Consider the following 55,210-nt stretch of genomic DNA (forward strand, 5'->3'; position numbering starts at 1 on the left):
TCTCGCCCTACGTGGGCCTGTTCGGCACGGTGTGGGGGATCATGCACGCCTTCGTTGGCCTCTCCAATCTGCAGCAGGTCACGCTGGCCACGGTGGCACCCGGCATCGCCGAAGCCCTGGTGGCCACCGCCATCGGCCTCTTTGCCGCCATCCCGGCGGTGATCGCCTACAACCGCTTCGCGCGCCAGATCGACCGCAGCGCCATCACGCTGGAGACCTTCATCGAGGAGTTCTCCAACATCCTGCAGCGCAACGCCAGCACACCGGCGCAACAGGGGTAAGCGATGCCCGCCATGGCCCAGCGCGGCGGCGGCCGCCGCCGCACCATCAACGAGATCAACATGGTGCCCTTCATCGACGTGATGCTGGTGCTGCTGATCATCTTCATGGTCAGCGCGCCGCTGATCACCACCGGGCTGATCGATGTACCGAGCGTGGGCAAGAGCCGCGCCCAGCCCGAGCAGGTGCTGCAGGTGCTGATCGACGCCGAAGGCAAGCTCAAGTTCAAACGCGACAAGGAAGAACCCGAAGCACTGGCCTTGAGCGTGCTGGTGCAGCGGGTGAAGTCTGCCCAAGGCGGCAATGCCAACATCCCCGTCGTCATTTCGGCGGACCGCAAGGTGCAGTACGAGTCGGTGGTACAGGTGATGGACAAGCTGCAATCCGCCGGAGTGCAACGCGTGGGCCTGGCCGTGAAGCCGGGCGCGACCCGCTAAGCCATGGCCACCACGCTGGCGCAGCCGCTGCGACCGCAGTCCAACGTCGGCCTCGGGCGCGGCGTGGGTCTGGCGCTGCTGGCGCACGCCGTGCTGCTGCTGGCGCTCAAGGCCGGGCTGGATTGGCGCAGTCACGACGAGCCGGCCCTGGAGGCGGAACTCTGGTCCGCCATTCCGGAAGCCGCCGCCCCCAAGGCTGTGGAGCCCGAACCGCCGCCTGCGCCTGCGCCGCGGCCCGCCCCCAAGCCGCAAGTGCAGGAGCCGGAACCCCAGCGCGAAGCCCAGATCGCCATCGAGCGCGAGCGCAAGCTGCAGCAAAAGCTCCAGGAGCAGCGTGAGTTGGCCGAGCGCAAGAAGCAGGAGCGCCTGGCCGCCGAAAAGCTGCAGCAAGAACAGGCCAAGGCCGACAAGCTCAAGGAAGAGCAGGACAAGCGCGCCAAGGCTCTAGAGGAGGCGCGGCGCGAAGCCCAGCGGCAGGAGAACCTGCGACGGATCCAGGGCCTGGCCGGTGCCAGCGGTGGCCCGCAGTCCACCGGCACGGCCCAGCAGTCCAGCGGGCCCAGTGCCAATTACGCCGGCCGCATCAAGGCCCGGGTGCGCCCCAACATCGTGTTTGCCGAAACGGTGGCCGGCAACCCGCTCGCCGAGGTGGAGGTGCGCTGCGCACCCGATGGCCTGATCCTGGCCGCGCGCCTGCTCAAGAGCAGCGGCCACGCCGGCTGGGACCAAGCGGTGCTGCGCGCGGTCGAAAAGACCGAGCGTCTGCCCCGCGACACCGATGGCCGCGTGCCGGCCAGCATGGTGCTGGCCTTCAGGCCGAACGAGTGAGCGCGGCGGGCCAAAGGGCGTCGACGCTCAGACGCCCCGGGCCCCAAACCAAGATCAACAAGGCCAGCGCACCCCAGAACTGGTGCTGGATCAGCGCGGCAGGCGCAATCTCGGCCAGGCTCAGCACCGCCATCAGATTGACCACGCTCAGGCCCGCGGCCGCGAAGCGCCCGCCCAAGCCGAGCGCCAACAGCACCGGTAGCACCAGTTCACCCGCCGTGCCGGCATAGGCCGCCAGTTCGGGCGGCAGCAGCGGCACCTGGTATTCGTCCTGGAACAGGGCCAGGGTGGTGTCCCAATCGCGCAGCTTGGTCAGGCCGGACAAAAAGAAGGCCTTGGCCAGCAGCAGCCGCGCGCTCAGCAGCAGCAGGGATTGCAGCCAGGACAGCGGCATGCGCAGGCGCTGGGGCAGCCGGCTGGGCTGCAGGCCGGCGTCGCTAGCCCCTTGCCAGAGCGCCAGCAGGAAATTCTTCGCGGACATGGGTGTGTGCCTTGAGTGGGAATAGGCAGTGGTCGCGCCAAGCCACCAGACCTTACGGCTGCAGCCCCAACAGCCAACCGGCCGCCAGTGCGGTATGCAGGGCCTGACCGGGGTGGAAATCGGGGGCCGCTTCCAGTGCGGCCTCGATGGCCGCACCAAGGGTCGCTCCGTCCTGAAGTCGCTGCAGCCACAGGCCCCAGCCCGGTGGCAGCGGCGCCCAGCAGGGGCGCCAGCCCTGCCGCCACACCAGCAGCTCGCCCTGCCCTGCCCCGGCACCGGGTGCCTGCCAGGCGGGTGCCCCCACCGCCTCGGCACACGCCCAGGCCCCGGCGGGCAGTTGCAACCGGCGCAAGTGCGCACTCAGCGTGAGCACGCCATCGCCCTGCCCCTGCAGTTGCTCCAGCAGGTCCGTCTGTGGGTATTCATCGGCCTGCCAGCTCAGTGCATGCAGGGCCCAATCCAGTGCCGCCAGGGCCGGCAGCTCGGGCTCCACCTCGGGCAGTTCGGCCAGGAAGGCCGGCAAGGCCGCACCCCAACGCGCCAGGTCACCCTCCTGAGGCGGCTGGCGCCGCGCAAAGGCCCAGGCCAGCCCCGCGAAATCCTCACTGCCCAGCCAGGCCTGCACACGGGGGTAGGCGGCCGCCAGTACGCGCACGCTGAGCGCCTTGGCATGTTCACGGTAGGCCGCGAGCCCCCGCGCCAGGCCATGGCCCCCCAGGCTGCTCAGCCCGGCCGCTTCCAGCGCCCCGGCCGCCGGGGCCTCAGGGCCCCAGATGGCCTGAACCAGGCGCGCCTGCGCGTCCGCCGTCATGCGAAGGCCCTCTCTTGGTCGGCTCGCTGCGCCTGCGCCAGCAGGGTGTCCAGCGGGGGCAGCTCGGTGTCCCACTCGATCAGACAGGGCACCGGGCCGAGGCGGCGGCAGGTGTGGCGGTACAGGGCCCAGACCGGTTCGCTGACCGCGCTGCCGTGGTCGTCGATGACCAAACCGTCGATCGGCTGGCTGTGCCCGGCCAAGTGGATCTCGGCCACGCTGCCGGGACGGATTCGGTCCACCCAGTCCTGACAGGCCTGCAGCGGGTGCGGCTCGCCTCGGTTCAGCGCGTTCACCATCAGATTGTTCAGGTCCAGCAGCAGCGAACACCCGCTGCGCCGGGTCAGTTCGTTGAAGAACTCCGGTTCGGCCAGACCCGGCTGCGCCCAGCCCAGGTAGGCGCTGAGGTTTTCCACCGCGAGGGGCCGACGCAGGCGCTCCTGCACCTGCTGCACGGCCTGGCACAGGCGCTGCAGGCTCGCCTCGTCAAAGGCGATCGGCAGCAGATCGGCCGCATGCTGGAAGCCGCCCAAGCCCGGCACCCGCGCGAAGCAGGCATGGTCGGAAACCCGCACGGGTTCGCAGGCCTCGACCAGGGCGGCCAGTTGATCGAGGTGATCCGGGTCCACACCCGCAACCGACCCCAGCCCCAGGCCCACCCCGTGAAGGCTCAGCGGGTAGTGCTCGCGCGCCTGCAGCAGCAGGGCTCGCGCAGCCCCGCCGGCGCCGAAGTGGTTCTCGCTGTGCACCTCGATGAAGGGCAGCGGCGGCAGCCGCTGCAGCAATTCCTCGTGGTGCGGGTGGCGCCAGCCGATACCGCACTGGCGCTCGTGTTCACCCGCCATCGCTTATTTCTTCAACTTGGCCTTGGCCTCGTCCGCGGTCAGCCCCTTCATCGCCTTGCATTGGCCTTTCGGCACGTACTTCCATTCGTCCGGCGAGTTGTCGACGGTGGACTGCCCGGCGCAGGAATGGCTGCCACTGAGGTTGGCGCAATCGTTCTGCCCGGCCTTGCTGATGCCGAAGCATTTTTCCTTGGCTTTGTCCTGCGCCAGCACGGGTTGACTCAGCGAAAGACCCACGGCGGCACCGACGGCGGCCAGAACGAGACGTTGGCGAGAAATCATCATCAGACTCCTGAGTTGGTAGTGGAGGTGGACCGCGACAGTCGCGGCCATCTTCGGTGAAGACCGGCAGTGGTCGCAACGCGGGCCGCATCCTTACACTGCGCGCGCTCCGATGCCCCTTCAGCCCCTGCACCCCACCGACCTGGAGGCCTTGCGCCCCCAGTTGCTGCGCTACGCCCAGCTGCAACTGCGCAACCCGGCGTGGGCAGAGGATGCAGTCTCCGAAACCCTGCTGGCCGCGCTGGAGCGCCCGCAGGCCTTCGCCGGGCGCAGCCAGTTGCGCACCTGGCTGATCGGCATCCTCAAGCACAAGCTGGTCGATCAGATCCGCCGCAACTGCCGCGAAATTTCCACCACGGCCGACGACGAACGCTCGATTGAGGATGAGCTCTTCGCGGCCGACGGCCACTGGCGCGAACAGCCGGCCGACTGGGGAGACCCCGAGCACAGCCTGCAGCAGGCCGAGTTCTTTCGGGTCCTGGAGGCCTGCGTAGACCACCTGCCCGGCCAGCAGGGTCGCCTCTTCATGATGCGCGAGTGGCTGGAGCTGGAGACCGACGAGATCTGTAAGGCGCTGGGCATCACGCCGACCAACCTCTGGGTCATGCTGCACCGTGCCCGCCTGCGCTTGCGCGAGTGCCTGCAGCTGAATTGGTTCCAGTCGCGGGAGGTCGGTCGATGAAATGGATGCTGAGCTGCCGCGAGACCTCGATGCGCCTGGTGCGTCAGGAGGCCGAGCCCCTGCCCTGGTGGTCACGTGTGCAGGTACGCATGCACCTGCTGGCCTGCCGGGGCTGCCAGCGCTTCGCCGGGCAAATGCGGCTGATGAGCCGGGCCAGTTCGGCCTGGCGTCGCTACAGCGAGCGGGACGACGCACCCTGAGCGCCGGGCCTTGCGCCCTGACGAAGCCTGGCTGCGAATTCCATCACTGCCCCCGGTTTTCCTCGGGTGTTTCAGGGGCATTCGGTCAGGCCGCGGCCGGTAGCATTCGGGTCTTTCCAAGCCAACCCCTAGTTTGAGGGACCCGGTCCATGAGTTTTTTGAACCAAATGCGCATCAGCTGGCGCCTTGCCCTGAGCTTCGGCCTGCTGATCCTTTTGCTGATCGTCATCGGGGGCTTCGGCGCCAACAGCGCCAGCCGGCTGTCGAAGAGCTTGGATCGCACGGCCAACAGCAGCTTGGTGAAGATCGCCGCGGTGCAGAGCCTGGAGGCCCAGGTCAGCGTGCTGGCCCGCGCCAGCCGCGACCTGCTGCTGCTGGATGCAGCCAACCAGATCAAGCGCCAGCAGGCCGCCATCAACGCGGCACTGGAAGAGAGCAACAAGCAGCTCGCCGCCCTGGAAGCCGCCGCCGACAGCGATGAGGAGCGCACGCTGCTCGCACAGATGAAGGACCGAAAGGAAAAGCTGGTGGCCGCCATCACGAAGTTCCGCGGCATCCAGAAGGACGGCAGCCCCGACGAGGCGCGTGAAAGCCTGATCGCCGACATCCGCCCAGCCCAGACGGCCTACCAGGAAAGCCTCAAAGGCATGGTGGACCTGCAATTCAAGTCGGCCCACGACCTCGCCGAAGAAGGCGCGAATGTGGCGACGAATGCCAAGTGGATGACGATGGGCCTGCTGCTGGTGGCGGTGCTGATCGGCGTGGGCGGGGGTTGGGCCATCGTCGGCACCATCATTCGTCCGGTGCGCGTGGCCCAACAGGCGGCCGAGGCGATCCGCAGTGGCGACCTGACGCACGAGATCCGCACCGAGGGTCGGGACGAACTGGCCCAGATGCTGCATTCGATGCAGGAGATGCAGTCGGCCCTTTCGGGCGTGCTGGCCAGCGTCAACGCCGCGGCCAATGAGGTTTCCAGCAACGCCAGCGCCATCGCGACGAGCAACCATGACCTCTCCGAGCGCACCTCGCGCTCGGCCGGCAACCTGCAGACCACGGCTGCATCGGTGGAAGAGATCGCCGCCAACCTCAGTGGCGCCAGCGAGCTGACCCGCAAGGCTGCCACCATCGCCACCCAGGCACGCGGTTCGGCTTCGGCCGGCGGTCAGGTGGTGGGCCAGGTGGTGGCCACGATGCAAGAAATCAGCGCCAGCTCGCGCCGCATCGGCGACATCATCGGCGTGATCGATGGCATCGCCTTCCAGACCAACATCCTGGCCCTGAACGCGGCGGTGGAAGCCGCGCGGGCCGGCGAGCATGGCCGCGGCTTCGCCGTGGTGGCTTCCGAAGTGCGCGCCCTGGCCTCGCGAGCGGCCGATGCCGCCAAGGAAATCAAGGTGCTGATCAGCGAGTCCACCGTCAAGGTGGAGAACGGCACGACCCTGGTGAACAACGCCGGCGCCACCATCCGCGAAGTGGTGGACGAGGTCAACAACATGGGTCAGCTGATCGAGGAAATCTCGCTCTCTGCACAGGAACAGGCGGGGGGCGTCAGCGTCGTGAACCAGGCTATGAACGAGCTCGACCGCAGCACCCAGCAGAATGCCGGCCTGGTCAGCGAGCTCAACCGCAGCACCGAAGCGCTGACCGACAGCTCGGCCCGCCTGCTGGAGGCCGTGGCCTACTTCCGCACCAACAACTGAAGAACTCGAAATTTCAAGGAGAAGCGCATGAACTGGTTCGTCCGCAGCACCGCCCTGGCCGTCCTGATGTCGGCCGGCTTGGCGATGGCCGCGCCGAAGGTCATCAAGAAGGTGCCGCCGGAGTTCCCCGCCGAGGCCGCGCGCAAGTCCATCAACGCGGGCTCGGTGCGTGCCAAGCTGACCATCGGGCCGGATGGCTCGGTGCTGGAGGTTGAGATCGTCGAAGCCGAACCCAAGCGCGTGTTCGACCGCGCCTCGATCGAAGCCCTGAAGGGCTGGAAGTTCGAAGGCACGGGGCAGAAAGAGACCCACGAAGTCAAGCTCGTGTATCGCAACGAGGAATAAGCGGCTCAGCCGAGCACGCGCTCGGCCATCCGCTCGGCGGCGCCCCGATGGGCAGCCGCAAACGCCAAGGCGGCCCTGCGCATCTGTTGCAAGGCCGCTTTGTCGTTTAAGAGTTGCAGCGCCAGAGCCAGGGCAGCTTGGACATCGCTCACCTGGCGCGCGGCATCGGCTTGCAAGGCCAGCTCGGCCGCCTGCGCGAAATTGAAGGTGCTCGGCCCAAGGATCAGCGGGCAGCCGCAGGCCGCCGCCTCGATCAGGTTCTGGCCGCCAAAGGGCCCGAAGCTGCCGCCCAGCAGCGCCAGATCGGCCAGGCCGTAGTACAGCGGCATCTCGCGCATCGAGTCGCCTAGCCACAGGGGCTGCGCCTGGGCGGAGGCGTCAGGGCCGGCGTCGCCCCAGAGCGATCGGCGTGCGGGGCGCCCCAGCAGCGTCGCCACCTCCTCGAAGCGCTGCGGGTGGCGCGGCACCACCAGCAGGCGCGGACGGGGCGCCGGCAGCGCCTGCCAAGCCTTCAGCAATTCCGCCTCCTCGCCCTCGCGCGTGACGGCGGCGAGCAGAACCGGCGGGCCGGTGGGGCGCCAGGCCTGGCCCCGCTGCAGCAGGGCCAGATCGGGCTGCAGATCGAACTTCAGATTGCCCAACACCTCGACCTGGGCCACACCCATCAGGCGCAAGCGCTCGGCATCGGGCTGGGTCTGCGCGAGGGCGCTGCGCAGCCGCCGCGCGGCCGCTCCGAGCAGGTTCGGGAAGCGCTGCCCCTGCCGCAGGCTCTTGGCGCTCAGCCTCGCATTGACGAGGTGGATCGGCGGCGCCTGCGGGTCGGCCAGCAGGGTGGGCCAGACCTCGGTCTCCATCAGCAGGCCAAGGCGCGGGCGCCAGTGGGCGTAGAAGCGCCGCACCGCGCCCGGCGTGTCGAGGGGCAGCCAACATTGGGCATCACCCTCGCGCAGCAGCGCCCGACCCGCTTCCCGCCCGGTGGCGGTGGTGTGCGTCAGCAACAGGCGCAGGCAGGGCTCGCGCCGACGCAGGGCCTCGATCAGCGGCTGTGCAGCGCGGGTTTCACCCAGCGACACCGCATGCAGCCAGACCCAGCCGCCCTGCCCTGCGCCGGAGCCATAAAAGCCCAGGCGTTCGGCCATCGCCGCGCGGTAGCCCGGCTCAATCCGGCCACGCCACCACCAGCGCGCCAGCAGCATCGGAGCGGCCAGGCGCATCGCGCCGCCCCAGAGCCAGCGCGCGGCGCGCTCGTGCATCGGCTCAGTGTCCGGCCTGGAAGGTCGCGTCCGGCTTGACCTTGAGCAGCTCGCCCATGACCTCCGCCTGGATGCGATCCAGCGCTTCCTGCGTATGGCCCTCGAAGCGCAGCACCAGCACTGGCGTGGTGTTGGAAGCGCGGATCAGGCCGAAGCCATCCTTGTACTCGACGCGCAGGCCGTCGATGGTGATGACTTCCCTGGCGTTCGGGAACTTCGCCACTTCGAGCAGGCGCGCCGTGATGGCGTGGTGCTCACCCTCGGCGCAGGGCACGTTGAGCTCGGGCGTGTTGACCGAATCCGGCAGGCTGTTGAGCAGCTTGCTGGGGTCCTTCTCGCGGCTCAGGATCTCGAGCATGCGCGCGGCGGTGTACATGCCATCGTCGAAGCCGTACCAGCGCTCGGCAAAGAAGATGTGACCGCTCAGTTCGCCGGCGATCGGCGCACCGGTCTCCTTCAGCTTGGCCTTGGCCAGCGAGTGGCCGGTCTTCCACATCAGCGGGCGGCCGCCATGCTTCTTGATCCAGGGCGCCAGGCGCTGGGTGCACTTGACGTCGTAAATGATCTCGGCGCCTGGCACGCGGGTCAGCACGTCCTTGACCAGCAGCATGTACTGGCGGTCCGGCATGATGACTTTGCCGTCCTTGGTGACGATGCCGAGGCGGTCGCCATCGCCGTCAAAGGCCAGGCCGAGCTCGGCGTCGCAGGCGTGGACGATCTTCTTCAAGTCTTCCAGGTTTTCGAGCTTGCTTGGGTCCGGGTGGTGGTTGGGGAAGTCACCATCCACCTTGGAATAGATGTCGATGACCTCGCAGCCCAGCGCACGCAGGATGGCCGGGGCAGAGGCGCCGGGGATGCCGTTGCCGCTGTCCACCACCACCTTCATCGGGCGGGCGAGCTTGCAGTCGCTGACGATGCGCTGCAGGTACTCGGCCTGGATGTCCATCTGGCCCGCGCGACCCTTGCCCTTGCTGTAGTCCTCGGCTTCGATGCGGCGGCGCAGGCCCTGGATCTCCTCGCCATAGACGGCGTGGCCGGCCAGCACCATCTTGAAACCGTTGTAGTCCTTGGGGTTGTGGCTGCCGGTGATCTGGATGCAGCTGTTGCAGCCATGCTGGCCGCGCGTGGCGGCCACGTAGTAGGTCATCGGCGTGGTGACCATGCCGATGTCCACCACATCGACGCCGGCAGCGCGCAGGCCGCGCATCAGGGCCGCGGCCAGCTTGGGGCCCGAGACGCGACCGTCACGCCCCACCACCACGGCCTTTTCGCCCTTGGCGCGCGCCTCGGTACCGAAGGCGCGACCGATGTGCTCGGCGACCTTCTCGTCGAGGTTCTTGCCGACGATGCCGCGGATGTCATAGGCCTTGAAGATGGATGCGTCGACTTGCATGGGCGTGCCTGGGGGTCAAAAGGGCCGGGATTGTAGGAAGTGCCGGTTACCTGCAGGTACTCAGGTCGAGGCCGTGAACAGATCGCCCAGCGTCGGCTCGACCGGACCGGTCAGCGTGCCCACCAGCACCACGCTGAGATCGTCCAAGCCGGCGGCCGCGCCGTTCTCGACGAAATAGATGTGGACGGCCGTGTTGGCGGCATCGCCGCGCGCGCCGGTGGGGTCGGCCGTCACGAAGACCACGCAGCGCGCCCCATCGGCCAGCACGAACTTGCCGGCCGCCGCGCTGGTGGCGAAGTCGGCGCTGGACAGCAGGGCCTGGGCCTTGTTGAAGATGAACTCGGCCGTGGTGGCTACCCCCGCCAGCGTGCCACCGGTGGCGCCGTTGAGCGCCGGGCTGGCGGCGGCAATCGCAGCGCCGGCAAAGGCGCTGAAGTCCAGCTTGTCGGAGCCGACGGTGAAATTCAGCAGGGTGTCACGCCCGTTCGCCGCCGCACTGGCCTCGAACACGAAGCGATCCATGCCGCCGTTGCCGCCGTTGACGTTGACGCCGGCCGACAACGCGAAATTGCCGCCGTCCGGGTCGGCGCCGCTGTTGAGCACGAAGGTCACGACGTCATTGGTGTTGAAGCCGGCCAGGAAGCTCAGCAACACAGTGTCGCTGGCACTGTCGTAGCTGGCTCCGGTGAGCGTGCCGTTGCCGGGGCCGGCATTGATGGCAGCCAGGTTGGCATTGATCAGCGCCGCCATCGCGACGCCGATGGTGTCGGCGCTGGCGCCGTCCAGCACGGCGCCATTGCCATCGCCATAGCTGGTGTCCGCCACCGCAGCCTCGGTCAGGGTCAGGGCGGTGCCGTCGATCGTCATTGCGATAGTGATGCGCTTGCCCGCCGCTGCCACGGCATCGGGCGTGCCGCTGAGCGTGAATGCCCAGGTCTCCGCGAAGCTGCCGGTGCCACCGGGCAGGCCACCGTCCAGGGTGTCATTGCCGCCGCCCCCGCGCAGCAGGTCGTCCCCACTGCCGCCGACGATCAGGTCGGCCGCGGCGCCGCCCCACACCGTGGCGCCCGGCCCCACCGTGCTGTCCACCACGGTGATGCTCATGCCGGTGTCCATCGGCGCCACCGTGCTGGCCTGGCCGGCGCTGCCGAACACCAGCCCGCCCAGGCTCAACACCGAGCCGGCATAGCTGAAGAGCGTGGTGCTGCCGGCCTTGAGGGCACCGGCATCGAGGTCGAACACCAGGGCCGTGCCCTTGTCGGTCGAGCTGCGGGTCAGCACCACGGCCTCGAACAGGGTCACGGCGCTGACGCTGGCCAGGCGGCCGAGCACCAGCTCATCGTCGCTGCCGGCCGTGCCCATGGCCTGCAGCCCGCTGGCGCTGAGGGCACTGAGATCGAGCACGTCGAAATCGACCCCGAAGCCCGGCGAGGCCCCATTCAGCGTGGCCAGGTTGACGGCACTGATCGCCCCGCCCACAGCCGCCGAGCCCAAGGCCTCGTTGGCCAGGCGCACGGTGTCATGGTCGTTGCCGGCACCGTCCGTCAGCCGCGGGCTGCCCTGGGTCGCGCGGAAGATGTTGTCGATGGCATAGACGTCGTCGCTGGCCCCGTTGTCGCGCAGGAACTCGAAGCCGCTGAACTCCAGCGCGCTGGTCTCGGGCCCGCCGGCAAGGCGCACACTAGCGCCGTCCTGCCCCGACAGGCTCTGCCCCAGGGTGAAGATCTTGGGGGCGGGCGAGCTGTTGAAGCTGATGGCGTCCTCGGCGTCCTGGGAGCCCACCAGCTTGAGCTGGCCGGCAGCCACCCCGTTGTCGGGCGTGTGCGAGCTCAGCACATGGGTATTGCCGCTCAGCGGCGTCACGCCGTCGCCCGTGGTCGGCGTCACCGTCGCCAAAGTGCGGCCGCTGCTGTTGGTGTCGTCCGCAAGATTGCTGCTGGGCACCCAGGCGCTCATGGCCACATCCACCACGATGCTGCGTGTCAGCTCATTGAACTTCACCGTGTTGGTACCGCCGCGCAGGATGCTGCTGCGTGCCTCGGGCGACTGGGCCGAGCTGAGCACCAAGGTCTCGTTGCGGTCGCTGCCCTGCACCACGCCCCAGAGGGCATTGGCCTGGGTAATGCTGCCACTCAAGCCGGCATCGCGGTACTCGAACAGGCTGCGCGCATAGGGCTGGCCGCTGTTCAGGTCCGAGAGCTCCACCCGGTGGGAGGCACGGTCCAGGCTGGCGTCCACATCGGTGGCGGTGTTGAAGTTGCGGCTGAACTGGATGAGCCAGTCCTGGCCGGAGTTGGTGAGGTCGATGACGCCAGCGCCGGCCGCCGCCACGACCTCTTCGACGTTCTTCAAGGTGTCCATGCGATCGGTGGCACCACCGAAGGCGTCATCGACGCCGTTGTCGTTGACGAGCACGTACTGCGTGCCGACCGCGGCCTCGTTCGTCACCAGCAGCACGATCTTGCCCGTCTCGGCGCTGTAGTCCACGCGGTCGGTCTGCGCGCCCAAGTCAAAGGTGTAGAGGCTCTGGTTGCTGAGCTGCGGCAGGTTGCCGCGGTCGGCACTCTGGTTCGTCAGCACCAGGGGGGCCCCAGCCACGGCGCCGGAGGCCTTCAGCGCGGCCACGCTCATGCGCACGTCGTCCGTGCCGGCCTGGTTCAGCAGGTCGTAGGTCAGGTAGGTGTTGAGCGGGATCTCCCCCTCGGCCGGCGAGCCCGGCGGGTGGGCATTGCTGTTGTTCATGTTGTCGGCGATCAGCACCAGATCGGGCGTGCCCACCGGCGGCGGCGTCAGGCTGGTGTCGTTGACGACGACCTCGATCTGCCCCACCCCACCACTGAGCACCAGGCGCAGCGTCTCCGCGCCCTCGGTCAGGGCGTCGGCCGTGAGCGGGATCTGCACCACGCCGCGGCCCTGTGCGTCCAGCGTGAAGAAGCCCGAGAGCGGGGCACCGCCGATGTCCGCGCTGCTGATGCCTTGCAGGGTGTAGGCCACGGTGCTGCCGGCGCTCAGCTGGGTGGTGTTCAGCGTGATGTCGACGGCGCCGCCCTCGTTCACGCTGCTCAGGCTGGCCGACAGCGCATAGGTGGACGCCGGCGGCGGGGTGAGGCTGGTGTCGTTGACCGTCACGCTCTTGCTGACCAGGTTGTTGCCCACCGTTAGCACCAGGGTCTCCGGCCCTTCGGTGCTGGCATCGGCCACCAGCGCCAGCGTGAGCAGGGCGCGGCCGTTGGCGTCCAGCGTGAGCGAGCCGGCCAACACGCCTCCCGCCACATCGGCTGTGCTGACGCCGCTGATCGTGTAGGGCAGGCTGCTGCCGGCGGCCAGGCCCGTGGTCTGCAATTCAAAGCTGATGCCATTGCCCTCATTCACCTGCGCGCTGCTGGCCGTCAGCGCATAGGTGGGGTCGGGGGCGGGCTGCAGCGGGGCCAGCAACTGCCCGAAGCCCTTGCCGTCGTACACCGCCCCGGCGGGCGACAGCGCAAAGCCGGCCGCCTTGTCCACTCGGCTGGCCAGCGCCGCCTTGACGGCGAGCAGGTCGGCGTCCGTGCCGCTGTACTCGTTGACCATGCGCACGATGTCGAGCGCAAAGTCGCCGCGCGAGGCGTAGTTGGGCATCAGCGGCTGGATGGCCGCCACCCAGCTGGCCCTGACATCGGCCGTGGCGCCGGTGCCAAAGCTGAGCGTTTCCACCAGCAGGCTTGCGAAGCTGCTGTTGCTGGCAATGTTGGCGTAGCCCGTGAACGGCGACTGCGGTACCGGGTAGTTGAAGAGGAAGTTCGCCAGACTGGCGGGCGTGGCCCCCGGCTGGCCCAGCTCGTAGCTGCCCCAGGCCACCAAGTCGGCCGTGGGCGCCGAACGGAACAGCTGCGCAAAGAGTTGAATGACTTTGGCGGCGGAAGGGGTGAAGTTGTCGATGGCGGCCATGCGGGTCTCCTGCGGTGACGGGCCATGATGCCGCAAGCCACCCCGCTCTTGCATTGCAGCGCGCCAGCTGTCGATTCGTCGGCCTCCCACCCCCGGCGAGAGCGGCCTGCCTAGACTGCCGCGCCATGAACACCCTCTTCTCCGCCCTGCAGCTTGCGCGCCAGGACTTCTTCAAGCTGCGCAAGCACCGTGCCGCGCCGGCCTGGGCCATGTGGCTGATGACCGGACTGGTCTCGCTGGGCTGGGGTGCCGGCTTGCTGACGCTGATTGCCGTGCTCGGCCGGCGCTGGGACAACCTGGACTGGCTGCTGACCCAGGCGCCACCCTTCTTCGCCAGCACCTTCCTGATCGGCGCCGTCTTCCATGTGGTCTTCACAGTAATCGAGCAACAGGCCCCGCAACACTTTCTGGATTGGGTCAATGGTGAACCGGGCATGCTGGTGTCGCTGTTCTACGGCCTGGTGTCGATGGCCTGTGTGGGCCTGGGGCTGGGCCTGAGCTATCTGCTGCTCGGCCAAATTCCCGGCATGGAACGCGCACTGTGGGCGCCCCAGCGCAGCTGGTGGTCGTTTGCGCTGGTGTGCATCTTTGCCAGCGTGCTCTGGGGCCTGTGGGCCTGGCAGCAATGGCATGAGGAACAGTTGCGCCGCCAGGCCAAGGAGGCCGAGTTGCGCCTGCTGCAGGCGCAGATCGAGCCGCACTTTCTGTTCAACACCCTGGCCAATGTGCGCAGCCTGATCGACTTCGACCCACCGGCCGCCGGGCAGCTGCTGGACGCCTTCACCGACCACCTGCGGGTGAGCCTGACCAGCATGCGCGCGGAGACGGTACCGCTGGAGCGCGAGCTGGAGCTGGTGGGCCACTACCTGCGCCTGATGCAGTTGCGCATGGGGGATCGCATGACCTTTCGCATCGAGGCCGATCCCGAGCTGGGCGCCGTGGCCGTGCCGCCACTGCTGCTGCAGCCGCTGGTCGAGAACGCCATCCACCACGGCCTGGAGTGCTGCATCGACGCCGGCACGATCGAGATCCGCGCCGAGCGGCGCGCCGACCTGCTGGTGCTGAGCGTGCGCGACAACGGCGTGGGGCTGGACGCCCCGAAGAAGCGCAAGGGCGCCGGCGTGGCCACGCAGAACATCCGCGAGCGCCTGGCCAGCCGCTATGGCGAGCGCGCCCGCCTGGTGCTCCAATCCGCGCCGCCCCGTGGCACCCTGGCCACGCTTGAGATCCCCCTGAGCACACCATGAGCCTTCGCGCCCTGATCGCCGACGACGAACCCCATCTGGCCCGCCACCTGCAGGCCCTGCTGCAGCAGGCCTGGCCCGAGCTCGAGATCGTGGCCAGCGCCCGTAACGGCCTGGAGGCCGCCCAGCAGATCGCCGAGCTGAACCCCGACCTCGCCTTTCTCGACATCCAGATGCCGGGCCTGACCGGCCTGGAAGTGGCGCAGGGCATCGAAGGGCCCACGCGCGTGGTCTTCGTCACCGCCTACGACGAGTACGCCGTGCAGGCCTTCGAGGCGGCCGCGCTCGACTACCTGCTCAAGCCGCTGCAGCTGGAGCGCCTGCAGCGCTCGGTGGCGCGGCTGCGCGCTTCGTTGGGCAGCGATCAGGCCGCCAACCAAGCCGATGGCCAGCTCGGCGCCGCCCTGCAGGCGCTTGCTCCCAAGGTCACGAACCCGCTGCGCTTCATCCGCGCCAGCAACGGGGAGCTGACGCACCAGATCCCGGTCGCCGACATCCTCTACTTCCATGCCGACGACAAGTACACGGTGGTGCAGACGCCGCAGGGCGAGCACCTGATCCGCACACCCATCAGCGAACTGGTGGAGCAACTGGACCCGGAGTGCTTCTGGCAGGTCCACCGCTCCACCATCGTCAACCTGCAGCACCTCGCGGGCACGCGGCGTGACGACAACTCGCGCCTGTTCGTGCGCTTCCACGGGCACGGGCGCGAGTTGCCCGTGAGCCGGGCCTACGTGGCGCGCTTCAAGGCGATGTAGCCAGCGCAGCGCGCGGCCGCGCCAGCGGCGCACCCGGTAGCAGGATGGCCGGGCACACGCCCCAGCGCTGGGCCGCCAGCGCCAGCAGGCGGCCTTCGCTGTCGGCCAGATGGGCATCGGCCTCGGCCACGGTCACGCACAGGGCCAACACCTGTTGCTGCAGCGTGGGGTCCTGCACCTCGTCCAGCAGGCTCAGCAGCAGCTCCTCGCTCAGCCGCCCGTTCCAGCAGCCGGCATGGGGCTGCATCAGGTCTTCGCACAGGGTGCGCAGCACGTCCAGCAGGTCGGCATCGCTCAGGCCCAGGCGCTGTGCGGCGGCGGTCTGGGCCAGGGCCTCGAACTCGCGCGGGCTGGCCACGCCGTCGCTGATCAGGGTCAGGGCCACCAGGCGTGCGGCGGCCTGGGGGCTGTTCTTGGGGTAGTTGCGCATCAGCTTCTCCAGGGTTCGGGGGTGGGGTCGAAAGCGAGGGGCGTGCGTGGTGCCTGGCGGGTGCGCGGGCGGACCCGCTGGCGCTCGTGCAGGCGGCCCAGCCGCTCGGCCAAGGCCTCGGCCAGTTGCGCCAGCAAGCGTGGCCAGTCGGTGCCCCGCTCGGTCAGCACCAGTTGTTGACCGTGGCGGCTGCGCAGCAGCAGCTGGCACTCCTTGTCGCAGCCACCGCGCGGCCCGTTCAGGTCGCGCAGCCGGATCTGCACCGCAGCCACCCACCAGGCCAGCCGGCCCAGGCTGCGCCGCACCCGCTGCACCGCCAGCGGTGCCCAAGGGCGCAGGTCTCGGCCCTGCGCCACCCATCGAATGTCCATCGCGACTCCTTCACCCCAGAACGCTGGGGCGCCGCCATGGTCGTCGCAGGGCTTCTTCCGTAAAAGCAGAATGTGACTGAGGCTTACTTCGAAGGAATCTGATGAACTACCACCATCTGCACTACTTCTGGGTGGTGGCCAAGGAGGGCGGCATGGCCCGAGCGGCCGAGCGCCTGGGCGTGGCGATCCAGACCGTCTCGGCCCAGGTGCGCGAACTGGAGCGCGCGCTGGGCACCAGCCTGCTGCGCCCGCAGGGCCGCGGCCTGGCCTTGACGCCCGCGGGTCAGGAGGCGCTGCGGGTGGCCGATGAGATCTTCCAGCTCGGCGCCCAGCTGCCCCAGCGCGTGCTGGCCGCCCAGGAGGGGCCGGCGCTGCGTCTGGCCGTGGGCCTGGCCGATGGCCTGCCCAAGCTCTGGGTACGGCATTTCCTGGACCCGGTGCTGGGCGAAGCCCATCTGCACCTGCGCTGCGTGGAGGGCCGGCCGGATGAACTGCTGGCCGATCTGGCCCTGCACAAGCTCGACCTGGTGCTGACGGACCGCGAACCGGCGCCGCAACCCAATCTGCGCTTCTATGCCCACGCCGTGGAAACCGCGCCGCTGAGCTGGTTCGGCACCCCGACCCTGGCCGCCGCAGCGCGCGTGGACTATCCCGCCCGCCTGGCGGACCTGCCCGTGCTGCTGCCCACCGGCCACGCCGCCATCCGCCTGGGGCTGGAGCGCTGGTTCGAGCGCCATGGCCTGCGCCCGCGCATTGCCGGCGAGTTCCAGGACAGCGCCCTGCTCAAGACCTTCGGCGCCGCCGGACTCGGGGTGTTCGCCGCCGTCAGCGGTCTGGCGGGCGAACTGCAGTCGCACTACGGCGTCGAGCCGATTGCCCCCATCGACGGCGTGCACGAGCAGTTCGTGGCCCTGGCCGCCGAACGCAAGATCCAGCACCCCCTCTTGGCCCGGCTGCTGGGGACAGGTCCGAAAACAGCACGCGCGTGAGCGTGGCGCGGCCAACAATGCCGCCATGCTGCTCGACCCCAACGCCTGCTACGCCGCCCTCACCGCCCGCGACCCGCGCTTTGACGGGCAGTGGTTTGTGGCCGTTTCCAGCACCCGCGTGTACTGCCGCCCGGTGTGCCGCGTGCGCACACCCAAGGCGGCCAACTGCAGCTTCTACGAGCTGGCCGCCGCGGCGGAAGCGGCCGGCTACCGGCCCTGCCGCAAGTGCCGGCCGGAACTGGCGCCGCGCGCGTTCTCGGCTCTGGTGGCCAGCGAGCAACTGGCCCAGGCCGCGCGCGAACGCCTGGATGCCGGCTGGCTGCAGGGTCTGGCCGACCTGGCGGCGGAGCTGGGCGTGACGGACCGGCATCTGCGCCGCATCTTTCAGCAGCACTGGGGCGTGAGCCCGCTGCAATACCAGCAGACCCAACGCCTGCTGCTTGCCAAGGCCCTGCTGACCGACACCGATCTGCCCATTGCCGACGTGGCCTTGCGGGCCGGCTTTGGCAGCGCACGCGCCTTCCACGCCGCCTGGGCCCAGCATTACCGCTTGGTGCCGGGGGATTTGCGCCGCCAGGCCAAGCCGGGCTCGAATGCACCGCGCGCCCGGCTGCAGCTTGGCCTGCGTCCGCCCTTCGCGACCGAGCATCTGCTGCGCTTCCTGGGGCTGCGCGCCGTGCCGGCGGTGGAGGAGGTGAACGAAAACGCCCGCACCATCACGCGCTGCTGGCCGCTCAGCGACGGGCGCTGGGGCCAGCTGCGCGCCCGGCTGGGCGAGCGCGCGGTGGAGCTGGAGCTGAGCCCGCTGCTGTGGCAGCAGCCCGGCGCCGTGCTGGCGGGCGTGCGCAGCTGGCTGGACCTGGATGCCAACCCGGCCATCATCGACGCCCATTTGCAGGCCGCCGGCCTGCCCGTGCTGCCGGGGCTGCGCCTGCCCGGCTGCCCGGATCGCTTCGAGCTCGGCCTGCGCGCCATCCTGGGCCAGCAGGTCACCGTGGCCGCTGCGCGCACCCTGGCCACGCGCCTGGTGGAACGCTATGGGCAGCCGCTGCCGGCCGAGGAACGCCTGGAGAGTGGCCCCACGCACCGCTTCCCGCGCCCCGAGGAGCTGGCCACCGTGCCGGCCGAGGACATCGCCGCACTAGGCATGCCGCTCAAACGCGCACAGGCCTTGCAGGCGCTGGCGCGCGCCTGGCCGCAGCTGCGCTTTGCGCGCCGCCAGGGCGAGCCCGCGCTGGCCGAGCGCGAGCTCACCGAGCTGCCCGGCATCGGCCCCTGGACGGCCGCCTACCTGCTTATGCGCGGCTGGCCGCACCCGGATCGCTTCCTGCCCGGCGACGTCATCCTGCGCCAGCAGCTCGAACGCCACCCGCAGGTGCAGCCCGAAGCCTGTGCCCCCTATCGCAGCTACGCCGTGCTGCAACTCTGGAATGCCGCCCCATGAAGACACCGTTCGTCGCCCAATGCCATCTGCCCACCCGCTGGGGCCCGATGCTGATGCGCCGCACCGAACGCGGGCTGGCCGGCCTGTGGAGCGACACCCAGGCCCACCATCCGGGCTGGCTGACCCTGCCCGATGAACCCCAGCACCCCTGGTTCCAGCAGGCCCTGCAGCTGCTGGAGGACTGGCCCACGCTGCGCGGCGACCCCGCCCTGCCGCCGCTGGACCCGCAGGGCACGGACTTCCAGCGCCGCGTCTGGGCCCTGCTGCTGCAGATCCCCCGCGGCGGCCACAGCAGCTACGGCGCGTTGGCGCGCCAGCTGGGCGACCCGAACAAGAGCCGGGCCGTGGGCGCCGCCGTGGGTCGCAACCCCATCGGCGTGCTGGTGCCCTGCCACCGCGTGCTGGGCGCCGATGGCTCGCTCACCGGCTATGCCGGCGGCCTGGCCATGAAGTGCGCGCTGCTGGATGCCGAGGGCGTGGACTACCGCCGCCCAAGCGCTCTGCCCGGCCAGCAGTCACTGGAATTGGCCTGAGCATGCGAGCCAGCGATCTCGCCGAGCTGCTGTTGCTCGCCGCCATCTGGGGCGCTTCTTTCTTATTCATGCGCCTGGCCGGGCCGGAGTTCGGCGCGCTCAGTCTGGCCTTTGTGCGCGTGGCCGGCGCGGCGCTGTTCCTGCTGCCCTTGCTGGCCTGGCGCCAGGGCCTGGGCGTGTGGCGCGGCCGCCTGCGGGCGCTGCTGGCCGTGGGCTTCCTGAACTCCGCCCTGCCCTTCGCGCTCTACGCCTTCGCCGCGCTGCACCTGCCGGCGGGGCTCTCCAGCATCCTCAACGCCACCACGCCGATGTGGGGCGCCCTGGTGGCCTGGGTGTGGCTGGCGCAGGCGCCGGGTGCCTGGCGCAGCCTGGGTCTGCTGCTGGGCTTTGCCGGTGTGGTGCGGCTGGCGGCCGAACGCACCGGGTTGAACCTGGACGCCAGCCTGGGCGCCGTGCTGGCCTGCCTGCTGGCCACGCTGAACTACGCGCTCGGCGCCGTGGCCACCAAGCGCTGGCTGCCGGGCGTGCCGCCGCTGGCGGTGGCGGCTGGCAGCCAGCTCGCCGCGGCGCTGTGGCTGCTGCCCTTCGGCCTGTGGGCCTGGCCGGCGCAGTGGCCCAGCCCCGCGGCCTGGGGCCACCTGGCCGCCCTGGCCCTGCTGTGCACGGGCGTGGCCTACATCCTCTACTTCCGCTTGATGGCCCGCGTGGGCCCCACCCAGGCCATCACCGTCACCTTCCTGATCCCGGTGTTCGCCGTGCTCTGGGGCGCCCTCTTCCTGGCAGAGGCGCTGAGCCTCGGGATGCTGGGCGGTGGCCTGCTGGTGCTGGCCGGCACGGCGCTGGCCCTGGGCCTGTGGCCGCGGCCTACTTGAGCACCGCGCCGGTCGAGTCGAGCACGCTCACCTGAACCGGGATGGCCGCTGAAACGGACTGCGTGACCGTGCAGTAGGCCTCGAAGCTGGCCAGCACGCGGTCCAGGTGTTGCAGCTGAGCGGCCGGCACGCCCAGGGTGAGCGTGGCCTGCAGCCCCAGCACCCGCAAGCGGCCCTCGGCATTGCGCCCCACGTCGGCGGCAACACGGCAGCCAATCGGTTCCGGCGCCTGCTTGTACTTGCGCAGCGCGAACAGCAGCGACGCACTGAGGCAATTACCCACGGCCGAGGCCAGAAGCTGCACCGGTGATGGGCCTTCGCCCGCGCCGAGCGGCGCCGGCTCGTCCGCCTGCAGGGGCGGCAGGCCGTCGGCAAAGCGGATCTCGAAGCGGTAGTCCTGCAGCTGCTGCAGCTCAACGGACTCGGGCTTGTCACTCATTGCGCTTCTCCTCGCTTGGGTTGTTCAACAGGGCTTGCAGGCCGGCCTCGTCCAGCACGGCCACGCCCAATTCTTGAGCCTTGGCGAGCTTGCTGCCGGCGGCCTCGCCGGCCACCACGTAATGGGTCTTCTTCGACACCGAGCCACTGACCTTGCCGCCCTTCGCCTCGATCAGCGCCTGGGCCTCGTCGCGGCTCAGCGTGGGCAGGGTGCCGGTCAGCACAAAGGTCTTGCCCGACAGCGGCTGCGGGCTGCTGGCCGCGCCCTCGCCTTCCGCCCAGTGCACACCGCAGGCGCGCAGCTGGTTCACGGCCTCGCGGTTCAGGGGCTGGGCAAAGAAGCTGTGGATGCTGTGCGCCACCACCGGGCCTACATCGGCCACCTGCAACAGCGCGGCCTCGTCGGCGTCCATCAGCGCTTCCAGCTTGCCAAAGTGCCGCGCCAGTTCCTTGGCCGTGGCCTCGCCCACATGGCGGATACCCAGGCTGAACAGGAAACGCGCCAGCGTGGTCTGCTTGCTGGCCTCCAGCCGCTCCACCAGCTTGGCCGCACTCTTCTCGCCCATGCGTTCCAGCGCAGCCAGCTGCACGAAGCCGAGCCGGTAGAGATCGGGCAGGGTGCGCACCAGGCCGGCATCCACCAGCTGGTCGACGATCTTGTCGCCCAGGCCTTCCACATCCATGGCGCGCCGGCCGGCGAAATGCAGCAGGGCCTGCTTGCGCTGTGCCGGGCACACCAGGCCGCCGGTGCAGCGGTGCTCGATCGAGCCCTTGTCGCGCTCCACGGCGCTGCCGCAGGCCGGGCAGGCCTTGGGCATGGCGAAATTGGGCACGTAGGCCGCGCGGGCTTCGGGCATGCGGCCCACCACCTCGGGAATCACATCGCCGGCGCGGCGCACGATCACGCGGTCGCCCACGCGCACGCCCTTGCGGCGCAGCTCGAAAAGGTTGTGCAGGGTCGCGTTCGTCACCGTGGTGCCGCCCACGAACACCGGCTCCAGCCGCGCCACCGGCGTCAACTTGCCGGTGCGGCCGACCTGCACGTCGATGCCATTGAGCCGCGTGGCCTGCTCCTGCGCCGGGTACTTGTGTGCCACGGCCCAGCGTGGTTCGCGCGTCTTGAAACCCAGCTGCTGCTGCAGCGCGCGGCGGTTGACCTTGTAGACCACGCCGTCGATGTCGAAGGGCAGGCCGTCGCGCAGCGCCGCCACGCGCTGGTGGAAGGCGACGAGGCCAGCTGCACCTTGGGCCACCACGCGCTCGGCGCAGACCGGCAGGCCCAGCTGCTGCAGCGCGTCCAGCAGACCCGCATGCGTGGCCGGCAGCTCCCAGCCCTGCACCTCGCCCAGGCCGTAGGCGTAGAAAGACAGCGGGCGCTGCGCCGTCACGCCGGGGTCGAGCTGGCGCACCGCACCGGCGGCGGTATTGCGCGGGTTCACGTAGGTCTTCTCGCCGCGCTCGCGCTGGCGCTCGTTCAGGCGCTCGAAGTCGTCGCGCCGCATGTAGACCTCGCCGCGCACCTCCAGCACCGGGGCCGTGCAGCCTTTGAGACGCAGCGGGATCTGGCCGATGGTGCGGATGTTTTGCGTGACGTCCTCGCCGGTCTCGCCGTCGCCGCGCGTGGCCGCCTGCACCAGCAGGCCCTGCTCGTAGCGCAGGTTGATGGCCAGGCCGTCGAACTTCAGCTCGGCGGCGTACTCCACTTCGGGGTCGGCCAAGTCGAGCCCAAGTTCGCGGCGCACGCGAGCATCAAAGGCCTCGGCGCCGGCCGGCGTGGTGTCGGTCTCGGTCTCGATCGACAGCATGGGCACGGCGTGACGCACCGGCTGCAGCTCGGGCAGCGGCGCGGCACCCACACGCTGGGTCGGGCTGTCGGCCGTACGCAGTTCGGGGTGCTCGCGCTCGATCGCCTGCAGCGCCTGGAACAGGCGGTCGTACTCGGCGTCGGGGATCTCGGGCGCATCCAGCACGTAGTACTGGTGGGCGTGGTGGTGCAGTTGCTCGCGCAGTTCGGCGGCGCGTGTAAGAAGGTCAGCGGCAGGGGTCGGCATGGCGCGGGATTCTCCGCGCTCATTTGGTCAGACTCGGGCCGAGGCGCACCCACGGCTTGAGCGCCAACAGCCGGCGCCTGCGAGACAGGCGCCGTCCTTCGCCCGGGGTCGAACCGTCCCGGCTGCTGGACTGCCACGTGGTGTGCGTCCACAGCCGGCGCCTGCGAGACAGGCGCCGTCCTTCGCCCGGGGTCGAACCGTCCTCAGGACGGTTCTTGCTCCGGGCTCAGCTAAAGAGTCGCCGCGCCACCGCGCTACCCGCCGCCAGATCGCGCGAGGCCAGCACCTTGTACAGCCGGCCCAGCTCCTCGTGGATGGCGGCAAAGCCATGCGGCCCGAGCGGCCGGCCGCCGCCGTCCACCACCTCGGCCTCCAGGTCGCGCGCCAGCAGGCGGGCGACTTCCTGCAGGGCCGCAAAGGGCTCCTGAGACTCGGGGGTCTGAGGCACATCGAACAGCAGCGTGGCCTCGCGCAGCGGCGGGGCCTCGCCTTCTTCGGCCAAGGCGGCCTGCGGGTCGTACTGCAGCACCAGCATCGGGGGCTCGCCTTCCTCAGCGCCTGGCAGCACCAGGCGGCCGGGCAAGGCGCCGGGCACCAGGCCGCGCTTGGCGGCGGCCTGCGTCACGAAACCCAGGGTCCAGGCGGCGCCCTTGGCCTTCAGGCCCACGGCCAGCTGGGCGTCGTTGGCACTGGCGAACTGATCGAGTTCGCGGGCCCGGGCCACCGCTTCCAGCATGTCGGGGAAGTCGGCCATCGCGCCCACGCCGTCGGCAAAGGCCTGCACCTTTTGCACCCACTCGGAGTACTCGATCTCGCCCAGCGGGCCGGCGCGGTTCACCATCTGCAGCCCGGCCTGGAACTCGCCGTAGCGCTCACCGGCCACCGGCAGCTCCCACTCGCCGGTTTCGGTGTTCAGGCCCTCGATGGCCAGCGGTTTGGTGCCGGCGCGGCGGCTGGCGGGCAAGTGCTGCAAGGCGGCGTCGCCGCTGACGGGCGATTCGACGTGCAGCACGGCGATGACGTCGATCAGCGCATCCAGGCGCGGGCCGCTGCGGCGCTGGGTGCTTTGTGCCTTGCGCACCACCATGGGCAGGGTGTCGGCATGGGCGTTGGCATGCGCGGCGGCCGCGTCGCCTTCGTGCAGCACGTCGAGCACCGACTCCATCACGCTGCCTTCAGCGCTGCGCTCGCCCTTGCCGCCAAGGCCGGGTTCCTGTCGCTGCAGGCTGTCGGGCTCGGGGCGGCGCGGGCCAGCCTTGCGGCTGATCCACCAGCCTTGCACCAACAGGGCCAGCAGCACGGCAGCGCCGGCCAGCATCAGGGCTTGGGTCAGGGTGAGGGTCATGGGGCGGGATTCTGGTTCAAGCCTCGGCCATGGTCAGGGCAGCTTCCATGTCCACCGCCACCACGCGGCTGACACCCTGCTCCTGCATGGTCACGCCGATCAGCTGCTCGGCCATTTCCATGGCGATCTTGTTGTGGCTGATGAAGAGGAACTGCGTGCCGCGGCTCATCTCGCTCACCAGGCGGGCATAGCGTTCGGTGTTGGCGTCGTCCAGCGGTGCGTCCACTTCGTCCAGCAGGCAGAAGGGGGCGGGGTTGAGCTGGAAGATGGCGAACACCAGGGCGATGGCGGTGAGGGCCTTCTCGCCGCCGCTGAGCAGATGGATGGTGCTGTTCTTCTTGCCGGGCGGCTGCGCCAGCACCTGCACGCCGGCATCAAGGATCTCGTCGCCCGTCATCACCAGCTTGGCCTGGCCGCCGCCGAACAGGCTGGGGAACATGCGGCCGAACTCGCTGTTGACGCGGTCGAAGGTGCCCTTGAGCAGGTCGCGGGTTTCGAGGTCGATGCGGCGGATGGCGTCTTCCAGGGTCTTGATGGCCGCCAGCAGGTCGGCCATCTGGGCGTCCAGGAAGGTCTTGCGTTCACGTGCGCTGCCCAGCTCTTCCAGCGCGGCCAGGTTGACGGCGCCGAGCGCGGCGATCTCGCGCTGGATGCGGTCGATCTCGCCCTGCAGGCCGGTCAGGCGCACGCCCTCGGTCTCGATGCCCTGGGCCAGGGCTTCCTGGTCGACGCCGGCCGCTTCCAGTTGCTCGCGGAACTGCGCACCGCCCAGCTGGGCGGCCTGCTCTTCCAGCTGCAGCTCGGTGATGCGCGCGCGCAGCGGGTCGAGCGCGCGCTCGGTGGCCTGGCGTTCCTCGTCGGCCTTGCGCAGCTGGGCGCTCAGGTCGTCGTAGGCGCTGCGGGCCTGGGCCAGCACGCCTTCGGCGGCCAGTTTGGCGTCCAGCGCGTCTTGCAGGCCGGCCTGGGCGGCGCTGTCGTCCAGCTCGGCCAGTTCCACGTCCAGGCGGGCCAGCTGGTCGTCGCCGCCCTTGGCCTCCTGCACGGCGGTGGCCTGGGCGCGCTGCAGCTCGGCCTGGCGGGCCAGCAAGGCGCGGGCGCCGAATTGCGCCTCCTGGGCGCGGCGCTCGGCCTGACGCAGGGCCTCGCGCGCATCGTTCAGGCGGCGGTCCGCCTGGATCACGGCCTCTTCCAGATCGGCGTGGCGCTGCTGCGCCTCGGCGAGCTGGATGTCCAGCTCCTCAAAGCGCGCCTCGCCCTGCGCACGGCGCTCCAGCAGGCCTTCCTCGGCGGCGTCCAGCTCGGCCAGCTCCTCGCGCAGGCGGCTGGCCTGGGCATGGGCGGCGTCGAAGGCCTGCGAGAGGCGCAGGCTCTCCACCTGCAGGCCATGGGCCTGGGCGCGCAGGGCTTCGGCGGCGCGGCGCGCCTCGGCCAGCTGGCCGGCCACGGCGGCATGGGCCTGGTCGGCCCGGCCCTGGGCGGCGCGGGCGTCATCGGCGCGCAGCTCCTGTTCGCGGCGCTGCTGCTCCAGGGTCTCGATCTCCTGGGCGCGCGCCAGCAGGCCGGCCTGTTCGCTGTCCGCCGCGTAGAAGGCCACGGCCTGGCGCGAGACGGCGTGGCCGGCTTTCGTGACGATCAGCTCGCCATGGCCCAGCTGGTCGCGCTGCGCCAGCGCGGTGGCCAGGTCGGGCGCGGTGTACACGCCGTCCAGCCAGTCGGCCAGCAGCGCCTTCAGGCCCGGCTGCTCCACGCGCAGCAGCGAGGTCAGCTCGGGCAGGGCGTGGTGGGTGGGTGGGGGCGAGGCCTCGGTCAGCGTGTAGAAGGCCATGCGCGTGGGCGGCGCGTCCTGCTCGAAGGCTCGCACCAGGTCCAGGCGCGAGACCTCGATGGCCGCCATGCGCTCGCGCATGCTGGCTTCCAGCGCGGTTTCCCAGCCGGGCTCGATGTGCAGGCGCTTCCACAGCGCTGTCAGGTTCGCCAGGCCCTGCTTCTCCAGCCAGGGGCCGAGCTTGCCCTGGCTCTGCACCTTTTCCTGCAGCGCGCGCAGGGCCTCCAGGCGGGCGTTGATCTGCGCGAGCTGCGCGGACTGGGCCTGCGCATCGGCCTGGGCGGCGCGGCGCGCGGCCTCCAGCTCGGGCTCGCGCTCGCTCAGGTCTTCCACGCGGGCCTGGGCCTCTTCCCATTGCGCGTCGGCCTCGGCCGAGCGTTCCTTCAGTGCATCCACCGCCGCCGCATCGGGCAGGTTCAGCGTCGCCTTCTGGGCGTCCAGGCGCTCGCGGCGCTGACGCAGCGAGCGGGCCTGCTCGTCCAGCGCGCGGCTCTCGGCGGCCAGCACCTGGATCTGCTGCTGCACCTGCACCGCCACCTGGCGCTGCTCATTGGCGCGCGCCTGGGCGGCGCGTAGGGCGTCCTCCAGGTCCGGCAGCTGCGCCGCCATTTCTTCGGCGCGGGCGGCGGCCAGTTCCTTCTCTTCATAGCCGGTGGCCATCTGCTCGGCCAGCTGTTCCAGCTCGGCAGCGGCCTGGGCGGCGCGCTCGTTCCACAGCGCCTGCTGGCCGCGGATCTCGTCACGCCGGCTGCCGGCCCGGTTGCGTGCCTCCACCACATAGCGGATGCGCTCTTCCAGGCGGCTGACGGCCAGCTGGGCTTCGGCAAAGCGGCCCTGCTCGGCGTGCAGGGTGTCGCCGGCAGCGAAGTGGGCCTGGCGCACTTCTTCCAGGCGGGCCTCGATGGCGCGCAGGTCGGCAATGCGCGCTTCCAGCGCATTCACCGCCTCGCGCCCAGCGGCCTGCACGCGCTCGAACTCACGCGCGGCGTCGCGGCTCTTCAGGAACCAGAGCTGGTGCAGGCGGCGCTCGCCCAGGCCTTGCAGTTCGCGGTACTTGGTGGCCACCTCGGCCTGGCGCTCCAGGCGTTCCAGGTTGCTGTCCAGCTCGCGCAGGATGTCTTCCACGCGCGTCAGGTTTTCGCGCGTGTCCTTGAGCCGGTTCTCGGTCTCGCGCCGGCGCTCCTTGTACTTGCTGACCCCGGCCGCTTCTTCCAGGAAGAGCCGCAGCTCCTCGGGCTTGCTCTCGATGATGCGGCTGATGGTGCCCTGGCCAATGATGGCGTAGGCACGCGGCCCCAGGCCCGTGCCCAGGAAGACGTCCTGCACGTCCTTGCGGCGCACCACCTGGTTGTTGATGAAGTAAGAGCTGGTGCCATCGCGCGTCAGCACGCGCTTCACCGCAATCTCGCTGAACTGGTTCCAAGCGCCACCGGCACGGGCCAGGCTGTTGTCAAACACCAGCTCCACCGAGGCCCGGCTGGCGGGCTTGCGCGTGTTGCTGCCGTTGAAGATGACGTCCTGCATGGACTCGCCACGCAGCTCGCTGGCCTTGCTTTCGCCCAGCACCCAGCGCACCGCGTCCATGATGTTGGACTTGCCGCAGCCATTGGGCCCGACGACGCCCACGCGCTGCCCCGGCAGCTGGAACACCGTGTTGTCGGCAAAGGACTTGAAGCCCGAAAGCTTGATGGAGTTGAGCCGCATGGGGTGCGTCCAGGACGCGGGTTTTCTCTATGAAAACCGGGGCAAAAAAGGGCGCGGATGATAGCATCGCGCCCCCTCGCAAACCCGCATGCCACGCCATGGCCACCAGCAAGAAGAAGAGCCCGCCCGCTTCCCAGCGGCAAGCCCCGGTCAACCCGCCCTCGCTTCCGAGCAAGGAGCTGCAGGTCTTCCCGAACCCAGCCCCGCAGCGCGATTACCTGCTGCAGTTCCAGGTGCCCGAGTTCACCTGCCACTGCCCGCTGACCAAGCAACCGGACTTCGCCCACTTCGTCATCGAGATGGTGGCCGACGAGTGGTGTGTCGAGCTCAAGAGCCTGAAGATGTACATGTGGAGCTACCGCGACGAGGGCGCCTTCCACGAAGCGGTGACGAACCAGATCCTGGACGACATCGTCAAGGCCACGAACCCGCGCTTCTGCCGCGTCAAGGCGCGCTGGTACGTGCGCGGCGGCATCTACACGAACGTGGTGGTTGAGCACCGCAAGAAGGGTTGGAAGCCGCAGGCCCCGGTGGAGTTCGGCGGCGCCGAGTTCCCGCGTGAAACCGGCATGCTGGGCTGACGGGTTTCAGGGCCGATGAATCCGCGCCTGGAGCTGCTGCAGCCCTACCCCTTCGAGCGCCTGCGCGCGCTCCAAGCGGGCATCACCCCCAACCCCGCCCTGCCCGCCATCAGCCTGGGCCTGGGCGAGCCGCGCCACCCGGCCCCCGCGGTGGTGCTGGAAGCCCTGCGCGAGAACCTGGCCGGGCTCTCCAACTACCCGGCCACGGCCGGCAGCCCGGAGCTGCGCGGCGCCATCGCGGCCTGGATCCAGCGCCGCTATGGCCTGCAACTGGACGCCGCCACGCAGGTGCTGCCCTGCAACGGCTCGCGCGAAGCCCTGTTTGCCATCGCGCAGACCGTTGTTGACGCCAGCCGGCCCGGCGCCACGGTGGTGGTGCCCAATCCCTTCTATCAAATCTATGAGGGCGCGGCCCTGCTGGCCGGCGCGCAGCTGGCCTTTGCGGACAGCGACCCGCTCCGCAATTTCGCGGCCGATTGGGGCGCCACTCCTGAAGATGTCTGGGCGCGCACGCAGTTGGTCTACGTCTGCACGCCCGGCAACCCCAGCGGGGCAGTGATGCCGCTGGCTGAATGGCAGCGGCTCTTTGAGCTGTCCGACCGCCACGGCTTCGTCATCGCTGCGGACGAGTGCTATTCCGAGATCTATCTGGCCGAGCAGCCACCGCTGGGCGGTTTGGAAGCCGCCGCCAAGCTGGGCCGGCACGATTTCCGCCGCCTGATCAGCTTCACCAGCCTTTCCAAGCGCAGCTCGGTGCCCGGCCTGCGCAGCGGCTTCGTGGCGGGTGACGCCGCCCTCATCAAGGCCTTCACGCTCTACCGCACTTACCACGGCAGCGCCATGAGCCCGGTGGTGCAGGCCGCGTCCATCGCCGCCTGGAACGACGAGGCCCATGTGGTGGAAAACCGCGCCGCCTACCAGGCCAAGTTCGCCGCCGTGCTGCCGCTGCTGCAAGACGTGCTGGACGTGGCGGCACCGGACGCCGGGTTCTATCTGTGGGCCGGCGTGCCCAAGACCCTGTGCGGAGGCTGCGATATCGAGTTCGCGAAGGCGCTGCTCGGACAATGCAACGTCCAGGTGCTGCCCGGCAGCCTGCTGGCGCGGGCCAACCCCGCCGCTGGCGGACGCAACCCCGGCCAGGGGCGCGTGCGCATGGCCCTCGTCGCCGAAGTCGAGGCCTGCGTGCAAGCCGCGCAGCGCATTCGAACCTTCATCGAAAGCCAGCCATGAGCAGTCTGCAATCCACCATCGAAGCCGCCTGGGAACAGCGCGCCGAGTTCAGCCCCACCAGCGCCCCCGCCGCGGTGCGCGAGGCCGTGAACCATGTGCTGGCCGAGCTGGACGCCGGCCGCCTGCGCGTGGCCAGCCGCCAGGGCGTGGGCCAGTGGGAAGTGCACCAGTGGATCAAGAAGGCGGTGCTGCTGAGCTTCCGCCTGAACGACAACCGCGTGATGGGCAGCGCCGACGCCGGCCAGCTCGCCTTCTTCGACAAGGTCGAACCCAAGTTCGCCGGCTGGAGCGAGGCCGATTTCCGCGCCAGCGGCGTGCGCGTGGTGCCGCCCGCGGTGGCGCGGCGCGGCAGCTTCGTGGCCAAGAACGTGGTGCTGATGCCTTCCTACGTCAACATCGGCGCCTATGTGGACGAAGGCGCGATGGTGGACACCTGGGCCACCGTGGGTTCGTGCGCGCAGATCGGCAAGAACGTGCACCTGAGCGGCGGCGTGGGCATCGGCGGCGTGCTCGAACCCTTGCAGGCCAACCCCACCATCATCGAAGACAACTGCTTCATCGGTGCCCGCTCCGAGGTGGTGGAAGGCGTGATCGTTGAGGAACACTCGGTGATCTCGATGGGCGTCTACATCGGCCAGAGCACCCCGATCTACGACCGCGAAACCGGCGAAACCAGCTACGGCCGCGTGCCGGCCGGCTCGGTCGTCATCAGCGGCAGCCTGCCGCGCGATGGCGGACGCTATAACCTGTACGCTGCCGTGATCGTCAAGAAGGTGGACGCGCAAACGCGCGCCAAGACCTCCATCAACGAATTGCTGCGCGCCTGAGCCTCGGGCGGCCCCAGGCCGCCCGCCCCCGCCTCGGACGCGCACAGGTACCAAGGAAGCCACCATGGCGGGAAACATGGATCGCAACCTGCGCCTGATGGCCGAAAAGGGAGCCTCGGACTGCTACCTCTCGGCCAATATGCCGGTGCTGATCAAGCTGAACGGCCAGGTCGTGCAGCTGTCCGATCAGGCCCTGGCCGTAAACCAGCCGCGCCAGCTGATTGCGGAGCTGCTGGACCAGAAGGCGCTGCAGGAGCTCGACGAGAACGGCGAGCTCAACATGGCGATCTCGATCTCCAAGGTCGGCAGCTTCCGTTTGAGCGGCTTTCGCCAGCGGGGTTCCATCGCCGCGGTGTTCCGGCATATCTCGCACACCATCCCGGCGCTGGAAACACTCAAGCTGCCCGAGATCCTCGGCAACCTGGTGCTGGAAAAGCGCGGCCTGGTGCTGATGGTGGGCGCCACCGGCACCGGCAAGAGCACGACGCTGGCCGCCATGCTGGAAAAGCGCAACCAGACCATCGCCGGGCACATCCTCACCATCGAGGACCCGATCGAGTACCTGTTCCAGAACAAGAAGTCGGTGGTGAACCAGCGCGAGATCGGGCGCGACACCGCCAGCCTGCAGATCGCCCTGAAGAACTGCCTGCGCCAGGCGCCCGACTGCATCCTGATCGGCGAGATCCGCGACCGCGAGACCATGACCGCGGCGATTTCGTACTCGCTCTCCGGCCACCTGGTGCTGGCCACGCTGCACGGCAACAACAGCTACCACGCGCTGAACCGCATCTTGTCCTTCTACCCGCCGGAAAGCCGCCCCGCCTTGCTGGGCGACTTGGCCGCCGGCCTCAAGGCCATCATTTCGCAGCGCCTGGTGCGCGCTCAAAGCGGTGGCCGCGTGCCGGTGGTGGAAATCATGATGAACACCAAGCTGGTGTCCGAGCTGATCGAGCAAGGCGACTTCAACGGCGTCAAGGAAGCGATGGAGAAATCCATGGCCGAGGGCTCGCAGACCTACGAAGAGCACTTTGCCAAGCTGATCGAGAACGGCACCATCAGCCGCGAAGAGGGCCTGGCCTTTGCCGATTCGCCCACCAACCTGCTCTGGCGCCTGCAGAACACGCAAGAACCCGTCTCGCGCGCCCCCGCCAAGCAGGAAGACGCCCCGGCCGATACCGCCACCTTCACCGAGATCACGCTGGACGTGATGCCGGAAGAGGGCTGAGCCGCATCACCACCGCAAGTTCCTCTTGAAACTCATCGACTGCATCGAAGCCGGCGCCGCGCGCCTGCAAGCCGCCGGCGTGGCCTTTGGCCAGGGCACGCTCAACGCCTTTGACGAAGCCGCCTGGCTGACGCTCTGGCGCCTGGGCCTGCCGCTGGACGCGCTGGACGACCATGCCGAGGATGCGCTGACGCCGACCCAGCAGGCCGAGGTGGCGGCCCTGATCGAGCAACGCATCAGCACCCGCCAACCCGCCGCCTACCTCACGGGCGAGGCCTGGCTACAGGGCGTGCCCTTCTTCATCGACCGCCGCTCCATCGTGCCGCGCAGCTTCATCGCCGAGCTGATCGCCGAGGGCAGCTTCGACGCCTGGCTGGGCGAGCACACCCAAGCGGTGCTGGACCTGTGCACCGGCAACGGCTCGCTCGCCGTGTTGGCCGCCATGGCCTGGCCCGAAGTGCAAGTCACCGGCGCCGACCTCAGCCCCGACGCCCTGGCCGTGGCCCAGCGCAACATGGAACGCCACGGCCTGCAGGAGCGCATCCGTCTGGTCCAAGGCGACGGCCTCTCCGCCGTCGCCGGCCAGCGCTTCGACCTGGTGCTCTGCAACCCGCCCTACGTCAACGCCCAGTCCATGGCCGCCCTGCCCCCCGAGTTCCGCGCCGAACCCGAGCTGGCGCTGGCCGGCGGGGCCGATGGCATGGACTTCATCCGCCGCCTGTTGGCGGAGCTGCCGGCGCACCTCAACGAGGGTGGCGTGCTGGTGCTGGAGATCGGCCACGAGCGGCCGTTCTTTGAGGCGGCGTTCCCGGAGTTGGAGCCGGTGTGGCTGGAGACCTCGGCAGGTGGGGACATGGTGCTGCTGCTGACCCGCGAGCAGCTCGGCTGATCTACACCCAGCCCTGAATCCGCTCGAACGCCGCCCCATGCGGGAAGGTGGCGGCCAGCATGTCGGCATCGGCGCCAAACCATTGCGCCAACTCGCGCCCGAGCTGCTCGGTCGCCGTGCTGGGAATCCACACGCCCTGCCCGGCGTCGTCCGGCCCGCCGACCACCAGCTCCGGAAACCGGCCGAGCAGGCGCCCGCCCGGCGTCGGGCCGCCGAGCAGGAACTGGTGGTTGCCCCAGCCATGGTCGGTGCCAGCGCCGTTGCTGGGCAGGTTGCGGCCGAAGTCGCTGGCGCTGAACAGCGCGACCTGGCGCGTCAGGCCCAACTCGGTCAGCGCCGCATGGAAGGCCGTGACCGCGCCGTCGATCTCGCCGAGCAATTCGTTCTGACGCTGCAATTGGTCGTCGCCATGGGTGTCGAAGCCGCCGATGCTGGCAAAGAAGCTCTGACGGCTCAGACCCAGGGTGGTGCGGGCCTTGATGAGGCGCGCCACGGTGGCGAGTTGGCGGCCCAGGCCGGTGTCGGGGAACACGGTCGTCAGCGTGCTGGCCTGCAGGGCGCTGGCGAGCACGCGCTGGTTCTCGATGGAACGGCCCAGCACCTGCAGCCAGGTCTGCTCGAACGGATCCTGGCGCGCTTCGGCGAGTGTGGCGCTGACGGCTTGGGACAGCGGGTCGCTGCCGCTCGGGTTGTAGAAGTCCAGGCCGAACTGGCCGTTCGATGAAACGCGGTAGGGCGTCAGGCCCTGGTCGCCGCCCTGCCAGAGGTTGCTGCCCGCCACGCTGATGGCGGCATAGCCGCGGTTGGCGCTGCCTGCGGCCACAGTGCGCTCCAGCAGGCGCCCGCCCCAGCCGTGGCGGCCGGGGGCTTCGACCATGGCGCTCTGCCAGCCGAGTTGCTGGTCGGAGTGCGAGTACAGGTTGTAGGGCAAGGGCACGCTGCGCGCCTGGAACTGGGCCTTGCTGGTGGGCACCAGCAGCGGGCCGATGTTGGCGACGAAGGCGGCTTCACCGCGGTTCACCAGGCCCTGCAGGCCGGGCATGGCCGGGTGCAGGCCATAGCTCTGGCCGCTGCTGTTGCGGAACTGCAGCGGCAGCAGGCTGGCCTGCGCCAGGGCCAGATTGGGCCGGGCGCGCTGATAGCCGGCCCAGCGGGAATCGGTGGGCACCAGCAGGTTGTTGCCGTCGTTGCCGCCGAACAGGAAGAGGCAGACCAGGGCCTTGTAGTCGCCGGCCGGCGGGGCCGTCTGGGCCAGGGCCTGCAGGGCCGGCCAGGGGGTCAGGGCGGCGCTGGCGCCGAGTTGCAGCAGGTGGCGTCGCTTCATGGGCTACCCCTTAGTGCTGAGTGACGAAGTCGGGGGACATCGCCATCAAGGTCAATGCCGAACGCACGCGGGCCTTGGGGTCCTTGGCCGGCAAGGCCTGCAGCAGGGTCAGCAGGCGCTGGCGGGTGCTGGGGCTCATCTGCAGGGTGAAGAACAGCAGGTCCAGGCGGTCCACCAGGGTGGGCGGGTCGGCGGCCAGGGCTTCCAGTGGCGCAAGGTCCAGGGCCAGGCGGTGCTGCTCCGGCCAGCCGTAGCTACCGCTCTTGAACAGGTAGTAGAAGAAGTTCAGCGAGCCGGCGGCGCTGGTTTCGGTGGTGATCTGGAACTCGGGCGCCACCATGGCCGATTGCGTGAGCGGCCCGGCCGGGCGGTAGGCCGGGGCGTAGAAGTTGAAGACCGAGGGCGCCAGCAGCGGGCTCTGCCCCAGGCCTTCGTCGGCGCTGTCCAGGTAGTGAATGCGGTTCTGGCCGCTGGGGCTCTTGGCATCGAGTGCGCGGAGCAGATGGGCGAAGCGCAGCACGGGCTCGCGCAGCTTGCCGAAGCGGGCGTTGGGGGCGGCGCTGCGGGCTTCGGTGTCGAGCAGCACGGCGCGCAGCACCGCGCGCAGGTTGCCGCGCACGCCGGCACCATCGTTGACGAACACGGCCGCCACCCGGCCCACGTAGGCGGCGCTGGGGTTGCTGGTGACGAGGCGCTGGATCAGCTGCTTGCTGAAGAAGGGCGGCACATTGGGGTGGGCAAAGATGCAATCCAACGCGTCCTTCAGGTCCTGCTCCGCGCTCTGGCCGGCGGGCAACACCTTGCCGTCCAGCAGGGTCTTGGCGGCCGTGGAATGCCAGGCCGGCCAGGCCTTCATGGGCGCGCTCCAGAGCGCATCGACTTCGTCGTCGTGGTGGTGGAAGGCCTTGCTGTCGGCGGTGTTCAGGCCCCCATGGCCCCAGCCGGTGAAGACCTTGGCAAAGCCGCGAATCTCGGCCTCGCCATAGGTGTTGATGGGCTGGCCGTTGGCGTCGGGTTTGACCGTGCCGTCGGGGTTCAGCTGCACCAGGCCGATGGAGAACAGCTGCAGCACTTCGCGCGCGTAGTTCTCATTCGGGTGGGTGCCCTTGGCGGGATCTTCCTTCTCGCTCTCCAGCATGTTCAGGTAGTAGCCCATGGCCGGGTGCAGGGTCACGGCCTCCAGCAGCTCGCGCCAGTTGCCGAAGGCGTGGCGGTTCAGCATGTCCATGTAGCTGCTCATCGCGGGCGGGCGGATGTCGGGCGCGATGTTGCTGATGACGAAGATCTGCAGCAGGGCCCAGCTCATGCGCGCGCGCAGCGGGTCCTCGCCCTGCAGCCATTGCTGCCACACGGCCTCGTAGCTCATCTCCTCGCTCAGCTTGGGGCGCTCGCCCGGCTTCTGATCGCGGCCGCGCTGGGTTTCCAGGTAAGCCAGATGCGAGACCGTGGGCCGCGCGAACTGCTGGTTCAGCCAGGCCTCGAAGCCCTGGTCCACCAGGGCATCGACTTCGGCGGCGCTGCGCGGGCCGAAAGCGGCCTGGGTCAGGAAGCGGGCGGCATCGCGGCGCGTGGGGGGTATGGCCGGTGGCGCAGGAGGTGGCGCGGGGGATGGTGAAGGCGCCGGGGCAGGAGTCGGTGCGGGGGTGGGCGGCGGCGTCGGCACGGGGGTCGGCGCGGGCGCAGGCGGCGCGCTGGCCGAGCCACCGCCGCCACAGGCGCTCAGCAAGGCGCCGGCCGCCAGCAGCGGCGCCAGGGCCGCGGAAAGGTCTTCAAGGGCGTGCCCGCTTGGCGAAGGGGCGGCCGTCTCAGCGGGCGGATGCGGGGTTTGAGGCTCCACGGCGCAACTCCGGCTTGGCGAAGCGCCCACTCTGCGCGCGCGGCGGCTGCGCAGGTGTCAGCGTGTGTGAATGCGCTGCGTCAAAGCGCTTCGGGCTGCAGCCCGGTCATGCCCCAGGCAGGGGGTTGATGCGCGAGGGGGGTGATCCACCCGCCATCAAGGCCGGTAAGGCACCCCCGGCACATGCCGCGCCCACAGCTCCCCGGCCACGCCCTCACGAATCAGCTGCTCCAGCGCCCGGTCCAGCTGCGGCAGCACCGCCGCCGCGGCGCTCCCCTTGGCTGCCATCAGGTGCTTGGTGGGCCCGCGGGCCCAGCGGGCCGGGCTGGCCAGGAGTTGCGGGTGGGTCAGGATGTCCTGCCCGTTGACTTGCATGCCGGCTACTACTTCCAGCTCCTCGGGCACGTAGTCGCACCGGTCGAGCAGCAGCTTTTCGAACAGTTTGGGGTAGCGGTTGACGCCGGTGTCGAGTGCCCCAGCGGCCAGGCCGTAGTGGGCATAGCTGGCGCCGTTCATGCCGCAGCCGCGCAGGCCCTGCAGGTCGGCCGCCAGCTGGGGACGCACCGGGCGACTGGCGCGGGAAAAGACCATGGGCGTGAGCGTCATGTAGGGCATGGAGAAGGCGTAGACCTGGGCCCGTGTGTCGCTGTAGTAGCCGCCGAGGGCGAAATCGATCTGACCGCGTTCCGCCGACAACAGGCAACGCGCCCAGGGCTGGTCCGTCACGAAGCGCAGGGGCTGGCCCGCACGGCGGAACACCTGGCTGAACAGGTCCATGGAGAAAGTGGGCTGCACCTCGGCTGCCGGCGGGGTGGCCGAGGCTGCAGAGCCCTGTGGCGCCGGCTTCGGATCCACGCACACGGTGAGCGTGCGCTCCTGCGCCTGCGCCGCCCCGGCCGAGCCGAGCACGCAGGTCAGCACCAGGGAGGGAAGCCTTGCCATCGGGGCAGTCTAAGAGCCTGCTGGCGGGCCCCCGGTAGGATGTACCCCCTCGCGCCGCCCTGCCCCGGGCGGCGTTTGGCTTTTTGCTTGAGCATTTCGTGATCACCCTGCGCAACCTCACCCTCCGCCGCGGCACCAAGATCGTCTTGGACGACGCCACCGTCACCCTGCAACCCGGGGAGCGCATCGGCCTGGTGGGCGCCAACGGCGCCGGCAAGTCCAGCCTGTTCGCCCTGCTGGCCGGGCGCCTGCAGGCAGACAAAGGCGATGCGGAGATGCCGCCCACCTGGCGGCTTTCCGAGGTGGCGCAGCACCTGCCCGAGACCGAACAGGGCGCCACCGACTTCGTGCTCGACGGCGACCTGACGCTGCTGAAGGCGCGCCAGCTGCTGGCCGAAGCCGAGGCCGCGCATGACGGCCTGAAGATGGCCGAGGCGCACGCCGCGCTGCAAGACGCCGGCAGCTTCGACGCCCGGCCGCGCGCGCAGAGCCTGCTGCTGGGCCTGGGCTTCAAGGTGGACCAGCTGGACGCGCCGGTGAACAGCTTTTCCGGCGGCTGGCGCATGCGCCTGCAGCTGGCGCGCACGCTGATCAACCCGGCGGAGCTGATGCTGCTGGACGAACCCACCAACCACCTGGACCTGGACGCGCTGGTGTGGCTGGAAGGCTGGCTCTCGCGCTACCCCGGCACGCTGCTGGTGATCAGCCACGACCGCGAGTTTCTGGACGCCATCACCCGCGTGACCCTGCATCTGGAGCACGCCAAGCTGACGCGCTGGGGCGGCAACTACACCACCTTCGAGACCCTGCGCGCCCAGGCCCAGGTGCTGCAGCAGGCCAGCTTCGAGAAGCAGCAGGACCGCATCAAGCACCTGCAGCACTTCATCGACCGCTTCAAGGCCAAGGCCACCAAGGCCAAGCAGGCGCAAAGCCGCGTCAAGGCGCTGGAGCGCATGGAAAAGCTGGCGCCGGTGCTGGCCGCCGCCGATTTCGCCTTCGAATTCCGCGAGCCCGCCAACCTGCCCAACCCGATGCTGGCGATCAGCGACCTGGCCTGCGGCTATGGCGACACCGCCATCGTGCGCAAGATCGACCGCACCGTGTTGGCCGGGCAGCGCATCGGCATCCTGGGCGCAAATGGTCAGGGCAAGTCCACGGTGGTGAAGACCATCGCGCGCACCATGCCACCGCTGGCCGGCACCATCACCGAGGGCAAGGGCCTGACGATCGGCTATTTCGCCCAGCAGGAGCTGGACGTGCTGCGGCCCGAGGAAGGCCCGCTGGCGCATATGGTGCGGCTGGCCAAGGAGGTCAGCCCGCAGGCGCGCGAGCAGGAGCTGCGCGATTTCCTCGGCCAGTTCCGATTTACCGGGGACATGGTCAGCCAGGAAGTCGGATCGCTCAGCGGTGGCGAGAAGGCGCGCCTGGTGCTGGCCATGCTGGTGTGGCAGCGCCCCAACCTGCTGCTGCTGGACGAACCCACGAACCACCTGGACCTGCAGACGCGCGAGGCACTCTCCATCGCGCTGAACGAGTTCGAGGGCACGGTGATGCTCGTCAGCCACGACCGCGCGCTGCTGCGTGAGGTTTGCGACGAATTCTGGCTAGTGGCCGACGGCGCTCTCAAGCCCTTCGACGGCGACCTGGACGACTACCAGCGCTGGCTGAACGAACGCGCCCGCGAGGAGGCCAAGGCCCTGCGCGCGGCCGCCGCGCCCGCACCCAGCGCGGACGACGCCCCCGCCGCCACCCAGCGCGAGGACCGCAAGGCCGCCGCCCAGGCGCGCGCCAAGCTGGCGGACCAGACGCGCCCGCTGCGCAAGGAGATCGAGGCCATCGACAAGAAGCTGGTGCAGCTGGGCCAGGAGCGCGAAGGCCTGGAGACCGAGCTGGCCACCGGCACGCTGGACCCCGGCGCGATCGCCAACTGCGGCCGGCGCCTGAAGGCGATTGCCGATGAGACCGATTCGCTGGAGCAGCGCTGGCTGGAGCTGAGCGAGCAGATCGAGGCCGCCACGGCGGCCGCCGGTCTGTGAGCTTCTGAGCAAGACCGCACGGTTCGTGCGGTCTTGTCCTGAGATTGAATTGCGCACAATTAAATTGCCAACTACAGTTCGCTCCATGCCAGCCAAGCACCGCGCCAAGCCCAGCACCGCCGCCACCGAGTGGCTGCGCCTGGACCGTCAGCTCTGCTTCGCGCTGTACTCCGGCTCGCTGGCCATGACCAAGCTCTACAAGCCCCTGCTGGCGCCGCTGGGCCTGACCTACCCGCAGTACCTGGTGCTGCTGGTGCTGTGGGAGCAGGACGAGCAGGCCGTGAGCCAGCTGGGCGAGCGCCTGGCGCTGGATTCCGGCACCCTGACCCCGCTGCTCAAGCGCCTGGAAGCCGCGGGCCTGCTGGTGCGCAGCCGCGATGCTGCCGACGAACGCCGAGTGCTGGTGCGCCTCACGCCGGCCGGCCAGGCGCTGCAAGCCCGGGCACTGGACATTCCCCATCAACTGGCCTGCGCCAGCGCCTGTTCGCTGGACGAATTGCAGGCTTTGACGCAACGCCTGCACCAGCTGCGCGAACAGCTGCTGCAGGCACAGATCCCCACCGCCGCTTGAACCCGGCAATCACCCCCAAAGGAAACACCATGGCTCTCGACAAAGTCGTCTACACCGCTACCGCCACCACCACCGGCGGCCGCAATGGCAAGTCCAGCACCGGCCCGCTGGAGCTGACTCTGGCCAAGCCGGTCGAAATGGGCGGCAACGGCCAGGGCACCAACCCCGAGCAACTGTTCGCGGCCGGCTACTCGGCTTGTTTCATGGGCGCCATGGGCGCCGTGGCCGGCAAGCTGGGTCTGGCCGTGCCGGCCGACGCCAAGATCGACGCCGAGGTGGACTTTGGCCCGAAGGGCGCCGGCTATGGCATCGGCGTGCGCATGGCCATCAGCCTGCCCGGCCTGGAGCGTGAGGCAGCCGAAAAGCTGGTGGCCACGGCCCACCAAGTCTGCCCCTACAGCAATGCCACGCGCGGCAACATCGACGTGGTGCTGACCGTCGTCTGAGCGGTTTTCACCGCCCAGCAAAGGCGCCCACGGGCGCCTTTTTTCATGGCGCCATGACGTTCGTAACCCGGCACTGTTCCTCTCACGCTCGGGTGAGCGAACACCCTATGGTGGCGGCATGACTCTGCCCCGCCTCCTTCCCCTCGCCCTTGCCCTGCTCAGCTGCGCGGCCGCCGCGCAAGATGCCAAGCCCAAGGCTTGGAACGTCAACCAAGCCCCGGGCCAGGCCCGCCACGTAAGCATCGACGTGCGCAGCGGCACCTGGATGAGCGTGGACGTCAGCCCCGATGGCAAGCAGGTGCTGTTCGACCTGCTGGGTGATCTGTACGTGCTGCCGATTGAGGGCGGCCAGGCCCAGGCGCTGACGCATTCCGTGGCCTGGGAGATGCAGGCGCGCTTCTCGCCCGACGGGCAGAAGATTGCCTTCATCAGCGACGCCGGCGGCGGCGACAACGTCTGGGTGATGAACCGCGACGGCAGCGGTGCCAAGGCCCTCAGCACCGAGGACTACCGGCTGCTGAACAACCCGAGCTGGCACCCGAGCGGCCAGTACATCGCCGCGCGCAAGCACTTCACCGGCACGCGTTCGGCCGGATCGGGCGAGATCTGGCTCTACCACCTGGACGGCGGCAAGGGCGTGCAGCTCAACGAGAAGCCGAACTGGCAAAAGGACCTGGGCGAGCCCGCGCTCTCGCCCGATGGCCGCTACCTGTACTACTCAATGGACGCCACGCCCGGCCGCGTGTTTGAGTACAACAAAGATTCGAACAAGGAGATCTTCCGCATCGTGCGGCAGGACCTGCAGGACGGCACGAGCGAGCCCTTGGTCAGCGGCCCGGGTGGCGCCATCCGGCCCACGCCCTCGCCCGACGGGCGCTACCTGGCCTTTGTGCGCCGGCTGCGCTCGGAGCAGGACCAGGGCCAGTCGATGCTCTTCCTGAAGGACCTGCACAGTGGCCGCGAGTGGCCGGTGTGGGGCCCGCTGGAGCGTGATTTGCAGGAGTCCTGGTCCTACTACGGCGTCTACCCCGCCTTTGCCTGGATGCCGGACAGCAAGGAACTGGTGCTGTGGGCACGCGGCAAGCTGTGGCGGGTGGATCCGTTCAAGAGCGCGGCACGCGAGATCCCCTTCCAGGTGAAGGACACGCGCGAGATCCGCGAGTCGATCCGCTTCGCCCAGGAGGTGGCCCCACCGGAGTTCGATGTGCGCCAGCTGCGCTGGGTGCAGACCGCACCGGATGGCAAGCGTGTCGTTTACTCGGCGCTCGGCCATCTCTACCTGAAGGAGCTGCCGAACGGCCAGCCGCGCCGCCTGACCCAGCAGAACGAGCACTTCGAGCTGTTCCCGAGCTTTTCGCGCGACGGCCAGTCCGTCGTCTACACCACCTGGAACGACGAGAAATTGGGCCAGGTGCGCGTGCGCCACCTGGCCAGCGGGCGCGAGACGGTCGTCACCCAGGAACCGGGCAAGTACCTGCACCCGCGCCTCTCGCCCGATGGCCGCTCGGTCGTCTACCAGAAGGCCAAGGGCGGCTACCTGACCACGCCCTGGCAGGGTCTGGGCCAGGGCCTCTTCATGAGCCGCGTGGATGGCAGCGAGCTGCAGCAGCTCAGCAAGACCGGCCACAGCCCCCAATGGGGCGCGGACAGCAAGGCGGTGTTCTTCACGCGCTCGGGCTCGATCAGCGAGGTCGACAGCGAGCACAAGCTGGTGCGCCTGGATCTGGCCACGCGCGAGGAAACACCCATCGCCAAGGGCGAGTTCGCCTCCGAGTTCACCGTCTCGCCCGATGGCCGCTGGCTGGGCTTCATCGAGCGCTTCCACACCTACATCACGCCCTTGCCGCAGACCGGCAAGCTGCTGACGGTGGGTTCCAAGATGGACGCCCTGCCCGTCAAGCGCCTGGACGTGAACGCCGGGGAATCGCTGCACTGGTCGGGCGACAGCGCTACCCTGCACTACGCACTGGGCGATGAGCTTTTCAGCGTGCCGCGCGCCGCCGCCTATGCCGAAGGCTTCCAGCGCAGCGAGCAGGGGCTCAAGATCGGCTTCCGGCAGGCGGCCGATGCGCCGACCGGCCGCATCGCCTTCCGCGGCGCGCGCATCGTGACGATGCGGGGCGACGAGGTGATCGAGCACGGCGTGCTCGTCACCGAAGGCAAGCGCATCCTGGCCGTGGGCAAGGCGGACGAAGTCAGCATTCCGGCCGGCACGCAGGTCATCGAGGCGCAGGGCAAGACGCTGATCCCCGGCCTGATCGACACCCACTGGCACGGCGCCATGGCCGAGAGCCAGTTCATTCCGCAGCAGAGCTGGGTCAACTACGCCACGCTGGCCTTTGGCGTCACCACCCTGCACGACCCCAGCAACCGCACCTCGGACATCCTGACCGTCAGCGAGATGCAGCGTGCTGGCCAGTTGGTGGGGCCGCGCATCTTCAGCACCGGCACCATCCTGTACGGCGCCAAGGCGGACGTGACGGCCGTCATCAACAACTACGACGACGCCCTCACCCACCTCAAGCGCCTGAAGGCCGCCGGCGCTTTCAGCGTGAAGAGCTACAACCAGCCGCGTCGCGAACAGCGCCAGCAGATCCTGGAGGCGGCGCGCCAGACGAACATGATGGTGGTGCCCGAGGGCGCCTCGCTGTTCCAGCTCAACATGAACCAGGTGGTGGACGGCCACACCACGGTGGAGCATGCGCTGCCCCTGGCCGAGGTGTACGAGGACGTCAAGCAGCTGTGGTCGCAGACCGCCGTGGGCTACAACCCGACGCTCAATGTGGCCTATGGCGGCCTGGACGGCGAGCACTACTGGTACGCGCACACCGAGGTCTGGCGCCACCCCATCCTGAGCCGCTTCGTGCCGCGCTCGGTGCTGGAGCCGCGCAGCGTGCGCCGCCTCACCGCGCCCGAGCAGGACTTCAATGTGCTGCGCGTGGCCCGCACCGCCACCGAGCTGCAGCGCGCCGGCGTGCGCACCAGCATTGGCGCGCACGGCCAGCGCGAGGGCCTGGGCGCCCACTGGGAGATGTGGATGCTGGGCCTGGGCGGCATGACCCCGCTCGAGGCCCTGCGCAGCGCCACGCTCAACCCGGCGCAGACGCTCGGCCTGGACAAGGACATCGGCTCGCTGGAGCCCGGCAAGTTGGCCGATGTGGTGGTGCTGGACGGCGATGTGCTCAAGGACATCCGCCAGAGCGACCGCATCGCCCAGGTTATGGTGGGGGGGCGCCTGTACGAGCTGCCCACCATGAACGAAATCGGCCACCGACCCAAGCCGCGCAAGCCCTTCTTCTTCGAAGGCCTGAGCGGCGAGCAGGGCCAGGTGCCCGTCCACGAGGACGCGCTTGACGATTCGATGGGAGTCGGCCATGTCTGTAAGCACTGAGACTCGTCTGAACCGGACCGCCAGCGTGGCGGCCCTCGCCTTGCTGCTGCAGGCTTGCGGCGGAGGCGGCGGAGGCGGTGCGCCGACACCCCCGCCGCCCCCGCAATCGCTGCCGGGCTTGGATGATCCGAATGTCTATTCCTCGAACGCCAATGCCTCGCTGCCCGGTGCCACCGAGGCCGCGGCCGTTACCCAGCACAGCCTCAGCCTGGGCGGCCAGACCCTGAACTACCAGGCCACCGCCGGCCACCTGCTCGCGCGCGAGATCGGCGCGGCGCAACGGCCGCAGGCGGCGGTGTTCTACGTCGCCTACACCCTGCCCGGCGCCAACGCGGCGACGCGGCCGGTCACCTTCTTCTACAACGGCGGCCCGGGTTCGGCGTCGGTCTGGCTGCAGCTCGGGTCGTTCGGCCCCAAGCGCCTGGTCAGCGGCGTACCCGAAACCACCGCCGCCCGCCCCTTCCCGCTGGTGGACAACGCCGACAGCCTGCTGGCGCAGACCGATCTGGTGTTCGTCAACGCGGTGGGCAGCGGCCGCTCGCAGGCCATTGCCCCCTTCACCAACCGCAGCTTCTGGGGCGTGAACGAGGACGCCGGCCTGTTCCGCGACTTCATCCGCCGCTACATCGAGGTCAACAGCCGCCAGGCCTCGCCCAAATTCCTTTACGGCGAGAGCTATGGCGGGCCGCGCACCGCCGTGCTGGCCCGCCGCCTGCAGGAGGCCAATCTGCCCATGGACGGGCTGGTCCTGCAGTCCCCGGCCATGGACTACAACAGCAATTGCGCGATCTTCGAGCTGCCGCGCGTTTCCTGCGCCGGCTACCTGCCCAGCTACGCCGCCGTGGGGGCCTGGCACCGGCTGAGCCAACCCGTTCCGTCGGACCTGGATGCGTGGACCAGCCAGGCGCGCCAGTTCGCCGCCCAGAGCTACGAGCCCGCCGCGCAAGCCTTCCTGACGAGCGCCAGCACCACCCCGGCGCTATGGCCCCAACTGGCCAACCTGACCGGCCTGGGCGCCACCCATTGGCAGGCGCAGTTCAACCTGCCGCCGACCTACTACCGCCAGAACCTGCTGCCCGGCCAGCTCATCGGCCGCTACGACGGCCGCATGCTGGCGCCGGTGGGCAGCGCCCTGGCCGCCGAGGGCGACCCCTCCAGCACCTGGATCGGCGGCAGCTTCGCCACCGCCATCAACACCCACCTGAGCAACGACCTGCAGTACCGCAACGGCTCGGCCTATGTGCTGCTGAGCAACGCCATCGAAGTCTGGAACTTCAGCTACGGGGGGCGCGACCTGCCCGACACCATCCCTGATCTCGCGTGGACGCTGCAGCAGAACCCGCGGCTGCGCGTGCTGGCCATCAGCGGCTACCACGACCTCGCCACGCCCTTCTTCCGCACCGAGCAGGACCTGGCGCGCCTGAACAGCAACCGCGTGCAGGTGCGCAACTACCCCGGCGGCCACATGAGCTTCCTGGACGACGCGACACGCATGCGCCAGAAGGCGGATCTGGTCAGCTTCTACGCCGAGGTACTGGCCGCGCGCGGTGCGGCGGCCGGCAGCGGGCCACAGCGGCAGGCGTCCGCCGCAGCGCCGCAGCGCCCCTACCCGGACCAGGCCGGCAGCTTGCCGCTACCGGGCTTCAAACGGGCCACACCAGAGCCGGAGTTCCAGGCGCCGATGCTGGATCCGTGGGTGCCGCCGCGAGGAACTGACAAAACCCCTCTCAAAGCACCCGATTGACCGCGGCATGCCAGGCGGCCATACGTTTCGCCGCCTGCTCCCGCGCCATCTGCGGCTCGAACCGCCGCCCCGCAATGGAAGCCGGCGCCAGCAACACCCCAGCCTGCGCCGCCGCCAGGGCCGCCGCCCCGTAGGCGGTGCTTTCCACCAGCGCCGGCCGCCACACCGGCACGCCGAGCAGATCGGCCTGCCACTGCATCAGCAGGTCGTTCGCGCTGGCGCCGCCGTCCACGCGCAGTTCGCTCAGCGCAATGCCGGCAGCGCTGGCGTCCTTCACCATCGCCTCCAGCACGTCGGCGCTTTGGAAGGCGATCGATTCGAGTGCCGCGCGGGCGATTTGCGCCTGGCCGCTACCGCGGGTCAGGCCCAGGATGGCGCCGCGCGCTTCGGCATTCCAGTACGGCGCCCCCAGGCCGGTGAAGGCCGGCACGACGATGACACCGCCGCTGTCGGGCACCGAGCGGGCCAGGGTCTCGACCTCGGCGCTGCTGGCGAACATCTGTAGGCCGTCGCGCAGCCACTGCACCACGGCGCCGCCCATGAAGACACTGCCTTCCAGCGCGAACTGCGCTTGGCTGCCGATCTGCGCGGCCCGCGTAGTCAGCAGGCCATGCTGCGACTGCAGCGCCTCGGCGCCGGTGTGCATCAACAGGAAGCAGCCCGTGCCATAGGTGTTCTTGGCCTGCCCCGGCTGGGTGCAGCCCTGACCAAAGAGCGCAGCTTGCTGGTCACCGGCCACGCCGCCGATGGCGATGGAGCCCCCCAGCAAGCTGGTGTGGCCGTAGTCGGCGGCGGAGGGGCGGATCTCGGGCAGCAAAGCGCGTGGGATGTTGAAGAGGCGCAGCAGCTCCTCGTCCCAGGCGCCGCTGCGCAGGTTCATCAGCAGGGTGCGACTGGCGTTCGTCACATCGGTGGCGTGCACGCGGCCTTCGGTCAGGCGCCAGAGCAGCCAGCTGTCGATGGTGCCCGCGGCCAGTTCGCCGCGCTCGGCACGCGCGCGCCAGTCGGGGTGCTGCTGCAGCCACCAGGCGATCTTGGTGGCGCTGAAGTAGGGGTCGAGCGTCAGGCCGGTGCGCTGGCGCACCATTTCCAGATGCCCGGCTTCGCGCAGAGCCTGGCAGGCGGCGGCGGTGCGGCGGTCCTGCCAGACGACGGCGCGCGTCAGCGCCTTGCCTGTGGCGCGCTCCCAGAGCACGACGGTCTCGCGCTGGTTGGTCAGGCCGATGGCCGCCACATCGGCCGGGCGCCGGCCGGCCAGCGCCTGGCGGGCGGTGTCCAGCTGGGTGGCCCAGATGGCCTCGGGATCGTGCTCAACCCAGCCGGGCTGCGGGAAGTGCTGCTCGAAGGGCTGCTGGGCCTGCGCCTGGATCCGGCCCTGCAGGTCAAAGAGCAGCGCGCGCGAACTGGTGGTGCCTTGGTCCAGCGCCAGCACATGGGTCATGACGAACTCCTCAATAGCCGTTGGGGTTCATGGACTGCCAGCGCCAGGCGTCGGCGCACATCTGTTCCAGGGTGTGCGTGGCCTGCCAGCCCAGCTCGGCCTGTGCCTTGGCGGGGTCGGCCCAGCTTTGCGCGGCGTCGCCCGGGCGGCGTGGGGCGATGTGGTGGGCAATCGGCTTGCCGGCAGCGGCCTCGAAGGCGCGCAGCACCTCCAGCACCGAGTGCCCCCGGCCGGTGCCGAGGTTGAAGGTGTGCAGACCCGCCTTGCCATGCACATGGCGCAGTGCGGCCAGGTGGCCGGCGGCCAAGTCCATCACATGGATGTAGTCGCGCACGCCAGTGCCGTCGCCGGTGGGGTAATCGTTGCCGAACACGGCCAGCGATTCGCGCCGGCCCACGGCCACCTGGGCGATGAAGGGCATGAGGTTGTTGGGAATGCCCTGCGGGTCTTCGCCCATGCGCCCGCTGGGGTGGGCACCCACCGGGTTGAAGTAGCGCAGCGCACACAGGCTCATGCCATTGCCGGGGGCTGCGGCCAGGTCGGTGAGGATCTGCTCGACCATCAGCTTGCTGCGGCCGTAGGGGTTGGTGGTGCCGGTGGGGGCGTCCTCGCGCAGCGGCATGGTCTCGGCCATGCCGTAGACGGTGGCCGAGCTGCTGAACACCAGGGTGCCCACGCCCTCGTCGCGCATCGCGGCGAGCAGGCTGAGCGAACCCTGGACGTTGTTGTCGAAGTATTCGAGCGGCTTCTCGACCGACTCCCCCACCGCCTTCAGGCCGGCGAAATGCATCACCGCCTCGATGCCGACATCGCGCAGCACACGGCGCAGCAAGGCGCCGTCGCGAACATCGCCCTCCACCAGCGCCGGCTTGCGGCCGCACAGCTCGGCCACGCGCTCCAGGGCCACCGGCGAGCTGTTGCTGAAGTTGTCCAGCACCACCGGCTGGTGGCCGGCCTCGATCAGCTGCAAGGTGGTGATGGAGCCGATGAAACCGGCCCCGCCGGTGACGAGCACGCGCATGAAGGACTTCCTTCTCGTTCTGGGGATTGCGATTGTGCGAGCGGCCGATTCCGCGCCGATGCGGGGCGCACAATCCCGCCCCGCCATGAACGTGATCATCCTTGACGATTACCAGGACGCCGTGCGCAAACTGCACTGCGCCACCAAGCTTGAGGTCGAGGGCATCCAGGCCAAGGTGTTCACCAACACCGTCAAAGGCATCGGCCAGCTGGCCGTGCGCCTGCGCGACGCCGATGTGCTGGTGCTCATCCGCGAACGCACCGCCTTCCCCCGCCAGCTGCTGGAAAAGCTACCCCGGCTCAAGCTGATCGCCCAGACCGGCCGGGTGGGCTCGCACATCGACGTCGAGGCCTGCACCCGCCTCGGGATTGCCGTGGCCGAGGGCGTGGGCTCGCCCCATGCGCCGGCCGAGCTGACCTGGGCGCTCATCATGGCCGCCATGCGGCGCCTGCCGCAGTACATCGGCAACCTCAAGCACGGCGCCTGGCAGCAAAGCGGCCTGAAGTCAGCCTCGATGCCGCCCAACTTCGGCATCGGCCTGCTGCTGCAGGGCAAAACCCTGGGCATCTGGGGCTACGGCAAGATCGGCCAGCTGCTGGCCGGCTACGGCAAGGCCTTCGGCATGCAGGTGCTGGTGTGGGGCAGCGAAGCCTCGCGGCTCAAGGCCATGGCCGATGGCTACCAGGCGGCCGAAAGCCGCGAGGCCTTCTTTGCCGGCTGCGACGTGCTGAGCCTGCACCTGCGCCTGAACGAGGCCACGCGCGGCCTGGTGACGCTGGAAGACTTTGCGCTGATGAAGCCCAGTGCGCTGTTCGTCAACACCTCACGCGCCGAGCTGGTGGCCGAGAACGCGCTGGTGGCGGCGCTGAACCGAGGCCGCCCCGGCATGGCGGCAGTGGATGTGTTCGAGAGCGAGCCCATCCTGCAAGGCCACCCGCTGCTGCGCCTGGAGAACGCCGTCTGCACGCCGCACATTGGCTATGTGGAGCAGGCCAGCTACGAGCTGTACTTCGGCGCCGCGTTCGACAACGTCGTCGCCTTCCTGCGCGGGCAGCCGCAGAACCTGGTGAACCCGGACGCGCTGAAGGTCAGCCGTTGAACGCACCGCGCTCACCCTGGCAACTGGCCTGGGTGTGCAACCGCCTGGCCCTGCAGGGTTTCGGCGGCATCCTGGCGGTGGCCCAGCATGAATTCGTCGAGCGCGAGCGCTGGCTGAGCGACGCCGAGTTCCTGGAGCTGATGGCCGCCGCCCAGGTGCTGCCCGGCCCCAACGTCATCAACCTGGCCATCATGCTCGGCCAGCGCCACTTCGGCTGGCGCGGCGTGCTGGCGGTGCTGGGCGGCATGCTGTTGGTGCCGGGCCTGCTGGTGATTGCGCTGGCGGCGCTGGCCAGCCAGCAACTGCACCGGCCCGAGGTGCAGGGCGCGCTGCGCGGCATGGGCTTGGTGGCCGCCGGATTGCTGCTAGGGGCCAGCTGGAAGCTGGCCCTGCCGCTGCGCCGCTCCCCCCTGGGGCCCTGGGCCGTGGCGGTGCTCGCTGCAGCCAGCCTGCTGCTCAGCGCCTGGCTGCGCTGGCCGCTGGTGGCGGTGGTGCTGCTGGTGGGCGGGCTGGGCATGGCCTGGGCGGCGCGCCGGGCGCGGCGCCCATGAGCTGGAGCGAGCTGGCGGCCGTGGCCGGGCAGTTCGCCCTGCTCTCGCTGCTGTCGATCGGCGGCGTGAACGCCATCCTGGCCGACTCCCAGCGCATCCTGGTGCTGCAGCGCGGCTGGCTGGACGAAGCCGGCTTCGCGCAGGCCGTGGCCCTGGGCCAGGCGGCACCGGGCCCGAACATCATGGTGGTGGGGGTGCTGGGGTGGATGGCCGCCGGGCCGGCCGGCCTGCTGGCCTGCCTGGGCGGGGTGCTGCTGCCCTCCACCTTGCTGGTGTGGCGCTACGCGCGCTGGGCCGAGGCCAACCGCCAGCACCCGCTGCTGCAGGCCTTCCAGCGCGGCTGCGCGCCGCTGGTGCTGGGGCTTTCGCTGTCCGGCGCCTGGGTGCTGGTGCAGCCCTACACCCAGGCCGGCTGGCCCGCCTGGGCGCTGGTGGCCGGGGTGGCGCTGGGCAGCGCGCGCAGCAAGCTGCCGCCGCTGGCCTGGTTGGGGCTCGGCGCCGCGGGCGGGGTGTTCGGGCTCTGGTGACTTGGGGGCGCGTCAGGGTCGCAGCTGCAGGCGGTGCAGTGGCGCACCCGGCAGCAGCGGCCCGAAACGCCCGGCCGCCCAGTCGGCGTGGTCGCTCAGGTAGAAGGGCGAGAGCGGGTGGCCGCTGGGGCCGCCGGGCATGGCAAACAGGCCGCGTGCTTCCTCGCCCGGGGCCACCACCAGGCGTTCGCTGGCGCCAAAGCTGCGCGCCTGGGCCCGTGGGGTCAGCGTGTCGCCCACCATCGGCTGGGGTGGTGCGTCCAAGTGGCGGCCCAGCCAGGCCGGCAGTGCGGCGCTCAAGGGGTGGCGCACGCGGATGCTGTCCGTCTCACCCCAGCGTGCATCGGCCAGCCGGCCATGGCGCTGCCGCAGGCGCTCAATCTCCGCATCCACCAGCGCCTGCAGCTCCGGCAAGCCGCCGCGCCAGGCCGCGGGCTGTTCCTCGTAGAGGCGCAGCACGGGTTCATCCCAGCGCGGGTTCAGGGCGGCCAGGCTGAAGTCCTTGGCGTCGCCGCCCGCTTGGGGCAACGAGGGGGCCAGCGCCTGATTGAAGGCCTCCAGAGCGGCCGTGCGCAAACCGCGCACCAGGGTGTAGGCCACGGCATCGGGGCGGGCCTGCAGGGGTGCGTCGATCAGGCGCCGGTACTCGGCGCGCGCCGAACCGGATGCAGCTGCGTCCAGGCGGCGCAGCAACAGCGCCTGCCAGCGCTGCAGCATGGGGGCTTGGTCGTCCAGCGCGATGGCGGCCAGTGCCGCTTCATCGGGGTGGTCAAGTGCGCGCAGGCGCTCGCGCACGCGGGCGGCACGACCCGGAGCGCCGTAGCCGCCATCACCCAGGCGCTCGAAGCCGGCGCCGCCCAGATGCCGGTGGTTGGCGCTCCAGAGTCGGCCATCCGCCGGGTCCTGCAGCTGCGGATGAGGCCCCTCGCCCAGCAGCGGGCCGGCCGGCGTCCAGGCCAGGTGGCCCTGGCGGTCCACCAGCAGCTGGTTCTGCGTCGGGATGCCCAGCCGCGGGGCCAAGGCCAGCGCGGTGGGTACATCGGCGGCGTCTTCCAGCGCCAGCGGCTGCAGATTGACGGCGTCGGGCCGGTAGGCCTGCCAGCGCCGCACATAGGGGCGGCCGTCAAGGCGCTCCACCGGCCCCCAGGGCGAGCTCTCCAGCTCCAGCGCTTGCGGCGCAGCGCCGGCCACGGTCAGGGTGTGGGTCTGGCGCTGCAGCGGCGCCTCGCGGCCATCCGGCCCGCGCCAGCGCCCGTCGCCCGCGGGCTCCAGGGGCAGCAGCTCGAAGGAGCGCACATAGCTGTTGGTGAAACCCCAGGCGATCTGGCCGGTGCTGCCCACCACCAGTGCGGGCATGCCCGGCAGCGTCACCCCCACCCAGTGGCGCTCGCGCCCATCGGCGCCGCGCCAGTGCAGGGCCATGCGGTACCAGGTGTTGGGCAGTCCCAGGCTCAGATGCATGTCATTGGCCAGCAGGCCGGGTTGACCCGGGCGGCGCGCGCCCCCCACGGCCCAGGCGTTGGAGCCGACTTGGCCGGCCTCCCCCGCCATCTGTTGGTGCGGCGCGCCGCCCTGCCCCCAGCCCGGCGGTGGCGCCGGAATCGGGCCGCGCTGCGCAAAGGCCACGCCGTCCAGGGGGGCGTCCAGCTCGGGGATGCCGGCCGCGAGCAGAAAGTCGGCCAGCGGCGCGCCAAGGCGCTCGCGCAGCGCCATCCGCCCACGCAGTTGGCCCAGCTGGTCGGCCTGCAGATTCAGGTACATCGCATAGACCGCGAGGAGGCTGTCGGCCGGCTGCCAGGGGGCCGGCGCCTGGCGCAGCAGCAAGTATTCAGGCGGTCGTGCCCCGAGCGATTGCAGCCCCCTGTTCACCCCCGCCGCGTAGGCCTGCAGGAGGCCCTGTTCCGCGGGCGAGAGCGCCGCGTAAGCCTGCTCGGCCCGCTCCCGAAAGCCGTGGCCGCGCGTGGCCCGGTCGATCTTCAGGCCGGGCGCGCCCACCAGGGCGGCCATTTCACCGGCGGCGGCACGGCGCAGGGTGTCCATCTGGAAGAAGCGGTCCTGCCCATGGGCCACGCCGATGCCGTAGGCGGCATCGCGCCGGTTCGCCGCGTGCACGCTGGCGGTGCCACGCGCATCGCGCTGCAGCTCCACCGGGGCCGCCAGGCCCGGCGCCGGCAGTTCGCCCTGCAGCGGCGGCAGGCTGGCGCGCAGCAGCAGCCAGATGGCCAGCAGCACGGCCAGCAGCAACAGAGCCAGCCCGGCCAGCCCGCGTGCCAGCCAGCGCCGCGTCATTCCTTGGTGCCGAAGATCTTGTCGCCCGCGTCGCCCAGGCCCGGAATGATGTAGCCCTGCTCGTTCAGGTGGCTGTCTATGGCCGCCGTCCAGCAGCGCACCTCGGGGTGGGCCTTGTGCATCGCCGCCACGCCTTCCGGCGCGGCCACCAGCACCAGGGCGCGGATGTCCTTGCAGCCGCGCGCCTTCAGCAGGTCGATGGTGGCGATCATCGAGCCGGCGGTGGCGAGCATGGGGTCGATGATGAGCGCGGTGCGCTCGTCCAACTGGCCCACAAAGCGGTCGAAGTAGTTGACCGGCTTGAGCGTTTCATGATCCCGCGCGAGGCCGACGACCGAGACCTTGGCGTTGGGCAGGATGTCGAGCACGCCGTCCAGCATGCCTAGGCCGGCGCGCAGGATGGGCACCACGGTGACCTTGCGGCCGGCGATCTGGTCCACCTCGGTCGGGCCGCTCCAGCACTCCAGGGTGACCTTCTCGGTCGGGAAGTCGGCCGTGGCCTCATAGGCCAGCAGGCGCGCCACTTCCTGGGTCAGCTCGCGGAACTTCTTGGTCGAGATGTCGGCCTCGCGCAGCAGACCGACCTTGTGTTTGACGAGCGGGTGGGTGACGGCGATCACGGGCATGACTTCAACCTCTCTGGCGCAGGGATTCGTACAGGCAGATGCCGGCCGCGACCGACACGTTCAGCGATTCGACCGCGCCGCGCATGGGGATGCTGACCAGGCGGTCGCAGGTCTTGGCGGTGAGCTGGCGCAGGCCCTTGCCCTCGGCGCCCAGCACCCAGGCCAACGGCCCGGCCAGCGGCGCGGCGTAGATGGAGGACTCGGCCTGGTCGGAGGTGCCGACGCAGACGATGTCGCGCTCCTTCAGCTCGCCCAGCGTGCGGGCCAGGTTGGTCACCATCAGGTAGGGCACCGATTCGGCCGCACCGCTGGCCACCTTGGCCACCGTGGCGTTCAGGCCCACGGCATGGTCGCGCGGGGCAATCACCGCATGCGCGCCGGCGCCATCGGCCACACGCAGGCAGGCGCCCAGGTTGTGCGGGTCGGTCACGCCGTCCAGCACCAGCAACAGCGGCTGCTCACCGCGCGCCTGCACCTCGTCGAGCAGGTCGTCGAGCGAGTGCTGCTGCTTCAGTGCCTCCACCTTGGCCACCACGCCCTGGTGGCGGTCGGTGCGGGCCAGGCGGTCCAGCTGGAGGGGCTCGGTCTCGGCCACCTTGATGCCGGCCTCGGCGGCGCGCGCCAGCAGGCCCTTCATGCGGGCATCGCGACGGCTGGCGTCGAACAGGATCAGCTCGATGCTGGCCGGGGCGATCTTCAATCGCGTGCTGAGGGCGTGGAAGCCGAACAGCACGCTGCGGGGTTTTTCGGTCATGGGTCGATGCTACGGGGCAGCAGCTCGGGTGGTATGGATGAAAGCCAGCACGACGCCGATCAGGATCGGCTGGTGCAGCAGGTAAAAGCTCAGTGGCCACTGCCCCAGGCGCACCAGGTTGAGCGGCGCGCTGCCCTGCAGCCATTTGCGCAGGCTCGCGCTGCGCGCCGCCGCCAAGCCCAGCAGCAGCGGGGCCAGCCAAGGCAGCAGGGGCACATAGTCTTCGGTGACGGGCTTGTGCGTCACCAGGCCCAGCCAGTTGGTCCAGCGGCTGTCAAACAGCGGATGCTGCAGCCACGCGGGCGCCAGGGCACAGGCCAGGGCCAGGGCCAGCAGGGCCGCGGTAGGCAGGCGCGCAGCCCCCCAGCGCGCCAGCGGCAGCATCAGCGCGAAGGCGTGCAGCACGCCGAAGCTGATCCAGGAACGCGGAAACATCAGGGCCGAGCCGGCGCTCACCAGGGCCGCCGCGGCGGCAATCTGCAGCCAGCGGCGCCAGAAGCGCCCGGGCGGCTGGCCGGCCTGCACGGCCAGACCCTGGCCCAGGCCGGCCCAGAACAGGAAGCCCGACAGAATGGCCGTGCGCTGGTGCAGCCAGAGCGGATCTGCGTAAAAGTTCGCTTCAATCAGGCGGAAATGCGCCAGATCGAAACAGAAATGGAAGGCGGCCATCCATAGCATCCAGCCGCCGCGCAGGGCGTCGAGTCGTGCAAAGCGGGGGGTGCTGGCCATGGGGGGCGGCATTGTGCCCCTGTACATTGCGCTGCCCAAAGGGGGATCCCGTGGAACTGGCCGACTTTCAACACCTGGTTCGCGTCAGCGAGCAGGACTGCGCCGCTGATGCCAAACGCTACCGGCGCGCCGTAGCCTGGTTTTCCAGCCTGGGCTATTTGTGGGTGCTGGGCTGCGCGGTACTGGGCCTGGCCCTGCTGGCACTGGTCTGGCAGCGCTACAGCAGCGGGCATGGGCGCTGGACCCTCATCTTCGTGGTGCTGGCGGGCGGGAGCCTGCTGCTCACCAGCGTGCAGGCGCTGTGGCTGCGCCTGCAGCCACCGCCGGGCGAGCCCATCTCGCCCGAGCAGGCGCCCGAGCTGTTCGAAGGCCTGGAGCGCATCCGCAAGGCCATCAAGGGCCCGCGCATCCACCGCGTGCTTGTGAATGCCGAGTTCAATGCCAGCATCGTGCAGATCCCACGCTGGGGCCTGCTGGGCCGGCCCGAGAACCATCTGGTCATCGGGCTGCCTCTGCTGTATGCGCTGGAGCGCCGCCGTGCCTTGGCCGTGCTGGCGCATGAGTACGGCCATCTGCGCGGTGGCCACGGCAGCTTCAGCGCCTGGATTTACCGCACCCGCATGGCCTGGCAGCGCCTGGCCGAGCGCCTGGAGCACGACGACGGCCTGGTGGCCGCCGCCAGCCGGCGCTTCTTCGCCTGGTACGCACCGCGCTTCGTGGCCAAGAGCTTTGCGCTCGCGCGCCAGGACGAATACGAGGCCGACAAGGTGGCGCAGAAGCTGCTGGGCGCCGAGGTGATGGAGGCGGCGCTCAAGGAGATCGAGATCAAGGGCGCCTGGCTGGCCTCCGAGTTCTGGCCCTGGCACTGGCGCCGCGCGCAGCGCCACGAGCAGCCCAAGGGGCCGATGCATGCGCTCAAGCGCAAATTGCATGAACCGCCGGAGCCGCGCTTCGCCCAGTCCGCCCTGGAGCAGGCCTGGCGCCGCCTGGCCCAGGTGGACGACACCCACCCGGCGCTGCGCGAGCGCATCGAGGCCCTGCAGCCGCAGGCGCTGCGCAGCCTGCCGAGCTGGTCGCGCGACTCCGCGCTCAAGCTGCTGACGCGCGAAACCGCCGAGCAGCTGGCCGAGCGCTTCGATGCCCAGTGGCAGCACGACAACGCGGCCGACTGGAAGCTCTACCGCCAGGACCTGCTGCGCTGGGCCGCACGGCGCGACGCCCTGCTGCAGCAGCACGACCGCAGCCCTGATGAGCACGTGGAGCTGGCGCGCCTGAGCCAGCGCCTGGACCCTGAGACCGATGTGCGCGGCCCCTACTTCGCCGCCCTGGCCGCCGCACCCGACCACGCCGAGGCCCTGCGCGGCCTGGCCCTGGCCCTGCAGGACAGCGACCGCGATCAAAGCTTGGCGATTGCCCAGCATCTGTACGAGACCGGCCCGGCGCATCGCTGGTGGGCGGCGCGCCATGCGGTGGGGCTGCTGGAACACCCGGTGGACGACGTGGAGACCTTGAAGCGCTGGCGCCAGCGCCTGGCCGAGGCCAGCGCGGTGGAAGACGAAGCCTGGCGCGACCTGATGGAGAGCGACTGGCTGCAGCACAGCCGCCCACCCGACCTGAGCGAGTTCGAGACCGAAGACCTGGTGCACGCGCTGCGTCGCGAGAG

49 protein-coding genes (2 of these 49 only partly in view) are annotated in these 55,210 nt (G+C 69.9%); 27 read left to right on the plus strand and 22 right to left on the minus strand.

Features of this window, described 5'->3' with window-relative positions; all coding sequences use genetic code 11:
• The 3 genes in view from tolQ to tolA are tightly spaced (at most 3 nt apart) and all read left to right on the plus strand, a layout consistent with a single transcriptional unit that may run on beyond the window.
• Positions 1–281 carry the 3' portion of a protein TolQ gene (gene tolQ, locus ACE3QP_RS10080; protein ID WP_198109191.1) on the plus strand. Its footprint begins 406 nt before the window's first position, so the window shows 281 of its 687 coding nt (coding positions 407–687); its start codon lies beyond the left edge, outside the window; its stop codon occupies positions 279–281.
• 3 nt (positions 282–284) lie between these two features.
• Complete coding sequence (locus ACE3QP_RS10085) at positions 285–716, plus strand: ExbD/TolR family protein (RefSeq protein ID WP_374435727.1); 432 nt, start codon at positions 285–287, stop codon at positions 714–716.
• 3 nt (positions 717–719) lie between these two features.
• Positions 720–1,544: a cell envelope integrity protein TolA gene (tolA, locus tag ACE3QP_RS10090; RefSeq protein ID WP_374435729.1), complete on the plus strand. Its 825-nt coding sequence runs from the start codon at positions 720–722 to the stop codon at positions 1,542–1,544.
• On the opposite strand, the gene ACE3QP_RS10095 is transcribed toward tolA, so the two are convergent.
• The 4 genes from ACE3QP_RS10095 to ACE3QP_RS10110 are packed head-to-tail and all read right to left on the minus strand — an operon-like array spanning position 1,528 to position 3,966.
• A complete protein-coding gene (locus ACE3QP_RS10095) occupies positions 1,528–2,025 on the minus strand; it encodes a DoxX family protein (protein WP_374435731.1) in 498 nt (165 codons plus the stop codon). The two genes, tolA and ACE3QP_RS10095, sit on opposite strands and share 17 nt — an antisense overlap.
• A gap of 52 nt (positions 2,026–2,077) precedes the next feature.
• Positions 2,078–2,836 carry a putative DNA-binding domain-containing protein gene (locus ACE3QP_RS10100; RefSeq protein ID WP_374435733.1) on the minus strand — a complete coding sequence of 253 codons (759 nt, stop codon included), beginning with the start codon at positions 2,834–2,836 and terminating at the stop codon, positions 2,078–2,080.
• A complete protein-coding gene (locus ACE3QP_RS10105; protein ID WP_374435735.1) occupies positions 2,833–3,681 on the minus strand; it encodes a DUF692 domain-containing protein in 849 nt (282 codons plus the stop codon). The genes ACE3QP_RS10100 and ACE3QP_RS10105 overlap by 4 nt, the downstream gene beginning before the upstream one ends.
• Positions 3,682–3,684: 3 nt before the next feature.
• On the minus strand, positions 3,685–3,966 hold the full coding sequence (locus tag ACE3QP_RS10110) for a DUF2282 domain-containing protein (protein ID WP_374435736.1): 282 nt from the start codon (positions 3,964–3,966) through the stop codon (positions 3,685–3,687).
• Positions 3,967–4,075: 109 nt separating this feature from the next.
• Between ACE3QP_RS10110 and ACE3QP_RS10115 the strand changes: the two genes are divergently transcribed.
• The 4 genes from ACE3QP_RS10115 (at position 4,076) to ACE3QP_RS10130 (ending at position 6,890) form a co-directional block, all read left to right on the plus strand.
• Positions 4,076–4,645, plus strand: a complete 570-nt coding sequence (locus tag ACE3QP_RS10115) for a sigma-70 family RNA polymerase sigma factor (RefSeq protein ID WP_374435738.1) — start codon at positions 4,076–4,078, stop codon at positions 4,643–4,645.
• Positions 4,642–4,845 (plus strand): hypothetical protein, encoded by a 204-nt coding sequence (locus tag ACE3QP_RS10120; protein WP_374435740.1) that lies wholly within the window; start codon positions 4,642–4,644, stop codon positions 4,843–4,845. The genes ACE3QP_RS10115 and ACE3QP_RS10120 overlap by 4 nt, the downstream gene beginning before the upstream one ends.
• A 149-nt stretch (positions 4,846–4,994) precedes the next feature.
• Positions 4,995–6,545: a methyl-accepting chemotaxis protein gene (locus ACE3QP_RS10125; RefSeq protein WP_374435742.1), complete on the plus strand. Its 1,551-nt coding sequence runs from the start codon at positions 4,995–4,997 to the stop codon at positions 6,543–6,545.
• A 27-nt stretch (positions 6,546–6,572) separates the two neighbouring features.
• Positions 6,573–6,890, plus strand: a complete 318-nt coding sequence (locus tag ACE3QP_RS10130) for an energy transducer TonB (protein WP_374435744.1) — start codon at positions 6,573–6,575, stop codon at positions 6,888–6,890.
• A 5-nt stretch (positions 6,891–6,895) separates the two neighbouring features.
• Here the strand turns inward: ACE3QP_RS10130 and ACE3QP_RS10135 are convergent, their stop codons facing one another.
• Genes ACE3QP_RS10135 through ACE3QP_RS10145 form a run of 3 tightly spaced genes read right to left on the minus strand, consistent with a single transcriptional unit; the run spans position 6,896 to position 13,463 of the window.
• Positions 6,896–8,143, minus strand: coding sequence for a 3-deoxy-D-manno-octulosonic acid transferase (locus ACE3QP_RS10135; RefSeq protein ID WP_374435746.1), 1,248 nt, complete (start codon positions 8,141–8,143; stop codon positions 6,896–6,898).
• A 4-nt stretch (positions 8,144–8,147) separates the two neighbouring features.
• Positions 8,148–9,536 carry a phosphomannomutase/phosphoglucomutase gene (locus tag ACE3QP_RS10140; RefSeq protein WP_374435747.1) on the minus strand — a complete coding sequence of 463 codons (1,389 nt, stop codon included), beginning with the start codon at positions 9,534–9,536 and terminating at the stop codon, positions 8,148–8,150.
• Between the two features lie 60 nt (positions 9,537–9,596).
• Positions 9,597–13,463, minus strand: a complete 3,867-nt coding sequence (locus ACE3QP_RS10145) for a beta strand repeat-containing protein (protein WP_374435748.1) — start codon at positions 13,461–13,463, stop codon at positions 9,597–9,599.
• A 125-nt stretch (positions 13,464–13,588) separates the two neighbouring features.
• Between ACE3QP_RS10145 and ACE3QP_RS10150 the strand changes: the two genes are divergently transcribed.
• Together ACE3QP_RS10150 and ACE3QP_RS10155 are read left to right on the plus strand one after the other, a co-directional pair.
• Positions 13,589–14,710 (plus strand): sensor histidine kinase, encoded by a 1,122-nt coding sequence (locus ACE3QP_RS10150; RefSeq protein ID WP_374435750.1) that lies wholly within the window; start codon positions 13,589–13,591, stop codon positions 14,708–14,710.
• Positions 14,707–15,465: a LytR/AlgR family response regulator transcription factor gene (locus ACE3QP_RS10155; RefSeq protein ID WP_374435752.1), complete on the plus strand. Its 759-nt coding sequence runs from the start codon at positions 14,707–14,709 to the stop codon at positions 15,463–15,465. Before ACE3QP_RS10150 ends, ACE3QP_RS10155 begins: the two co-directional genes overlap by 4 nt.
• On the opposite strand, the gene ACE3QP_RS10160 is transcribed toward ACE3QP_RS10155, so the two are convergent.
• Both ACE3QP_RS10160 and ACE3QP_RS10165 read right to left on the minus strand, forming a co-directional pair.
• Positions 15,452–15,895 carry a TerB family tellurite resistance protein gene (locus ACE3QP_RS10160; RefSeq protein ID WP_374435754.1) on the minus strand — a complete coding sequence of 148 codons (444 nt, stop codon included), beginning with the start codon at positions 15,893–15,895 and terminating at the stop codon, positions 15,452–15,454. The genes ACE3QP_RS10155 and ACE3QP_RS10160 overlap by 14 nt on opposite strands.
• Positions 15,895–16,266, minus strand: a complete 372-nt coding sequence (locus ACE3QP_RS10165; RefSeq protein ID WP_374435756.1) for an HPF/RaiA family ribosome-associated protein — start codon at positions 16,264–16,266, stop codon at positions 15,895–15,897. The genes ACE3QP_RS10160 and ACE3QP_RS10165 overlap by 1 nt, the downstream gene beginning before the upstream one ends.
• Positions 16,267–16,367: 101 nt before the next feature.
• On the opposite strand from ACE3QP_RS10165, the gene ACE3QP_RS10170 reads away from it, so the two are divergent.
• Genes ACE3QP_RS10170 through ACE3QP_RS10185 form a run of 4 tightly spaced genes read left to right on the plus strand, consistent with a single transcriptional unit; the run spans position 16,368 to position 20,104 of the window.
• Positions 16,368–17,255 carry a LysR family transcriptional regulator gene (locus tag ACE3QP_RS10170; protein WP_374435758.1) on the plus strand — a complete coding sequence of 296 codons (888 nt, stop codon included), beginning with the start codon at positions 16,368–16,370 and terminating at the stop codon, positions 17,253–17,255.
• Between the two features lie 25 nt (positions 17,256–17,280).
• Complete coding sequence (locus tag ACE3QP_RS10175) at positions 17,281–18,699, plus strand: Ada metal-binding domain-containing protein (protein WP_374435760.1); 1,419 nt, start codon at positions 17,281–17,283, stop codon at positions 18,697–18,699.
• Positions 18,696–19,232 carry a methylated-DNA--[protein]-cysteine S-methyltransferase gene (locus tag ACE3QP_RS10180; protein WP_374435762.1) on the plus strand — a complete coding sequence of 179 codons (537 nt, stop codon included), beginning with the start codon at positions 18,696–18,698 and terminating at the stop codon, positions 19,230–19,232. The genes ACE3QP_RS10175 and ACE3QP_RS10180 overlap by 4 nt, the downstream gene beginning before the upstream one ends.
• A gap of 2 nt (positions 19,233–19,234) precedes the next feature.
• Positions 19,235–20,104, plus strand: coding sequence for a DMT family transporter (locus ACE3QP_RS10185; RefSeq protein ID WP_374435764.1), 870 nt, complete (start codon positions 19,235–19,237; stop codon positions 20,102–20,104).
• On the opposite strand, the gene ACE3QP_RS10190 is transcribed toward ACE3QP_RS10185, so the two are convergent.
• From ACE3QP_RS10190 to smc, 4 genes are all read right to left on the minus strand, one after another.
• Positions 20,097–20,543, minus strand: a complete 447-nt coding sequence (locus ACE3QP_RS10190) for an OsmC family protein (RefSeq protein WP_374435766.1) — start codon at positions 20,541–20,543, stop codon at positions 20,097–20,099. The genes ACE3QP_RS10185 and ACE3QP_RS10190 overlap by 8 nt on opposite strands.
• Positions 20,536–22,593: an NAD-dependent DNA ligase LigA gene (gene ligA, locus ACE3QP_RS10195; protein ID WP_374435767.1), complete on the minus strand. Its 2,058-nt coding sequence runs from the start codon at positions 22,591–22,593 to the stop codon at positions 20,536–20,538. The genes ACE3QP_RS10190 and ligA overlap by 8 nt, the downstream gene beginning before the upstream one ends.
• A gap of 226 nt (positions 22,594–22,819) precedes the next feature.
• Positions 22,820–23,938 carry a cell division protein ZipA C-terminal FtsZ-binding domain-containing protein gene (locus ACE3QP_RS10200; RefSeq protein ID WP_374435769.1) on the minus strand — a complete coding sequence of 373 codons (1,119 nt, stop codon included), beginning with the start codon at positions 23,936–23,938 and terminating at the stop codon, positions 22,820–22,822.
• A gap of 16 nt (positions 23,939–23,954) precedes the next feature.
• Positions 23,955–27,467: a chromosome segregation protein SMC gene (smc, locus tag ACE3QP_RS10205; RefSeq protein ID WP_374435771.1), complete on the minus strand. Its 3,513-nt coding sequence runs from the start codon at positions 27,465–27,467 to the stop codon at positions 23,955–23,957.
• Between the two features lie 98 nt (positions 27,468–27,565).
• Between smc and queF the strand changes: the two genes are divergently transcribed.
• From queF to prmB, 5 genes are all read left to right on the plus strand, one after another.
• Positions 27,566–28,048, plus strand: a complete 483-nt coding sequence (gene queF / locus ACE3QP_RS10210; RefSeq protein ID WP_374435773.1) for a preQ(1) synthase — start codon at positions 27,566–27,568, stop codon at positions 28,046–28,048.
• A gap of 15 nt (positions 28,049–28,063) precedes the next feature.
• Entirely contained in the window at positions 28,064–29,278 is a 1,215-nt protein-coding gene (gene dapC, locus ACE3QP_RS10215) for a succinyldiaminopimelate transaminase (protein WP_374435774.1), read from the plus strand.
• Entirely contained in the window at positions 29,275–30,105 is an 831-nt protein-coding gene (gene dapD / locus ACE3QP_RS10220) for a 2,3,4,5-tetrahydropyridine-2,6-dicarboxylate N-succinyltransferase (RefSeq protein ID WP_374435776.1), read from the plus strand. The genes dapC and dapD overlap by 4 nt, the downstream gene beginning before the upstream one ends.
• A 64-nt stretch (positions 30,106–30,169) precedes the next feature.
• A complete protein-coding gene (locus tag ACE3QP_RS10225; RefSeq protein ID WP_374435778.1) occupies positions 30,170–31,330 on the plus strand; it encodes a PilT/PilU family type 4a pilus ATPase in 1,161 nt (386 codons plus the stop codon).
• Positions 31,331–31,355: 25 nt separating this feature from the next.
• Positions 31,356–32,219 carry a 50S ribosomal protein L3 N(5)-glutamine methyltransferase gene (gene prmB, locus ACE3QP_RS10230; protein ID WP_374435780.1) on the plus strand — a complete coding sequence of 288 codons (864 nt, stop codon included), beginning with the start codon at positions 31,356–31,358 and terminating at the stop codon, positions 32,217–32,219.
• A 1-nt stretch (position 32,220) separates the two neighbouring features.
• On the opposite strand, the gene ACE3QP_RS10235 is transcribed toward prmB, so the two are convergent.
• The 3 genes from ACE3QP_RS10235 to ACE3QP_RS10245 all read right to left on the minus strand — a co-directional run bounded on the left by ACE3QP_RS10235 (position 32,221) and on the right by ACE3QP_RS10245 (position 36,322).
• Positions 32,221–33,543: a DUF1501 domain-containing protein gene (locus tag ACE3QP_RS10235; protein WP_374435782.1), complete on the minus strand. Its 1,323-nt coding sequence runs from the start codon at positions 33,541–33,543 to the stop codon at positions 32,221–32,223.
• A gap of 10 nt (positions 33,544–33,553) precedes the next feature.
• Positions 33,554–35,380: a DUF1800 family protein gene (locus ACE3QP_RS10240; RefSeq protein WP_374435784.1), complete on the minus strand. Its 1,827-nt coding sequence runs from the start codon at positions 35,378–35,380 to the stop codon at positions 33,554–33,556.
• Positions 35,381–35,536: 156 nt separating this feature from the next.
• Positions 35,537–36,322 carry a substrate-binding periplasmic protein gene (locus tag ACE3QP_RS10245; protein ID WP_374435785.1) on the minus strand — a complete coding sequence of 262 codons (786 nt, stop codon included), beginning with the start codon at positions 36,320–36,322 and terminating at the stop codon, positions 35,537–35,539.
• Positions 36,323–36,420: 98 nt separating this feature from the next.
• Between ACE3QP_RS10245 and ACE3QP_RS10250 the strand changes: the two genes are divergently transcribed.
• From ACE3QP_RS10250 to ACE3QP_RS10270, 5 genes are all read left to right on the plus strand, one after another.
• Complete coding sequence (locus ACE3QP_RS10250) at positions 36,421–38,358, plus strand: ABC-F family ATP-binding cassette domain-containing protein (RefSeq protein WP_374435787.1); 1,938 nt, start codon at positions 36,421–36,423, stop codon at positions 38,356–38,358.
• 85 nt (positions 38,359–38,443) lie between these two features.
• The gene (locus ACE3QP_RS10255; protein WP_374435789.1) at positions 38,444–38,929 is read left to right on the plus strand and encodes a MarR family winged helix-turn-helix transcriptional regulator; all 486 of its coding nucleotides are present in this window, start codon (positions 38,444–38,446) and stop codon (positions 38,927–38,929) included.
• A gap of 29 nt (positions 38,930–38,958) precedes the next feature.
• Positions 38,959–39,375, plus strand: coding sequence for an organic hydroperoxide resistance protein (locus ACE3QP_RS10260; RefSeq protein WP_374435791.1), 417 nt, complete (start codon positions 38,959–38,961; stop codon positions 39,373–39,375).
• 118 nt (positions 39,376–39,493) lie between these two features.
• Positions 39,494–42,766 (plus strand): amidohydrolase family protein, encoded by a 3,273-nt coding sequence (locus tag ACE3QP_RS10265; protein ID WP_374435792.1) that lies wholly within the window; start codon positions 39,494–39,496, stop codon positions 42,764–42,766.
• Complete coding sequence (locus ACE3QP_RS10270) at positions 42,750–44,510, plus strand: S10 family peptidase (RefSeq protein WP_374435794.1); 1,761 nt, start codon at positions 42,750–42,752, stop codon at positions 44,508–44,510. Before ACE3QP_RS10265 ends, ACE3QP_RS10270 begins: the two co-directional genes overlap by 17 nt.
• Here the strand turns inward: ACE3QP_RS10270 and glpK are convergent.
• Together glpK and galE are read right to left on the minus strand one after the other, a co-directional pair.
• Positions 44,494–45,951 (minus strand): glycerol kinase GlpK, encoded by a 1,458-nt coding sequence (glpK, locus tag ACE3QP_RS10275; RefSeq protein WP_374435795.1) that lies wholly within the window; start codon positions 45,949–45,951, stop codon positions 44,494–44,496. The two genes, ACE3QP_RS10270 and glpK, sit on opposite strands and share 17 nt — an antisense overlap.
• Before the next feature lie 10 nt (positions 45,952–45,961).
• A complete protein-coding gene (gene galE / locus ACE3QP_RS10280) occupies positions 45,962–46,972 on the minus strand; it encodes a UDP-glucose 4-epimerase GalE (RefSeq protein WP_374435797.1) in 1,011 nt (336 codons plus the stop codon).
• Between the two features lie 85 nt (positions 46,973–47,057).
• Between galE and ACE3QP_RS10285 the strand changes: the two genes are divergently transcribed.
• From ACE3QP_RS10285 to ACE3QP_RS10295, 3 genes are read left to right on the plus strand one after another with little or no spacing between them, the layout of a single operon-like run.
• Positions 47,058–48,071 (plus strand): D-2-hydroxyacid dehydrogenase family protein, encoded by a 1,014-nt coding sequence (locus ACE3QP_RS10285; RefSeq protein WP_374435799.1) that lies wholly within the window; start codon positions 47,058–47,060, stop codon positions 48,069–48,071.
• Positions 48,068–48,622 (plus strand): chromate transporter, encoded by a 555-nt coding sequence (locus ACE3QP_RS10290; RefSeq protein WP_374435801.1) that lies wholly within the window; start codon positions 48,068–48,070, stop codon positions 48,620–48,622. Before ACE3QP_RS10285 ends, ACE3QP_RS10290 begins: the two co-directional genes overlap by 4 nt.
• The gene (locus ACE3QP_RS10295) at positions 48,619–49,149 is read left to right on the plus strand and encodes a chromate transporter (RefSeq protein WP_374435803.1); all 531 of its coding nucleotides are present in this window, start codon (positions 48,619–48,621) and stop codon (positions 49,147–49,149) included. Before ACE3QP_RS10290 ends, ACE3QP_RS10295 begins: the two co-directional genes overlap by 4 nt.
• Before the next feature lie 12 nt (positions 49,150–49,161).
• On the opposite strand, the gene ACE3QP_RS10300 is transcribed toward ACE3QP_RS10295, so the two are convergent.
• From ACE3QP_RS10300 to ACE3QP_RS10315, 4 genes are read right to left on the minus strand one after another with little or no spacing between them, the layout of a single operon-like run.
• Positions 49,162–51,438: a penicillin acylase family protein gene (locus tag ACE3QP_RS10300; protein WP_374435804.1), complete on the minus strand. Its 2,277-nt coding sequence runs from the start codon at positions 51,436–51,438 to the stop codon at positions 49,162–49,164.
• Entirely contained in the window at positions 51,435–52,064 is a 630-nt protein-coding gene (gene upp, locus ACE3QP_RS10305; protein WP_374435806.1) for a uracil phosphoribosyltransferase, read from the minus strand. The genes ACE3QP_RS10300 and upp overlap by 4 nt, the downstream gene beginning before the upstream one ends.
• 4 nt (positions 52,065–52,068) lie before the next feature.
• On the minus strand, positions 52,069–52,818 hold the full coding sequence (gene rlmB, locus ACE3QP_RS10310) for a 23S rRNA (guanosine(2251)-2'-O)-methyltransferase RlmB (RefSeq protein ID WP_198109141.1): 750 nt from the start codon (positions 52,816–52,818) through the stop codon (positions 52,069–52,071).
• A gap of 9 nt (positions 52,819–52,827) precedes the next feature.
• On the minus strand, positions 52,828–53,547 hold the full coding sequence (locus tag ACE3QP_RS10315) for a DUF1624 domain-containing protein (protein WP_374435808.1): 720 nt from the start codon (positions 53,545–53,547) through the stop codon (positions 52,828–52,830).
• 50 nt (positions 53,548–53,597) lie between these two features.
• Here ACE3QP_RS10315 and ACE3QP_RS10320 point away from each other — a divergent pair, with 50 nt between their 5' ends.
• On the plus strand, positions 53,598–55,210 hold the 5' portion of the coding sequence (locus ACE3QP_RS10320; RefSeq protein WP_374435810.1) for a M48 family metalloprotease. Its footprint extends 226 nt past the window's final position; the window shows 1,613 of its 1,839 coding nt (coding positions 1–1,613); its start codon is at positions 53,598–53,600; the stop codon falls past the right edge of the window.

Origin of the sequence: Inhella sp. (assembly GCF_041912635.1) — a bacterium.
Taxonomy (GTDB): Bacteria; Pseudomonadota; Gammaproteobacteria; order Burkholderiales; family Burkholderiaceae_C; genus Inhella.

Coding starts and splice junctions, on each gene's coding strand:
- ACE3QP_RS10085 (WP_374435727.1), top strand. CDS start 285: ATGCCCGCCATGGCCCAGCGCGGCGGCGGCCGCCGCCGCACCATCAAC.
- tolA (WP_374435729.1), top strand. CDS start 720: ATGGCCACCACGCTGGCGCAGCCGCTGCGACCGCAGTCCAACGTCGGC.
- ACE3QP_RS10095 (WP_374435731.1), bottom strand. CDS start 2,025: ATGTCCGCGAAGAATTTCCTGCTGGCGCTCTGGCAAGGGGCTAGCGAC.
- ACE3QP_RS10100 (WP_374435733.1), bottom strand. CDS start 2,836: ATGACGGCGGACGCGCAGGCGCGCCTGGTTCAGGCCATCTGGGGCCCT.
- ACE3QP_RS10105 (WP_374435735.1), bottom strand. CDS start 3,681: ATGGCGGGTGAACACGAGCGCCAGTGCGGTATCGGCTGGCGCCACCCG.
- ACE3QP_RS10110 (WP_374435736.1), bottom strand. CDS start 3,966: ATGATGATTTCTCGCCAACGTCTCGTTCTGGCCGCCGTCGGTGCCGCC.
- ACE3QP_RS10115 (WP_374435738.1), top strand. CDS start 4,076: ATGCCCCTTCAGCCCCTGCACCCCACCGACCTGGAGGCCTTGCGCCCC.
- ACE3QP_RS10120 (WP_374435740.1), top strand. CDS start 4,642: ATGAAATGGATGCTGAGCTGCCGCGAGACCTCGATGCGCCTGGTGCGT.
- ACE3QP_RS10125 (WP_374435742.1), top strand. CDS start 4,995: ATGAGTTTTTTGAACCAAATGCGCATCAGCTGGCGCCTTGCCCTGAGC.
- ACE3QP_RS10130 (WP_374435744.1), top strand. CDS start 6,573: ATGAACTGGTTCGTCCGCAGCACCGCCCTGGCCGTCCTGATGTCGGCC.
- ACE3QP_RS10135 (WP_374435746.1), bottom strand. CDS start 8,143: ATGCACGAGCGCGCCGCGCGCTGGCTCTGGGGCGGCGCGATGCGCCTG.
- ACE3QP_RS10140 (WP_374435747.1), bottom strand. CDS start 9,536: ATGCAAGTCGACGCATCCATCTTCAAGGCCTATGACATCCGCGGCATC.
- ACE3QP_RS10145 (WP_374435748.1), bottom strand. CDS start 13,463: ATGGCCGCCATCGACAACTTCACCCCTTCCGCCGCCAAAGTCATTCAA.
- ACE3QP_RS10150 (WP_374435750.1), top strand. CDS start 13,589: ATGAACACCCTCTTCTCCGCCCTGCAGCTTGCGCGCCAGGACTTCTTC.
- ACE3QP_RS10155 (WP_374435752.1), top strand. CDS start 14,707: ATGAGCCTTCGCGCCCTGATCGCCGACGACGAACCCCATCTGGCCCGC.
- ACE3QP_RS10160 (WP_374435754.1), bottom strand. CDS start 15,895: ATGCGCAACTACCCCAAGAACAGCCCCCAGGCCGCCGCACGCCTGGTG.
- ACE3QP_RS10165 (WP_374435756.1), bottom strand. CDS start 16,266: ATGGACATTCGATGGGTGGCGCAGGGCCGAGACCTGCGCCCTTGGGCA.
- ACE3QP_RS10170 (WP_374435758.1), top strand. CDS start 16,368: ATGAACTACCACCATCTGCACTACTTCTGGGTGGTGGCCAAGGAGGGC.
- ACE3QP_RS10175 (WP_374435760.1), top strand. CDS start 17,281: ATGCTGCTCGACCCCAACGCCTGCTACGCCGCCCTCACCGCCCGCGAC.
- ACE3QP_RS10180 (WP_374435762.1), top strand. CDS start 18,696: ATGAAGACACCGTTCGTCGCCCAATGCCATCTGCCCACCCGCTGGGGC.
- ACE3QP_RS10185 (WP_374435764.1), top strand. CDS start 19,235: ATGCGAGCCAGCGATCTCGCCGAGCTGCTGTTGCTCGCCGCCATCTGG.
- ACE3QP_RS10190 (WP_374435766.1), bottom strand. CDS start 20,543: ATGAGTGACAAGCCCGAGTCCGTTGAGCTGCAGCAGCTGCAGGACTAC.
- ligA (WP_374435767.1), bottom strand. CDS start 22,593: ATGCCGACCCCTGCCGCTGACCTTCTTACACGCGCCGCCGAACTGCGC.
- ACE3QP_RS10200 (WP_374435769.1), bottom strand. CDS start 23,938: ATGACCCTCACCCTGACCCAAGCCCTGATGCTGGCCGGCGCTGCCGTG.
- smc (WP_374435771.1), bottom strand. CDS start 27,467: ATGCGGCTCAACTCCATCAAGCTTTCGGGCTTCAAGTCCTTTGCCGAC.
- queF (WP_374435773.1), top strand. CDS start 27,566: ATGGCCACCAGCAAGAAGAAGAGCCCGCCCGCTTCCCAGCGGCAAGCC.
- dapC (WP_374435774.1), top strand. CDS start 28,064: ATGAATCCGCGCCTGGAGCTGCTGCAGCCCTACCCCTTCGAGCGCCTG.
- dapD (WP_374435776.1), top strand. CDS start 29,275: ATGAGCAGTCTGCAATCCACCATCGAAGCCGCCTGGGAACAGCGCGCC.
- ACE3QP_RS10225 (WP_374435778.1), top strand. CDS start 30,170: ATGGCGGGAAACATGGATCGCAACCTGCGCCTGATGGCCGAAAAGGGA.
- ACE3QP_RS10235 (WP_374435782.1), bottom strand. CDS start 33,543: ATGAAGCGACGCCACCTGCTGCAACTCGGCGCCAGCGCCGCCCTGACC.
- ACE3QP_RS10245 (WP_374435785.1), bottom strand. CDS start 36,322: ATGGCAAGGCTTCCCTCCCTGGTGCTGACCTGCGTGCTCGGCTCGGCC.
- ACE3QP_RS10255 (WP_374435789.1), top strand. CDS start 38,444: ATGCCAGCCAAGCACCGCGCCAAGCCCAGCACCGCCGCCACCGAGTGG.
- ACE3QP_RS10260 (WP_374435791.1), top strand. CDS start 38,959: ATGGCTCTCGACAAAGTCGTCTACACCGCTACCGCCACCACCACCGGC.
- ACE3QP_RS10265 (WP_374435792.1), top strand. CDS start 39,494: ATGACTCTGCCCCGCCTCCTTCCCCTCGCCCTTGCCCTGCTCAGCTGC.
- ACE3QP_RS10270 (WP_374435794.1), top strand. CDS start 42,750: ATGTCTGTAAGCACTGAGACTCGTCTGAACCGGACCGCCAGCGTGGCG.
- glpK (WP_374435795.1), bottom strand. CDS start 45,951: ATGACCCATGTGCTGGCGCTGGACCAAGGCACCACCAGTTCGCGCGCG.
- galE (WP_374435797.1), bottom strand. CDS start 46,972: ATGCGCGTGCTCGTCACCGGCGGGGCCGGTTTCATCGGCTCCATCACC.
- ACE3QP_RS10285 (WP_374435799.1), top strand. CDS start 47,058: ATGAACGTGATCATCCTTGACGATTACCAGGACGCCGTGCGCAAACTG.
- ACE3QP_RS10295 (WP_374435803.1), top strand. CDS start 48,619: ATGAGCTGGAGCGAGCTGGCGGCCGTGGCCGGGCAGTTCGCCCTGCTC.
- ACE3QP_RS10300 (WP_374435804.1), bottom strand. CDS start 51,438: ATGACGCGGCGCTGGCTGGCACGCGGGCTGGCCGGGCTGGCTCTGTTG.
- upp (WP_374435806.1), bottom strand. CDS start 52,064: ATGCCCGTGATCGCCGTCACCCACCCGCTCGTCAAACACAAGGTCGGT.
- rlmB (WP_198109141.1), bottom strand. CDS start 52,818: ATGACCGAAAAACCCCGCAGCGTGCTGTTCGGCTTCCACGCCCTCAGC.
- ACE3QP_RS10315 (WP_374435808.1), bottom strand. CDS start 53,547: ATGGCCAGCACCCCCCGCTTTGCACGACTCGACGCCCTGCGCGGCGGC.